The sequence below is a fragment of the Halomonas sp. LC1 genome, from assembly GCF_030247125.1.
Lineage (GTDB): Bacteria > Pseudomonadota > Gammaproteobacteria > Pseudomonadales > Halomonadaceae > Vreelandella.
This window is the reverse complement of sequence record NZ_JASSPG010000003.1, coordinates 115344-173014: the sequence shown is the minus strand read 5'-3', so window position 1 is coordinate 173014 and position 57671 is coordinate 115344. Positions and strand designations below refer to the sequence as shown.

54 protein-coding genes, 2 tRNA genes and 1 other RNA gene (2 of these 57 cut by a window edge) are annotated in these 57671 nt (G+C 57.5%); 32 read left to right on the top strand and 25 right to left on the bottom strand.

All coding sequences use genetic code 11. From position 1 onward, the window contains the following. The 7 genes from dsbD to purH all read left to right on the top strand — a co-directional run. A protein-coding gene (gene dsbD / locus QIT27_RS06500) for a protein-disulfide reductase DsbD (protein WP_285263253.1) crosses the window boundary here: on the top strand, positions 1–453 show its 3' end. 1416 nt of this gene lie to the left of the window's left edge; only the last 453 of its 1869 coding nucleotides appear in the window; its start codon lies beyond the left edge, outside the window; its stop codon occupies positions 451–453. 328 nt (positions 454–781) lie between these two features. Continuing rightward, entirely contained in the window at positions 782–1243 is a 462-nt protein-coding gene (gene accB / locus QIT27_RS06495) for an acetyl-CoA carboxylase biotin carboxyl carrier protein (protein WP_285263252.1), read from the top strand. A gap of 30 nt (positions 1244–1273) precedes the next feature. Beyond that, a complete protein-coding gene (gene accC / locus QIT27_RS06490) occupies positions 1274–2614 on the top strand; it encodes an acetyl-CoA carboxylase biotin carboxylase subunit (RefSeq protein ID WP_159342305.1) in 1341 nt (446 codons plus the stop codon). Between the two features lie 128 nt (positions 2615–2742). Further along, a complete protein-coding gene (gene prmA / locus QIT27_RS06485; RefSeq protein WP_159342306.1) occupies positions 2743–3654 on the top strand; it encodes a 50S ribosomal protein L11 methyltransferase in 912 nt (303 codons plus the stop codon). Positions 3655–3752: 98 nt separating this feature from the next. Beyond that, positions 3753–4793 carry a tRNA dihydrouridine synthase DusB gene (gene dusB / locus QIT27_RS06480; protein WP_285263251.1) on the top strand — a complete coding sequence of 347 codons (1041 nt, stop codon included), beginning with the start codon at positions 3753–3755 and terminating at the stop codon, positions 4791–4793. Further along, the gene (fis, locus tag QIT27_RS06475; protein WP_159342308.1) at positions 4790–5113 is read left to right on the top strand and encodes a DNA-binding transcriptional regulator Fis; all 324 of its coding nucleotides are present in this window, start codon (positions 4790–4792) and stop codon (positions 5111–5113) included. The genes dusB and fis overlap by 4 nt, the downstream gene beginning before the upstream one ends. 48 nt (positions 5114–5161) lie before the next feature. Beyond that, positions 5162–6742, top strand: coding sequence for a bifunctional phosphoribosylaminoimidazolecarboxamide formyltransferase/IMP cyclohydrolase (gene purH, locus QIT27_RS06470; RefSeq protein WP_285263250.1), 1581 nt, complete (start codon positions 5162–5164; stop codon positions 6740–6742). 73 nt (positions 6743–6815) lie between these two features. Here the strand turns inward: purH and QIT27_RS06465 are convergent, their stop codons facing one another. Both QIT27_RS06465 and folE read right to left on the bottom strand, forming a co-directional pair. Next, positions 6816–8276 carry an NAD-dependent succinate-semialdehyde dehydrogenase gene (locus tag QIT27_RS06465; protein WP_253016251.1) on the bottom strand — a complete coding sequence of 487 codons (1461 nt, stop codon included), beginning with the start codon at positions 8274–8276 and terminating at the stop codon, positions 6816–6818. Positions 8277–8387: 111 nt separating this feature from the next. Beyond that, complete coding sequence (gene folE, locus QIT27_RS06460) at positions 8388–8939, bottom strand: GTP cyclohydrolase I FolE (protein WP_159342311.1); 552 nt, start codon at positions 8937–8939, stop codon at positions 8388–8390. Positions 8940–9294: 355 nt separating this feature from the next. Here folE and QIT27_RS06455 point away from each other — a divergent pair, with 355 nt between their 5' ends. Next, complete coding sequence (locus QIT27_RS06455) at positions 9295–9888, top strand: hypothetical protein (RefSeq protein ID WP_159342312.1); 594 nt, start codon at positions 9295–9297, stop codon at positions 9886–9888. Between the two features lie 81 nt (positions 9889–9969). Here the strand turns inward: QIT27_RS06455 and QIT27_RS06450 are convergent, their stop codons facing one another. Together QIT27_RS06450 and QIT27_RS17060 are read right to left on the bottom strand one after the other, a co-directional pair. Beyond that, complete coding sequence (locus QIT27_RS06450) at positions 9970–10944, bottom strand: serine/threonine protein kinase (protein WP_159342313.1); 975 nt, start codon at positions 10942–10944, stop codon at positions 9970–9972. A gap of 31 nt (positions 10945–10975) precedes the next feature. Further along, positions 10976–11677: a ComF family protein gene (locus QIT27_RS17060; protein WP_502875191.1), complete on the bottom strand. Its 702-nt coding sequence runs from the start codon at positions 11675–11677 to the stop codon at positions 10976–10978. An 89-nt stretch (positions 11678–11766) separates the two neighbouring features. Here QIT27_RS17060 and QIT27_RS06435 point away from each other — a divergent pair. From QIT27_RS06435 to QIT27_RS06425, 3 genes are all read left to right on the top strand, one after another. Next, positions 11767–11851 (top strand) — tRNA-Leu (locus QIT27_RS06435). Positions 11852–12013: 162 nt separating this feature from the next. Next, positions 12014–12643 (top strand): hypothetical protein, encoded by a 630-nt coding sequence (locus QIT27_RS06430; protein ID WP_285263367.1) that lies wholly within the window; start codon positions 12014–12016, stop codon positions 12641–12643. Positions 12644–12678: 35 nt separating this feature from the next. Next, positions 12679–13671: a hypothetical protein gene (locus QIT27_RS06425; RefSeq protein WP_159342382.1), complete on the top strand. Its 993-nt coding sequence runs from the start codon at positions 12679–12681 to the stop codon at positions 13669–13671. 28 nt (positions 13672–13699) lie between these two features. On the opposite strand, the gene QIT27_RS06420 is transcribed toward QIT27_RS06425, so the two are convergent. Continuing rightward, a complete protein-coding gene (locus QIT27_RS06420) occupies positions 13700–14461 on the bottom strand; it encodes an SDR family oxidoreductase (RefSeq protein ID WP_285263249.1) in 762 nt (253 codons plus the stop codon). A gap of 192 nt (positions 14462–14653) precedes the next feature. Between QIT27_RS06420 and QIT27_RS06415 the strand changes: the two genes are divergently transcribed. The 4 genes from QIT27_RS06415 (at position 14654) to QIT27_RS06400 (ending at position 18242) form a co-directional block, all read left to right on the top strand. Further along, entirely contained in the window at positions 14654–15142 is a 489-nt protein-coding gene (locus tag QIT27_RS06415) for an FxsA family protein (protein ID WP_253016243.1), read from the top strand. Positions 15143–15369: 227 nt separating this feature from the next. Next, positions 15370–15663 (top strand): co-chaperone GroES, encoded by a 294-nt coding sequence (locus QIT27_RS06410; protein ID WP_044628009.1) that lies wholly within the window; start codon positions 15370–15372, stop codon positions 15661–15663. Positions 15664–15718: 55 nt separating this feature from the next. Continuing rightward, the gene (gene groL, locus QIT27_RS06405) at positions 15719–17362 is read left to right on the top strand and encodes a chaperonin GroEL (protein ID WP_137092879.1); all 1644 of its coding nucleotides are present in this window, start codon (positions 15719–15721) and stop codon (positions 17360–17362) included. Between the two features lie 145 nt (positions 17363–17507). Continuing rightward, positions 17508–18242 (top strand): RNA methyltransferase, encoded by a 735-nt coding sequence (locus QIT27_RS06400; protein WP_285263248.1) that lies wholly within the window; start codon positions 17508–17510, stop codon positions 18240–18242. Positions 18243–18316: 74 nt separating this feature from the next. Here the strand turns inward: QIT27_RS06400 and QIT27_RS06395 are convergent, their stop codons facing one another. Then, positions 18317–19660, bottom strand: coding sequence for a Na+/H+ antiporter family protein (locus QIT27_RS06395; RefSeq protein WP_285263247.1), 1344 nt, complete (start codon positions 19658–19660; stop codon positions 18317–18319). Positions 19661–19867: 207 nt separating this feature from the next. On the opposite strand from QIT27_RS06395, the gene QIT27_RS06390 reads away from it, so the two are divergent. From QIT27_RS06390 to QIT27_RS06370, 5 genes are all read left to right on the top strand, one after another. Then, complete coding sequence (locus tag QIT27_RS06390) at positions 19868–21262, top strand: GntP family permease (RefSeq protein WP_285263246.1); 1395 nt, start codon at positions 19868–19870, stop codon at positions 21260–21262. Between the two features lie 62 nt (positions 21263–21324). Continuing rightward, the gene (locus tag QIT27_RS06385; RefSeq protein ID WP_253016231.1) at positions 21325–22533 is read left to right on the top strand and encodes an MFS transporter; all 1209 of its coding nucleotides are present in this window, start codon (positions 21325–21327) and stop codon (positions 22531–22533) included. Beyond that, a complete protein-coding gene (locus tag QIT27_RS06380; RefSeq protein ID WP_285263245.1) occupies positions 22530–22658 on the top strand; it encodes a hypothetical protein in 129 nt (42 codons plus the stop codon). Before QIT27_RS06385 ends, QIT27_RS06380 begins: the two co-directional genes overlap by 4 nt. Before the next feature lie 38 nt (positions 22659–22696). Beyond that, complete coding sequence (locus QIT27_RS06375; protein WP_285263244.1) at positions 22697–23146, top strand: ion channel; 450 nt, start codon at positions 22697–22699, stop codon at positions 23144–23146. A 30-nt stretch (positions 23147–23176) separates the two neighbouring features. Next, complete coding sequence (locus tag QIT27_RS06370; RefSeq protein WP_285263243.1) at positions 23177–24721, top strand: cation:proton antiporter domain-containing protein; 1545 nt, start codon at positions 23177–23179, stop codon at positions 24719–24721. Positions 24722–24733: 12 nt separating this feature from the next. On the opposite strand, the gene QIT27_RS06365 is transcribed toward QIT27_RS06370, so the two are convergent. From QIT27_RS06365 to QIT27_RS06355, 3 genes are read right to left on the bottom strand one after another with little or no spacing between them, the layout of a single operon-like run. Further along, entirely contained in the window at positions 24734–25666 is a 933-nt protein-coding gene (locus QIT27_RS06365; RefSeq protein WP_159342391.1) for a metal ABC transporter permease, read from the bottom strand. A gap of 9 nt (positions 25667–25675) precedes the next feature. Then, positions 25676–26500 (bottom strand): metal ABC transporter ATP-binding protein, encoded by an 825-nt coding sequence (locus tag QIT27_RS06360; RefSeq protein ID WP_285263242.1) that lies wholly within the window; start codon positions 26498–26500, stop codon positions 25676–25678. A gap of 6 nt (positions 26501–26506) precedes the next feature. Further along, the gene (locus QIT27_RS06355; protein ID WP_285263241.1) at positions 26507–27427 is read right to left on the bottom strand and encodes a metal ABC transporter substrate-binding protein; all 921 of its coding nucleotides are present in this window, start codon (positions 27425–27427) and stop codon (positions 26507–26509) included. Between the two features lie 153 nt (positions 27428–27580). On the opposite strand from QIT27_RS06355, the gene mntR reads away from it, so the two are divergent. Beyond that, on the top strand, positions 27581–28060 hold the full coding sequence (gene mntR / locus QIT27_RS06350; RefSeq protein ID WP_159342394.1) for a manganese-binding transcriptional regulator MntR: 480 nt from the start codon (positions 27581–27583) through the stop codon (positions 28058–28060). Positions 28061–28079: 19 nt separating this feature from the next. Here the strand turns inward: mntR and QIT27_RS06345 are convergent, their stop codons facing one another. The 4 genes from QIT27_RS06345 to QIT27_RS06330 form a co-directional block, all read right to left on the bottom strand. Then, entirely contained in the window at positions 28080–28757 is a 678-nt protein-coding gene (locus tag QIT27_RS06345; RefSeq protein ID WP_285263240.1) for an RES family NAD+ phosphorylase, read from the bottom strand. 11 nt (positions 28758–28768) lie between these two features. Then, positions 28769–29167 (bottom strand): antitoxin Xre-like helix-turn-helix domain-containing protein, encoded by a 399-nt coding sequence (locus QIT27_RS06340; RefSeq protein ID WP_159342396.1) that lies wholly within the window; start codon positions 29165–29167, stop codon positions 28769–28771. Between the two features lie 92 nt (positions 29168–29259). Next, positions 29260–30042 (bottom strand): DUF3750 domain-containing protein, encoded by a 783-nt coding sequence (locus QIT27_RS06335; RefSeq protein ID WP_285263239.1) that lies wholly within the window; start codon positions 30040–30042, stop codon positions 29260–29262. A gap of 55 nt (positions 30043–30097) precedes the next feature. Beyond that, on the bottom strand, positions 30098–30991 hold the full coding sequence (locus QIT27_RS06330) for a LysR family transcriptional regulator (RefSeq protein WP_285263238.1): 894 nt from the start codon (positions 30989–30991) through the stop codon (positions 30098–30100). A 131-nt stretch (positions 30992–31122) separates the two neighbouring features. On the opposite strand from QIT27_RS06330, the gene QIT27_RS06325 reads away from it, so the two are divergent. Next, positions 31123–32304, top strand: a complete 1182-nt coding sequence (locus QIT27_RS06325; RefSeq protein ID WP_285263237.1) for an MFS transporter — start codon at positions 31123–31125, stop codon at positions 32302–32304. Positions 32305–32688: 384 nt separating this feature from the next. Here the strand turns inward: QIT27_RS06325 and QIT27_RS06320 are convergent, their stop codons facing one another. The 12 genes from QIT27_RS06320 to QIT27_RS06265 all read right to left on the bottom strand — a co-directional run bounded on the left by QIT27_RS06320 (position 32689) and on the right by QIT27_RS06265 (position 45267). After that, positions 32689–34461 (bottom strand): ABC transporter ATP-binding protein, encoded by a 1773-nt coding sequence (locus tag QIT27_RS06320; protein ID WP_285263236.1) that lies wholly within the window; start codon positions 34459–34461, stop codon positions 32689–32691. Between the two features lie 16 nt (positions 34462–34477). Continuing rightward, on the bottom strand, positions 34478–35422 hold the full coding sequence (locus QIT27_RS06315; protein WP_285263235.1) for an ABC transporter substrate-binding protein: 945 nt from the start codon (positions 35420–35422) through the stop codon (positions 34478–34480). Further along, on the bottom strand, positions 35413–36363 hold the full coding sequence (locus tag QIT27_RS06310; protein ID WP_285263234.1) for a sucrase ferredoxin: 951 nt from the start codon (positions 36361–36363) through the stop codon (positions 35413–35415). The genes QIT27_RS06315 and QIT27_RS06310 overlap by 10 nt, the downstream gene beginning before the upstream one ends. An 11-nt stretch (positions 36364–36374) precedes the next feature. Then, on the bottom strand, positions 36375–37448 hold the full coding sequence (locus QIT27_RS06305; RefSeq protein WP_285263233.1) for a FecCD family ABC transporter permease: 1074 nt from the start codon (positions 37446–37448) through the stop codon (positions 36375–36377). Continuing rightward, a complete protein-coding gene (locus tag QIT27_RS06300; protein WP_285263232.1) occupies positions 37448–38467 on the bottom strand; it encodes a FecCD family ABC transporter permease in 1020 nt (339 codons plus the stop codon). The genes QIT27_RS06305 and QIT27_RS06300 overlap by 1 nt, the downstream gene beginning before the upstream one ends. Beyond that, entirely contained in the window at positions 38464–39312 is an 849-nt protein-coding gene (locus tag QIT27_RS06295) for an ABC transporter ATP-binding protein (protein WP_285263231.1), read from the bottom strand. Before QIT27_RS06295 ends, QIT27_RS06300 begins: the two co-directional genes overlap by 4 nt. Positions 39313–39317: 5 nt before the next feature. Continuing rightward, on the bottom strand, positions 39318–41699 hold the full coding sequence (locus QIT27_RS06290) for a TonB-dependent siderophore receptor (protein WP_285263230.1): 2382 nt from the start codon (positions 41697–41699) through the stop codon (positions 39318–39320). Between the two features lie 78 nt (positions 41700–41777). Then, the gene (locus QIT27_RS06285) at positions 41778–42797 is read right to left on the bottom strand and encodes a FecR family protein (RefSeq protein WP_285263229.1); all 1020 of its coding nucleotides are present in this window, start codon (positions 42795–42797) and stop codon (positions 41778–41780) included. A gap of 10 nt (positions 42798–42807) precedes the next feature. Continuing rightward, positions 42808–43335, bottom strand: coding sequence for a sigma-70 family RNA polymerase sigma factor (locus QIT27_RS06280; protein WP_285263228.1), 528 nt, complete (start codon positions 43333–43335; stop codon positions 42808–42810). 677 nt (positions 43336–44012) lie between these two features. Continuing rightward, positions 44013–44109, bottom strand: an RNA gene (gene ffs / locus QIT27_RS06275) — signal recognition particle sRNA small type. A 45-nt stretch (positions 44110–44154) separates the two neighbouring features. Continuing rightward, positions 44155–44231: transfer RNA gene (locus QIT27_RS06270), tRNA-Met, on the bottom strand. A gap of 103 nt (positions 44232–44334) precedes the next feature. Further along, positions 44335–45267 (bottom strand): choline ABC transporter substrate-binding protein, encoded by a 933-nt coding sequence (locus QIT27_RS06265; protein ID WP_285263227.1) that lies wholly within the window; start codon positions 45265–45267, stop codon positions 44335–44337. 209 nt (positions 45268–45476) lie between these two features. Here QIT27_RS06265 and betI point away from each other — a divergent pair, with 209 nt between their 5' ends. From betI to QIT27_RS06215, 10 genes are all read left to right on the top strand, one after another. Continuing rightward, positions 45477–46085, top strand: coding sequence for a transcriptional regulator BetI (betI, locus tag QIT27_RS06260; protein ID WP_159342401.1), 609 nt, complete (start codon positions 45477–45479; stop codon positions 46083–46085). A gap of 10 nt (positions 46086–46095) precedes the next feature. Continuing rightward, the gene (gene betB / locus QIT27_RS06255; RefSeq protein ID WP_159342402.1) at positions 46096–47565 is read left to right on the top strand and encodes a betaine-aldehyde dehydrogenase; all 1470 of its coding nucleotides are present in this window, start codon (positions 46096–46098) and stop codon (positions 47563–47565) included. A gap of 56 nt (positions 47566–47621) precedes the next feature. Further along, complete coding sequence (betA, locus tag QIT27_RS06250) at positions 47622–49298, top strand: choline dehydrogenase (protein WP_159342403.1); 1677 nt, start codon at positions 47622–47624, stop codon at positions 49296–49298. Positions 49299–49506: 208 nt separating this feature from the next. Then, positions 49507–51993, top strand: coding sequence for an acyl-CoA dehydrogenase (locus tag QIT27_RS06245; RefSeq protein ID WP_285263226.1), 2487 nt, complete (start codon positions 49507–49509; stop codon positions 51991–51993). A gap of 374 nt (positions 51994–52367) precedes the next feature. Further along, on the top strand, positions 52368–53468 hold the full coding sequence (locus QIT27_RS06240) for an ABC transporter ATP-binding protein (protein WP_285263225.1): 1101 nt from the start codon (positions 52368–52370) through the stop codon (positions 53466–53468). Further along, a complete protein-coding gene (locus tag QIT27_RS06235) occupies positions 53461–54561 on the top strand; it encodes an ABC transporter ATP-binding protein (protein WP_285263224.1) in 1101 nt (366 codons plus the stop codon). The genes QIT27_RS06240 and QIT27_RS06235 overlap by 8 nt, the downstream gene beginning before the upstream one ends. After that, complete coding sequence (locus QIT27_RS06230) at positions 54554–55441, top strand: carbohydrate ABC transporter permease (RefSeq protein WP_062359363.1); 888 nt, start codon at positions 54554–54556, stop codon at positions 55439–55441. Before QIT27_RS06235 ends, QIT27_RS06230 begins: the two co-directional genes overlap by 8 nt. Before the next feature lies 1 nt (position 55442). Further along, entirely contained in the window at positions 55443–56336 is an 894-nt protein-coding gene (locus tag QIT27_RS06225) for a carbohydrate ABC transporter permease (protein ID WP_044628029.1), read from the top strand. 11 nt (positions 56337–56347) lie between these two features. Next, positions 56348–56620, top strand: coding sequence for a DUF2160 domain-containing protein (locus QIT27_RS06220; protein ID WP_083023748.1), 273 nt, complete (start codon positions 56348–56350; stop codon positions 56618–56620). Between the two features lie 82 nt (positions 56621–56702). After that, on the top strand, positions 56703–57671 hold the 5' portion of the coding sequence (locus tag QIT27_RS06215) for an ABC transporter substrate-binding protein (protein WP_285263223.1). The gene runs 771 nt beyond the window's last position; only the first 969 of its 1740 coding nucleotides appear in the window; the start codon lies at positions 56703–56705; the stop codon falls past the right edge of the window.

Sequence of the window (57671 nt, the reverse complement as noted above, 5' to 3'; positions counted from 1 at the left end):
TTGGGCGCCGCTCAAGGAAGCAGTAACCCTTTGCGACCGCTATCGGTGACCACTTCTGGTACAGGTGAAACCGCTACCACTCCGGTCTTTGAAGAAGTCGACAGTCTCAGCGCACTTCAGTCTGAGTTGGAGCAAGCCTCTCAAGCAGGGAAGCCCGTGTTTGCCCACTTTACGGCAGACTGGTGCATCTCTTGCAAACTCATGGAGAGAGACGTCTATCCAGACCCACACGTGTCAGAGGCATTGAACGATTTCCAACTCATTGCGGTCGATGTGACAAAGACCGATGCACAGAGCCGCGAGTTGCTTGAGCACTTCCAGCTCTTTGGCCCTCCCAGCCTGCTACTCTTTGACGGGGGCAATGAAGTTCGCGACGCGCGCATTCAGGGTGAGATCACCACGACAGCACTGGTCGAGCATTTAGAGGCTTTCAAGCGTTGGCAGCAGAGCTAAGTCGCCCGATTAGCCGTCGCTCACGCAGACCTAATGCTTTCGAACACTTTTTGTGACACCGTGTCGCGATCGTCGTCAAACGGTTGTTTAACTCGCAAAATTCGTACCCTCAATGGCTGCCACTGGACAGTGACTGAGTTTTTCGGCAAACTCCGCAGCCATATTTGCTAAAAAACTCATCTTTTAGCGTTGAGTTTGGGGTAACGTTCGTCATCGTGCCTCGTTCTCTCAATTTTTAAATTTGGTTTACTGCGCTTGAGAGCGCCACGTCACGCGGGCTTATTTCGCTTGCGGCGTGCTACTTTGATCAACGTTTGGGGCCCTACGAATGGATATTCGCAAAGTTAAGAAACTGATCGAGCTGCTGGAAGAGTCCAACATCAGCGAAATCGAAATTCAGGAAGGTGAAGAGTCGGTTCGTATTAGCCGTCACCCCAACGGCGGTGCTTGGCAGCCGCAGCCGATGCCACAGTACGCACAGCCGGCACCGGCAGCTCCTCAAGCGCCGGTGGTCACGGCTCCCGCCGATGCAGAACCTCAGGGCGCTAGTTATCGTGGTGAAGCGGTCAACTCTCCTATGGTAGGCACTTTCTACCGCAGTCCGGCGCCGGGTGCCAAAGCCTTCGTTGAAGTGGGCGACACCGTGAAGCAAGGCGATACCGTTTGTATCGTCGAAGCCATGAAAATGATGAACCAGATTGAAGCCGACCGCGACGGCGTGGTCGAGGCCATCCTAGTGGAAGATGGCGAGCCGGTGGAATTCGATCAGCCCATGATCGTCCTCGCTTAATCTTTCATATCAACACGGGTGGATTCTCCCATGCTGGACAAGGTACTTATCGCGAACCGCGGCGAGATTGCCCTTCGTATCTTACGCGCCTGCAAAGAGCTAGGGATCAAAACCGTAGCGGTTCACTCCAAGGCAGACCGCGAATTGATGCACGTTCGCCTTGCCGATGAAGCCGTTTGTATCGGCCCTGCCTCGTCGGCGCAGTCGTATTTGAACATTCCTGCGCTGATCAGTGCCGCAGAAGTGACGGACTCGAGCGCCATTCATCCCGGCTATGGTTTTCTCTCGGAGAACGCTAATTTCGCCGAACAGGTAGAGCGCTCAGGCTTCACCTTCATTGGCCCGCGCGCCGAGACCATTCGCCTGATGGGCGATAAAGTCAGCGCCATCGAAGCCATGAAAGTTGCTGGCGTTCCTACGGTACCTGGCTCCGACGGTCCTCTGGGCGACGATGATGCGACGAATCTGGCTACTGCACGTCGTATTGGTTACCCGGTGATCATTAAAGCGGCAGCGGGTGGCGGCGGCCGAGGTATGCGTGTCGTTCATACCGAGGGCCACTTGCTTTCTGCCATTACCGTGACGCGCACCGAAGCCCATGCGGCCTTCGGCGATGGCACCGTGTATATGGAGAAGTTCCTCGAAAAGCCGCGCCATGTCGAAGTACAGGTGCTGGCTGACGGCCAGGGCAACGCCATTCACCTTTATGACCGCGACTGTTCGTTGCAGCGCCGCCACCAGAAAGTATTGGAAGAAGCGCCCGCTCCGGGCATTGACCCCGACGCACGCGCCAAAGTGCTCGAAGCCTGCCGTCAGGCGTGTATCGAGATCAACTACCGGGGCGCGGGTACCTTCGAATTCTTGTATGAAGACGGTGAATTCTTCTTCATCGAGATGAACACTCGTGTTCAGGTCGAGCATCCGGTCACAGAGATGGTCACCGGCGTCGATATCGTCAAGGAACAGCTGCGTATTGCTTCCGGCTTACCGCTGTCGATTCGCCAGGAAGACGTGAAGCTGAATGGCCACGCGTTCGAGTGCCGTATCAATGCAGAAGATGCACGCACCTTCATGCCTTCTCCCGGTAAAGTCACGCTGTTCCATGCCCCCGGCGGCTTGGGCGTTCGTATGGACTCTCACCTGTACACCGGCTACACCGTGCCGCCGCACTACGACTCCCTGATTGGAAAGCTGATTACCTGGGGCGCCGATCGCGACATCGCTTTGACACGCATGCGCAACGCGCTGGACGAACTGCTGGTCGAAGGCATCAAGACCAATATCGACCTTCAGAAAGACTTGGTACGCGATAGCTATTTCCGCCAGGGCGGTGTCAATATTCACTACCTGGAAAAGAAGCTCAGCAGCTAACCGCTGGGTAGCCATGATGCCCGCCTTTCGGCGGGCATTTTCGTGGAATGGCCAACGCCTATCCACCGCGTTTTTCGTATAAAAGTTCGCGCTAGTTTCCTTATTCCCTACCCGCCGTGGAGACCCCCATGCCCTGGCTGCAATTAAAAGCACACGTCGCCCCTGAGCAGGCCGATCTTCTTGAAGAGCTACTTCTCGAAGAAGGCGCGACGGCCATTGGCCTGCAGGATGCCCACGACGACCCCGTCTTCGAGCCCGAGCGCGGCACCACACCGCTGTGGCAAGACACCATACTGACGGGCCTTTATGATGATCTAGACGGTATCGATGGCATGCTGAGTCGCATTGAAGCCGCTTGGTCGGAGCAAGTGCCCGGAGAGCCATGCCCTACCATCGAATACGAGCTGCTGGCGGATCGGGACTGGGAGCGGGAGTGGATGGATGACTTCACGCCACTTCGCATGGGCGAACGGCTATGGATCGTGCCGAGTTGGCATGAGCCGCCCGAGGCAGGTGCCGTCAATCTGATCCTTGATCCCGGCCTTGCTTTTGGTACCGGCACTCATCCGACTACCGCGCTGTGCCTGGAGTGGCTGGACGGATTAGCCGTGAGCAACGAGCTACAGGGCAAAGCCGTGCTGGATGTAGGCTGCGGATCTGGCATTCTCGCCATTGCTGCGCTGAAATTGGGCGCCACCCATGCCGACGGCACGGACATCGACCCTCAGGCGCTGCAAGCCAGCCGAGATAACGCCGAGCGCAATGCCATCGGTGAGGAGCAGTTCGCGCTCTACTATCCTGAGCAGTTGTCAGGCGGCCCCTACCCTATCGTCACGGCCAACATTTTGGCAGGCCCGTTAGTCGAGCTAGCGGGCATGATTGCCGGGCATGTCGCTCCCGGTGGGCGTATCGCGCTCTCCGGCATACTGGCCAACCAAGCCACGGACGTTCTGGACGCCTATGAAGCGCAAGGACTCTACATGGATGAGCCGACCCTGCGGGAGGGGTGGGTACGCTTGACAGGTCGACGCCCCGCATAAAATCGGAATTGGCCTTCAATCCCTCGTCGAGTAGGCGTATCATACGCCCCCTTGAAACGTCCTACTCGCCGCTTTCATGCCTACCAAAGTGCACCGCAATGACTCTGATGACTACGTCGCCACCTGCGATTGGGCCCTACCAACTGCCTAACCCGGTCATGCTGGCCCCGATGGCGGGTATCACCGACCGCCCATTTCGCCAGCTTTGCCGCCGCTTGGGCGCTGGCTGGGTCGTGGGCGAAATGGTCACGTCGGACCCTTCACTTTGGCACACACGCAAATCGCAGCTACGCATGGACCATCAGGGCGAACCCGGCCCACGTGTCGTGCAGATCGCCGGGGGCGATGCCGAGATGCTGGCCCAAGCCGCGAAACTCAATGCCGAGTTAGGTGCCCAGATCATCGACATCAATATGGGGTGTCCCGCTAAAAAGGTCTGCAATAAGGCCGCAGGGTCTGCTCTAATGCGCGATGAGGCTCTCGTTGCTGACATTTTGGATGCCGTGGTACGTGCCGTCGACATTCCCGTCACGCTCAAGATACGCACTGGCTGGTGTGGCGCGTCCAACAATGCGCTGCACATTGCCAAACTGGCGGAGTCCGCAGGCATTCAAGCGCTGGCCGTTCATGGCCGTCATCGTGAACAGCGCTATACTGGTGAAGCCGAGTACGACACGATTGCCGACATCAAATCGCAGCTCACGATCCCTGTCATCGCCAACGGCGACATCACCTCTCCTGAAAAAGCCGCCTACGTACTGCGCTACACCGGCGCTGATGCGGTGATGGTGGGCCGTGGGGCGCAAGGGAATCCGTGGATTTTTCAGCAAATCACGCATTACTTGACGCATGGTGAACGGCTCCCGGCACCCAGTTTGGCAGAGCGCTGCCGTGTACTGCTAGAGCACCTGCAGGCACTGCATGACTTCTATGGCGATACCATGGGGGTGCGCATCGCGCGTAAGCACGTCGGCTGGTATCTCAATGACGATCCGCGTTTTAGTGACACCGAACAGCGCACGCTCAAGCAGCAGTTCAACGCCCTGTCCTCACCCGACGCGCAGTTTGACTGGATTCATAACGCCATGACCCACGACGCCGCTCAGCGTCTGTTAGCCAAAGGAAGCCATGCAGCATGACTGAACGCGACCTGCTCTCCAGCGAACGCTCCTCACGACTCTCTGGCACGCTAGCAGACCCTTCCGCCAGCGCGCAGCCCCAACCCCTGCGTGAAGCCGTCGAGACCGCCATGCGTCGTTACTTCGAGCATCTCGATGGCAGCCAAACCTCCGACCTTTACGCGATGGTAATGGCCGAGGTAGAAGCGCCTCTGCTGGCCTGCGTAATGGAGCACACGGACGGCAATCAAACGCGCGCCGCCGACGTGCTCGGACTGAACCGTGGCACGCTGCGCAAAAAGTTGAAGCAGTATGGATTGATTGAAAGTGACGCCCCTTGATGGGGCGTTGCTGTTTTAACCTTAGACCCGCACACGACGAGCACCCTTATGGCCGATAGTACCGCTACCCCCATCCGCCGCGCCCTTCTGAGCGTATCCGATAAAACAGGCATCGTAGAGTTTGCCCAAGGCCTCGCCGCACACGGCGTCGAGCTGCTCTCTACTGGTGGCACCTTCCGCTTGCTGCAAGAGCATGGCATTGCGGTGAAAGAAGTGTCCGAGCACACTGGCTTTCCGGAAATCATGGACGGTCGTGTTAAAACGCTGCATCCCAAGATTCACGGCGGCATTCTCGCCCGCCGTGGTCAGGATGATGCCGTCATGGCGGAGAATGACATCACTCCGATCGACATGGTGGTGGTCAATCTTTATCCGTTTGCTGAGACGGTCGCCAAGCCAGGCTGCACGCTCGAAGATGCCATCGAAAATATCGACATCGGTGGCCCGACCATGGTGCGGGCTTGCGCTAAAAACCACGCCTATACCACCATCGTGGTCAATGCGAGCGACTATGGCCGCGTACTCGATGAACTTAAGGAGCACGCGGGCCAAGTGAGCGCCGCGACCCGCTTTGATCTCGCCGTCAAGGCGTTCGAGCACACCGCTGGCTATGATGGCGCCATCGCTGACTACCTCGGCCGTCAGGTTGCCAGCGAAGACGCCACGTTCGCTCGCACCTTCAATCTGCAGCTGCACAAAAAGCAGGACATGCGCTACGGCGAGAACCCGCACCAGAAAGCAGCGTTCTATGTCGACCCCACCGCCAGCGAACCCAGCGTTGCCACGGCCAAAACGCTGCAAGGCAAACCGCTCTCCTTCAATAACGTGGCGGATACCGACGCAGCGTTTGAATGCGTCAAAGCCTTTGATGATACCGCTTGCGTCATCGTCAAACACGCGAACCCCTGCGGCGTGGCCATGGGTGCAACGGCGCTGGAAGCCTATGAAAAAGCTTTCGCTACCGATCCGACCAGCGCTTTTGGTGGCATCATCGCCTTCAATGTACCGCTGGATGCCGACACTGCACGCGCCATCATTGACCGCCAGTTCGTCGAAGTCATCATCGCGCCAGGGGTCAGCGAGGACGCAGCCGCCATTGTGGCCGAAAAGCAAAACGTGCGACTGCTCGACGTGAGCGCGCATTGGCCTGGTTCGGCGCAGCCAGCGTTGGATTTCAAACGTGTCAACGGCGGCCTGCTGGTACAGGATCGCGACCAAGGCATGGTCACTCAAGACGCCTTGACCGTCGTCAGCGAGCGTGCGCCTTCGCAAGAGGAGCTGCGCGACCTGGCCTTTGCATGGCGTGTGGCCAAATTCGTTAAGTCCAATGCCATCGTCTATGCCAAAGCGGGCCAAACCATTGGCGTCGGTGCAGGCCAGATGAGCCGCGTGTACTCTGCGAAAATCGCTGGCATCAAAGCCGCCGATGAAGGTCTCTCCGTGCCGGGCTCCGTGATGGCCTCCGATGCCTTCTTCCCCTTCCGTGACGGCATCGATGCCGCTGCGGCGGCAGGCATTACTGCCGTCATCCAGCCCGGCGGCTCCATGCGCGACCAGGAAGTGATCGATGCCGCTAACGAAGCAGGCATTGCCATGGTATTTACCGGCATGCGCCACTTCCGCCACTAAACAGCGCATCACTCTCCGGCATAAAAAAAGCCCTCACTTGAAACAAGTGGGGGCTTTTTCGGTCTAGGGCGTGTTACTTGCCAAGATCAATACACAGGTATTTCGTTTCCAGGTACTCCTCCAAGCCTTGATGCCCCCCTTCACGGCCCAGTCCTGACGCTTTTACCCCGCCAAAGGGTGCCGCGGCATTGGAGATGAGCCCGGTGTTGATGCCGACCATACCGTACTCCAGCGCCTCTGCGACACGCCATACACGAGCCAAATCACGAGAGTAGAAATAAGACGCCAACCCATACTGGGTGTCGTTGGCCATCTCGATGGCGGTCTCTTCGTCATCAAAGGGGAACACGGCGGCCAGCGGGCCAAACGTCTCTTCATGGGCCACTTTCATGGAGTCAGTGGCAAAGCTGATCAGCGTGGGCGTAAAGTAGTTGCCCCCCAGAGGATGCGGATGACCGCCCAGCAGCAGTTCGGCACCGTGGTCAACGGCATCTTGGACGTGTTCGCTCACCTTCTTCACCGCGTCCTCATCGATCAAAGGCCCGATGTTCACGCCTGGCTTGGTGCCATCCCCTACTTTAAGCTCGCTATTCATAGCGACCGCCAGCTTTTCGCAAAACGCATTGATGACGCTGGATTGGACCAAAAAGCGATTGGTGCACACGCAGGTTTGCCCGGCATTGCGGAATTTAGCCGCCATCGCACCTTCTACGGCGGCGTCCAAATCGGCGTCTTCAAAGACGATGAATGGTGCGTTGCCGCCCAGCTCCAGTGAAATCTTCTGGATATGTTCTGCGGCTTGGGCCATCAGCGTACGCCCTACCTCCGTCGAGCCCGTAAACGTGATTTTACGAACCTTAGGGGACTCGGTCAGCGCTTTGGCGATGTCGGACGCACTACCCGGCACTACATTGAAGACGCCCCGGGGTATGCCAGCACGTTCGGCCAGCAGTGCTAGTGCCGTCGCCGAAAATGGCGTTTGGCTTGCAGGCTTCACTACGATAGTGCAACCAGCCGCCAAAGCCGCGCCCGCCTTACGAGTGATCATCGCCGCTGGGAAATTCCAAGGAGTGATGGCCCCCACGACCCCTACGGGCTGCTTGGTGACGACTATGCGCTGGTTGGCATTGGCCGCGGGGATGGTTTCGCCGTAAACGCGGCGGGCCTCTTCGGCAAACCAGCGTAAAAAGCTGGCGGCATAGACGATCTCACCTTCAGCTTCTTTGACCGGCTTGCCCTGCTCATGCGTCATAAGCAATGCAAGGTCTTGCTTATGCTCGAGCATCAAGTCATGCCATTTGAGCAGTAAGTCCGCACGTTCTTGCGCGGTGAGTGCCCGCCAGGCAGGAAGTGCTGCGTCCGCCGCATCAATGGCGCGTTCGGTTTCCGCTCGTCCCAAGCGTGGGATATCGCCGACGGGCTCACCGGTAGCGGGGTTCGTGACGTTGATTTGCTCACCGCTGTCAGCGGCCACCCAGCTGCCATCGATATAGGCAAACGGGCAATATAGCTGTGTTTCTCTCAGCGCTTCCATGACAGACTCCTGACCAAATGACGGCCTGATAGGCTCATTGACTCGTTCATGCTAAGACGAAACGATCTATTTCACCAAACCTTTGGCCCAAAACGACGGAGCCATCCTTGCTTAGCTAATCAACGTTAAGAACTCTTGGCGGGTGGCTTGGTTGCTGCGGAAGCCTCCTAACATGACAGAAGACGTCATGCTCGAATTCTGCTTCTCGACCCCACGCATCATCATGCAAAGATGGCGGGCTTCAATGACAACCGCCACTCCCCTCGCCTGAGTAACCTGTTGCACAGCTTCCGCAATTTCGCGGGTCAGGTTCTCTTGGATCTGCATGCGGCGCGCGTACATATCGACGATGCGGGCAAACTTGGAAAGTCCCAGTACCTTGCCGCTAGGCAAATAGGCAATATGGCACTTGCCGATGAATGGGAGAAGGTGGTGCTCGCACATCGAGTAAAGCTCGATATCTTTCACCAGGACCATTTCATCGGTCTGTGACTCGAACACGGCACCGTTGACGATCTCTTCGAGCGACTGTTGATAACCGGCATTCAAGAATTGCATGGCTTTCGCAGCACGCTTTGGCGTGTCTCTTAGCCCTTCGCGATCGGGGTTTTCACCCAGCGCGGTAATAATCTGACGGTAGTGTTGGGCGATATCGTCGGTCATGGTAGGCCTCATCAAAACTGTGCTTATTCGCTATCACTTAATCGCCTTGCAGCAATGTTAACGCGCCAGCGAGCTTCCATTATCGGCAAGCTACTTCTAGCTTGCGGTGTCATCCGTTTAGCTGCCTTACCCTACGAGTGCTAGCTGAACGCCTATCTTGGACAAACCATCCTGTACAAAAAATATACCTTAAATAATTTATGTACAACAAGAACGGTACATTAATCTATTTTAACGCACCTAAGCAGGCTGTGGCAGAGTGACACGCACCCCCCTTCGGCACTATAGGAGCTGTGCTATGCTATGGGCACTATTTTCCTGCTGACATTGCAGGGGCCACTGTTGAGAGTACGCTATGTCTTTTAAATCATCGCCCTTTTGGCTAACTGCCCTGCTGGGTACGCTATTTGTATCACCTTTGCATGCAGAGGAGTCGACGCTGGATCTGCCTAGCGGCGCAAAGGTGGGCGTTGAAGTGGTCGAGGCGCTGACATTCAATAGCAGCCAATCACGTTATACCGACCTTCTGTTGCATCCCAAGCAGGCCAGTGGCACGACGCACTCGCTACCCGAATACTGCTTACTGGTGGCGAACGCCCAGCTCAACGGTGATCGTATTCGCATTACGACCCAAGACGCCACCTGCATTGAAACGCATGATGCAGAGAGCGCCATTTACTCCGGCGAATTCTCTGCCAGCGCCTACGCAGAAGATGGTCAATATGGTTTGGCGTGCAACAACGGCGACTGCACCCTCGCGCCGGGGCAGTCTTTTGTCCTCACCCTCGACGAAAGCATCCATATTGCGGCGCAAGACAATCCGTCTGCCGAGATCAACGCAACCCGACGCCAGGCCAACGGCGACGGCGTGGCGAACCCCATCCCCGGTGAGCGTCCAGACCCTGATCAAAGCGTCGAAAACCCCGCCCCCACGGAACAACCCGAGTAAACGTCCATCGCGTCGTATAACGGCCTTTCGCGCGTCATCATGAAAGGCCGTGTTGGGTTACCCCCAGCCATCGCTAGCCTGCTACGCCAGCCATAGCGGTGATTCCAAGTGAAGTAGCTGCTGTTCGAGCTGACGAATGTGCTGATCCCAGTATCCCGCTTCGGCCAGCCATGGAAACGCTCTGGGGAAAGCCGGGTCTTCCCATCTGTCGACCAGCCAAGCCGCATGACGTATCAGACGATACGCTCTCAACGGCTCGATGAGGGACATTTGCTGGTGCGGAAATGGCCGGGTTTCTTCGTACCCCTCTACCATTTCACTGAGCTGCGCTCGCCACTGCTGCGGCTGTTCCACAGGAAGCAGCATCCATACGTCCTGAATGGCAGGGGCCGTCAAACAGTCGTCGAAGTCGACCAGCTTAAAAGCGCCCTCGCGGCCAAGCACGTTCCCCAAGTGGCAGTCGCCATGAGTGCGAATCATACTGTCAGCGTCCACCGCTACGTCGTCCAGGCGTTCACGTATCTTCCCTACCACACGTTGGTAGGCGCGTACTTGGTGATCATTGAGCCAAGGGCTCGCCACCACGCGCCGTTCGGCATCGCTCACGTCTGGTCCAAGCCGCAGCGTTTCGCGATGATGAAATGGCCTTCGCGCCGCCACTTCGTGAAGCTGCCCCAGCACCTCGCCTAGTGCAAATAGCTGCGCCGGGTCATCCAGTTCTGGCGCTTGGCCAGAACATTGCGGAAACAGCGTAAAGCGAAACGTTTCGAAGGTGTGCAAGGAGGCGTGCTGGTCATCTCGCCACGGAGCCACGACGGGCACGCCGGCCTGCGCCACTTCGGTCAAAAAGTCATGCTCTTCCTGAATCGCCTCGTTTGACCAGCGTTCTGGTCGATAAAACTTCACCACCCAACGACCGCCATCTTCATCTCGAAACATCAGCACACGATTTTCATAGCTATTTAGTGCAAAGGGCTCACCCACCGGCCAAATGCCCACCGACTCGATGGCCGACATAACGACATCAGGTGACAGCGTACTAAACGGATGCGACATAGATGACTCCTTGAATGAGCGGCCTAGTTTATCAACTCTTCTGAAGCGGTGTGCGGGCAGCTGCCCACACATCGACACGTTTGGCACCCTGCGCCAGCACCTCGGCAGCGAGCGCATGCCCAGTAGCGCCGGTCGTCACCACATCATCAATAATCGTCACGTGCTCCGGCATGTCGCCTGCCACGACAAAAGCTCCGTTTAAATTTTGCTGCCGCTCTTTGCGGTTCAACGAGCGCTGAGAGGGCAAATGCTTGATACAACGGGCGTGAATCAGAGGCATCCCCACGCCTTCACCAAGCCGTTCAGCTAGCCACTGCGCTTGATTGAACCCGCGCTCTCGAGCGCGACCTGGATACATGGGGACAGGCAGCAACGCACAGCCCAACGCATGTGGTCGCCTTGACAGCATTAAATTCACAAGCAGTCTGCCCGCCCGGGGCGATGCATGAAATTTAAAATCATGCACTAGCTGTGTAATAGCCTCTTGGTAGCAAAGCGGCGCTGTGGTGGCCGTAAAGTTGGGCGGTTCGGCCAAACAGTGGCCACAGTATGTTTGATGCGCGGCTGTCAGCGGCTCGGCACACCGCTTACAGCTCATTCGATTCCAAGGCAGCATGGAATAACACTCCGAACACCACCCCTCTTCACCGGCTTGCGAGTAGAAACAAAACGCGCAGTAACCCGGCAATCCTCGCCTAAACCACTGATTCGCCAATGAGGTCCATCTCAGCATGATATGTCCACCTTACTTGCCAATGCTAAAAATAACGCTGCATAAGATTGACATTAACGCACAAGTTGATAATATACGCCTCGTCTTCTGCGGATGTGGTGGAATTGGTAGACACGCTAGATTTAGGTTCTAGTGCCGTAAGGTGTGGGAGTTCGAGTCTCCCCATCCGCACCAATTTATTTAAAGCGTAACACCTCAATCAATTCGGCAGCTTTTAGCTGACCGAATTTTTTTGTTTTTAACTTCCCCATTTTGATCTAACTAGCTGACTCGGCCCTCTTTTTACGCTACGTTATCGATCTTTATACGCCGCTTAATTTGAGAAGGATCTCAATGATGGAATGGCTGAACGACAACGCTCAGGCAATCTCTGCAGTGACAAGCATCTGCACGCTGTTGGTGTGGGTATTTTACGCGCAGCTGCTTTATAACGGTTACGTTCGTCAGCGTCGACCTCGTATTATCGTCAACCGAGGTAAAGGCGTGGGCACTAACGCGCTGTGCTTGATTAGTAACATGAGCAGCGAGGCCATCTATATTCAGCATTTGGTTGCCGTACTGCATACTCATGAAGGGGTGTACGAGCTGGACGTCGTCGAGTACCAGCAGCAAAGTGGCGACGACGATGAGGCATGCTACCGCACTCACCAAGGCCCTTTGGCATCGGGCGACTATTTGCACATTCAATCCTTCGGTTCGATCGTCGATCAGATCGCTCAGCATTGGCAGCTTGATCAAGACGCACTGCATCGCCACACGCCCGAGCTTGAGATACGAGTGATCGCCATTTATGGCTCGGAGGATATGCCCGTAGGCGCCTCGCGGCGTTTTGCCTTGGACTTGAACGCCAGCCCGCTCCATCAGCTCACTCCGTTAAAAGTCGATACCGAACGCATGAACAGCCGAAAGGACCGCAAGCGAGTGCTGAAGTGGGCAAAAGCCATCGAAATGCATAAAGCACAATAATGCGTGTACATAATTAAAACGTTGGGGACGACCTTATGAAACCAGTCATTGCGTTTATCTGCCTTGGCGCACTTGCCTCCCTGTCGCTTGATATCTATGCCGCCGAGGAAGATAGCGATTTACCGGACTGGGCCGAAGAGCGGGTAGAACCTTTCCGCACCCGCGTTGGCAACTGGGTCGACAACACCTCTCGCAATATTGATGCTTTTTTTGGCGGCGACCAGTCGGCCACGGTCGAAAATAAATCCTACCTTCGATTAGGCCAGGAAATCGATTGGATGGAGGGCGACGGGACCAGCGGTGACATCAGCGTTCGCTATCGAATCGACCTCCCCACTACCGAAGAGCGCCTTAGGCTTGTGGTAGAGAGCGATCCAGAAGAGTCACAGGGCACACTAGCGGAGCAAGGCTCTGGGCGACTCTACAACGATCAACAAGACCGCAGCACTTCGACGTTTGGTCTGGATTGGCTTGAAAGCCGGGACAAACGAGAAAACTGGAGCAACCGGATAGGCGCGGGAATTCGTCTGCGCATGCCGCTCGACCCCTATGTGCGCTTTACCAGTGAACGGTTATGGGACCTTGGCGACGGGCCCTGGCAACTCGAATCGTTCAACCGCGTTTCCTGGTTCAACAATGAGGGCTACTCTGCGCGCACGACCTGGGATGTCGGTCGGCCGCTGTCCGCCAACCGACACCTGCGCTTCATCACCACCGTGCAATGGCGAGAGGAAGAAGACAAGCTGGAGTATAGCGAAGTCGCTCAGCTCAACCAGCGCCTCAACGACCGCAGCGCGCTGCGCTACTCGGCCATCGCCATTGGCGAAAGTGCTTCTAATCCCCGCATGACCAACTACTACTTACAAACTCGCTATCGCCGGGATATCCATAAAGGCATTCTCTTTGGCGATGTGATTCCAGAGCTGCATTTTCAACGCGAGGATAGCTACGATCCTCGCTGGGCAATGACACTGCGTTTGGAAATGTACTTCCAGCGTGACATCCAACGTGACTACTTCCACTTCTAAGCGCCATCATCAGCGATGATAAGCAGCTCTATAGCCGCAACCCCCCGTCACACTCGATGATGCGCGCAGTGAAATAGTCGTTCTCGAAAATGAAACCGACGCTTTGCGCAATGTGGTCCGGCTCGCCCAACTGTTGCAACGGGACGCTCGACGCGATTTTTTCCAACATGTCGGGCCGCATAGAAGCGGTCATATCGGTGTCGATAAAGCCCGGTGCCACCGTGCCAGTACGAATCCCGTAGCGTGCCAACTCTTTGCCCCACGTTACGGTCAGAGCGTGCACTCCGGCCTTTGCTGCGGCGTAGTTGCTTTGCCCCATATTGCCCGCGCGGGAAATGCTGGAAATATTGACGATAACGCCCTCATGCCCCGCCTCGATCATCTGCGTGGCCGCCTCACGGCCGCATAAGAATACGCCCGTTAAGTTGACGTCTAGCACTCTTTGCCACGAGGAGAGCGTCATGCGCTTCTCCACGCGCCCCTCTTTGGCTTTGATCAGTAGGCCATCATCGGTAATACCAGCATTGTTCACGCAGCCGCTAATGGGACCCATGCGCTCGGCGATATCCGCAAACCCACGCTCGACAGAGGCCTCATCGGCCACGTTGACCACGAACGCCTGAGCCGTCACGCCCTCGGCGCCCAAGGCGGACACCGCATCATCCAGAGCCTCAGCACTCCTATCCAGTAACGCCACGTGGGCACCCTGCCTGCCCAGTCGTTGCGCGATGGCAAATCCTAGCCCTCGTGCTCCACCCGTAATGGCAATGACTCTGTTATCCACTCGCATCTTTCTCTCCTTATGCAGGTTTATCCGCAACATTGCCGTCCACCAGCTCGCCCAAAACGCTTTTTGCATTGCAGCATAGAAGAGCCCGCTATCAATATCGAGCGTTTAAGGCCGGCAGTGACCTCTCAGAACGGCTTGTTTTTTATATTTCTGTCACCATATTGAGCAATTACGCCTGTTTTGGAGTTGGCTATGCCCATTCTTCTCTTTATATCGCTCTTTACGCTACTGGACTTTGTGCTGCTTTTCTCAATCGGCAGCCAGATAGGCTTATTGAGCACCCTGATCTTGGTGTTAGGCACCGGTTTCATTGGCCTTCATCTGATTCGAAAAGAAGGTGTTTCCACCTTTGCCCGCGCCCGACAGCGGATGCAAATGGGCGAAATACCCTCTCAGGAGCTACTGACTGGCGCTGCCCTCATCTTTGGTGGCGCCCTTTTGCTTGCCCCAGGGTTTCTGTCCGATGCGCTGGGTATCGCATGCTTGATTCCCAATGCTCGACAACTGCTCATGAAAGCGCTCACTTGGGTGGGGTTAAAAGGCGCTGCTACCAAGCAGCACACCTATCAACGTGGCGCCTCGGGCTGGGACGCATCCGGTGAGAAGCCTTCGTCAAACGGCCAAGAGGGCCCTATCGAGGGCGAGTTTATTAGTGGTGATGACGATCCGCGCCGCCGCTAGACCCTCCCTTTCATCTCTAGGGTGGCTGGTAATTTTTTTCTTACCCACCCCTTGAAAGGTGTTGGCTAGCCCCCACTTTTGAGTCAGCACACAGGTTCGGCGAAAGCTTCGCTTTCGCCATTGACATGAAGGCATGATGCCTTCGCTTTCCGAGGGCTTGGCCCGCGGAAATCACTTTAAGCTAACTGCCCTTTTAGGGCTTTGACGATACTCAGGAGAACGTGAGCATGAATATCCGTCCTTTGCACGATCGCGTCGTGATCCGTCGCGTGGAAGAAGAGCAGAAAACCGCTGGCGGCATCGTGCTACCGGGTAATGCACAGGAAAAACCCACGCGTGGCGAAATCCTGGCCGTTGGTAATGGCCGCATTCTCGATAACGGCGACGTACGCCCGCTGGACGTGAAAGTTGGCGATACGGTGATTTTCAAAGACGGCTACGGCGTTGAGAAGCAAAAAATCAACGGCGAAGAAGTTCTGATCATGAGCGAAGCCGATATCCTGGCCGTCGTTGAAGGCTAATCCGCCTCGGCTAATTACTTTCCCATTTTATTTCAATTGTTAGGAAGTAACGAACATGGCAGCTAAGCAAGTTAAGTTCTCTGATGACGCTCGCAAACGCATGGCGCGTGGCGTCGATATCCTGGCCAACGCCGTTAAAGTCACGCTGGGCCCGAAAGGCCGCAACGTGGTATTGGACAAATCCTTCGGCGCGCCGACCGTGACTAAAGACGGTGTCTCGGTTGCGAAAGAGATCGAACTGAAAGACAAGTTCGAGAACATGGGCGCCCAGATGGTCAAAGAAGTGGCGTCTAAAACGTCTGACGCCGCAGGTGACGGTACCACCACGGCGACCGTTCTGGCTCAAGCGATTGTCGCGGAAGGCCTGAAAGGCGTTACAGCCGGTATGAACCCGATGGATCTGAAACGCGGTATCGACCAGGCGGTCGCCGCGGCGGTAAAAGAGATCCAGGCGATGTCCGTACCCTGCACCGACACCAAATCCATTGCCCAGGTAGGTACTATCTCTGCCAACGGAGACAAGCGCATTGGCGAAATCATCGCCGAAGCGATGGAAAAAGTCGGTAAAGAAGGCGTCATCACCGTCGATGAAGGTCGCGGCTTTGAAGACGAGCTCGAGGTGGTTGAAGGCATGCAGTTCGACCGCGGCTACCTCTCGCCCTACTTCGTCACCAACCAAGACACCATGACCGTCGAGTTGGAAGATCCGTACATCCTGCTCGTCGACAAGAAGATCTCCAACATCCGCGAACTGCTGCCGGTGCTGGAAGCCGTTGCCAAGCAAGGCAAGCCGCTAGCCATCATCGCTGAAGATATCGAAGGCGAAGCGCTGGCGACGCTGGTCGTGAACAACATGCGCGGTATCGTGAAAGTTGCGGCTGCCAAAGCACCTGGCTTCGGCGACCGTCGCAAAGCGATGCTGCAGGATATCGCTATCCTAACCAACGGCACCGTGATCTCCGAAGAAGTAGGTCTGACCCTTGAGCAGGCAAACCTGGATCACCTGGGTACTGCCAAGCGCATGACCATGTCTAAAGAGAACACCACCATCATCGATGGCGCAGGTGCTGAAGACGACATCGAAGCGCGCGTTAATCAAATCCGCGCGCAAATCGAAGAAACCTCTTCTGACTACGACAAAGAGAAGCTGCAAGAGCGCGTTGCCAAGTTGGCAGGCGGCGTTGCCGTCATTCGCGTCGGTGCAGCAACAGAAGTTGAAATGAAAGAGAAGAAAGCCCGTGTTGAAGATGCTCTGCACTCAACTCGCGCTGCCGTAGAAGAAGGCGTCGTACCTGGTGGCGGTACTGCCCTGGTACGCGTGATGGCCAAAGTACAAGGCCTGACCGGTGACAACGAAGACCAGAACCACGGTATCAACATGGCGCTTCGTGCCATGCAGGCACCGCTGCGTCAGATCGTCACCAACGCTGGTGAAGAAGCTGCTGTGGTCATCAACCGCGTGAAAGATGGCGAAGGTAACTTCGGCTACAACGCACAAACCAGCGAATACGGCGACCTGTTCGAAATGGGCGTTCTGGACCCGGCGAAAGTGACCCGCACTGCACTGCAGTCTGCTGGTTCCGTCGCTGGTCTGATGATCACCACCGAGTGCATGATCGCCGACGACCCGGAAGAGAAAGAAGCTGCCCCGGATATGGGTGGCATGGGCGGAATGGGTGGCATGGGCGGCATGATGTAATGCACCCATGAGCCTAACGCTCTGACGTTTAACGTCATTAAGAACCCCGCTTCGGCGGGGTTCTTTCGTTGCTGCCGCCTTCATGGCGTCATAAAGCGTGCTACCATCACCGACTTTATTTGGCAGCTTTTAGGTTCGACTTCCCGTGCTTTCCAATATTCGTATCGTGCTGGTGCAAACATTCCACCCGGGCAACATTGGCGCTACAGCCCGCGCCATGAAAACCATGGGACTGACGGAGCTTGTGCTGGTCAATCCCCGTACATTTCCCGATGAAGAAGCCACTCGCCTAGCCGCCGGTGCCACGGACGTACTGGAGAATGCTCTCTGTGTGAGCACGCTAGAAGAAGCCGTACGCGACTGCGTGCAGGTAATCGGCGCCAGCGCTCGGCTACGCAGCATGCCGCTGCCCCATTTCGACGAGCCTGACGAGATGGCCCAGCAAGTCATCGACAACGCCCACCAAGCACCGGTTGCCCTGGTGTTTGGCCGCGAACGCTCGGGGCTGACCAACGATGAGATTCGTTGCTGCAGCCACCAAGTCAGCATTCCCGCCAACCCCGAGTATGGCATTCTCAATTTATCGCAAGCGGTTCAGATTCTTGCCTACGAAGTGCATCGCGCCTGGCGCAAGCGCGACGTCAGCGGCTTTGCGTATCAGCGCCCGCTGGAAGCCACGCCGCCTAGCCGCGAACAGTTTGGTTACTTCCAGGAGCATCTTGGCCGCTTGATGCAGCAAAGCGGCTTTTTAACCCAGCCTCACGCCCGTACCGAAGAGCAGCTTCAAGCGCTGTTTGCCCGTGCACAGCCGAGTCGCAAAGAGCTGTCCCTACTCCGCGGTCTACTAAGCGCCTTTGAAGCGCACTTGCCCAAGCAGTAATTCCTTACCCGCTCAACGCATTTCCATTAAAAAGGGCAGCTTAGCGCTGCCCTTTTGGTAAATATTGCGTGTGCTCAAAGCGACATGGCCGCCAGCCAGCCAAATGCAATCAACGGAAGGTTATAGTGTAGGAACGTGGGCACCACGCTATCCCACATATGGTCGTGCTGACCGTCTACGTTCAAACCTGACGTTGGCCCCAAGGTGGAATCCGACGCCGGCGAGCCTGCATCCCCCAATGCGGCAGCGGTGCCCACCAGTACCACGGTCGCCATGGGAGAGAACCCAAACTGCACGGCCAGCGGTACGAAAATCGCCGCAATAATGGGAATGGTAGAGAACGAAGAGCCAATGCCCAGGGTAATGAACAGGCCAACCAACAGCATCACCAAAGCGGCCAAGCCACGATTATCGCCAAACAGATCGAAAGCACCTGCGACCAGCGATTCGATATCACCGGTGGCTTTCATGACTTCCGCAAAGCCTGCCGCCGAAATCATGATAAAGCCAATCAAGGCCATCATACGCATGCCGCTGGTGAACAAATCATCGGCCTCGCGCCATTTGAAAATGCCACCCAGCGACAGCAAGCCGATACCCACCAAACCGCTAACGATCATCGAGCCGGTGTAGAGTTGAAGGCCCAGCGCGGCCACGATCGCCACGCCTGACATGACCAACCCTAAGAGGTGCGGTTCGACAGGTGTGTGCGCCTGGCCATTGGGCGCGGCCACGTCCTTAGTTGCGTAGCTGCGCTGGCCGCGGTAGCTAAACAGCAGGGCGACCAAAAGGCCAATGGCCATGCCGCCCACCGGAATGGCCATGGCCAGGGGCACCATGCCACGAGAGATCTCCAGTCCTAGCGGCTCTCCGGCACTGTTGAGATTGGCTAACAGAATATCGTTCAAGAAGATCGCCCCGAATCCTACCGGCAGCAGCATATAGGGCGCAGTAAGACCAAAGGTCAAAGCGCAGGCCACGGCGCGGCGGTCGAGTTGCAGACGATTCATCACCGCCAGCAGCGGTGGAATCAGCACGGGAATGAACGCGATATGGACCGGAATGGCATTTTGTGAGGAGATCGCGACCAGCAGTACGGCCACCAGCAGCAGCATCTTCACCCGTGCTTGGTGGGCGGCGGTCGCTTCTTTACCCAACAGAGTGATCAATCGGTTCGCCAGCATGTCCGGCAACCCAGAACGAGAGATGGCCACGGCAAAAGCGCCTAACGTTGCGTACGCCAGCGCCACCTGCGCGCCCCCACCGACGCCCTCGTTGAACGCGCTGAGCGTATCGTCTAGGGAAAGGCCTCCGACCAGACCCCCTACCAACGCACCAACCACCAGTGCGAAAACGACGGACACGCGAAGAAGTGACAGTGCCACCATGACGAGCACTGCAAGAATTACTGCATTCATGGAAATACCCAGGGTTATTGGAAGGTCATCAACGCCAAAGGTGGCGGATTTTAACAGATGGGGCGCGCTTAATCAGGCGAAAGTGACGCTCTCTTTTGGTTACGACTTTAGTCACAACGCTATTGCTGCTATGCAACATTATGCCTAGTATCCCGGCCTTTGTTTAAACGCACCGCTTACTAAATTAACAAATGCTTAGGAGCCTGTATGGGCATGCTCGCCATTATTATTTCGTTGTCGCTATTGATGCTGCTTGCCTATCGCGGCATTTCGGTCCTCCTCCTTGCGCCGTTGATGGCCGCGTTAGCGGTTTTACTATCAGGCGACGGTGCTTTTTTACTGCCCATTTACACCGATACCTTCATGGGCGCCCTGGGCAACTATGTCATGCAGTTCTTCCCTCTCTTCTTGCTGGGCGCGCTCTTCGGCCAGTTGATGGCAGACTCAGGCGCCGCCCAGTCGATCTCCAATGGCATCGTAAAGCGGTTGGGTACCCATCACGTGGTACTGACGGTGGTCATGGCCTGCGCGGTACTGACTTACGGCGGTGTCTCGCTGTTCGTCGTGGCCTTTGCCATTTACCCGATCAGCCGTGAACTGTTCCGCCAGGCCAATGTGCCCAAGCGCCTTATCCCCGCCTCCATCGCTCTAGGCTCCTTCACCTTTACCATGACGGCGCTCCCCGGCACGCCGGCCATCCAAAACGCCATTCCCATTCCTTACTTTGGTACCAACAGCTTCGCGGCACCCGGGCTTGGCATCGTCGCTGGGTTGATCATGCTGGGGTTGGGCACCCTGTATCTGCAGTCGCGGGTCAATAAAGCGGCGCTTCACGGCGAAGGCTATGGCACGCATACCGAGCGGGAAACAGACGTCCAGAGTGACACCGGCACCACGCCCAGCATGCCACTGGCAGTCGCGCTGGTTCCGCTGGTCATGGTGATTGGCCTCAACGCTCTCTTCACCTACGGGATATTCCCGGCCATGGACCTGAGCTTCATCAGCGATGCATTCGACAACGTCACGCCCAGCCGCCAAACAGGGCTTTGGGCCATTCTGATTGCCCTGCTCAGCGCCTCGGCTTGGCTCATCATCACGCGCTGGCGTCACTGGCAAGACTTGAAAACCACCATCAATCAAGGCTGCTTTGGTTCGCTGCTACCGATTTTCAACACGGCCTCGGAAGTAGGTTACGGCGCGGTCATCGCCAGCTTGGCAGGCTTTGCCATCATTCGTGATGCCGTGCTCAATGTGTCTCCGAGCAACCCGCTCATCTCCGAAGCCATGGCAATGAGCGTGCTGGCTGGCATCACCGGCTCCTCCTCAGGCGGCCTCTCCATTGCGCTCCAAACGTTGGGCAGTGAATATTTGGCCATGGCACAGCAAGCAGGCATCGATCCTGAGCTCATGCACCGCGTGGCTACGTTGGCCGCGGGCGGCATGGACACGCTTCCCCACTCGGGTGCCGTGATCACGCTACTGGCTATTTGCGGGCTGACCCACCGCCAGTCGTATGGCAATGTGGCCATGGTCACCATCGTGCTGCCCATCGCCGCGCTGATCAGTGTGATTACGCTCGGCACGCTGTTTGGAAGCTTCTAAAGTCGCCAATGCCATGCGATAGTTGATTAACTCGTTAACCAATCCACCATAAGAGACGTGCCATGGCCCTCCAGAAACACCACACGCTGCTGTTGATCGTGCTCGCCAGCTTGGTTATTTCCACGGCCATGGGACTACGTCATGGGTTCGGGCTGTTTCTCGAACCCATGAGCAGCGATTTCGGCTGGGGACGCGGCGTCTTTGCGTTTGCACTGGCCGTCCAAAACCTCATTTGGGGGCTGTCTCAACCGTTTACCGGGGCGCTGGCAGATCGGTTTGGCGCGGCTAAAATCATCGTGGTGGGTGGCATCCTCTATGTCCTGGGGCTTTGCTTCATGAGCCTCTCGACCAGCGCGCTCGGCATGACCGTCAGCGCTGGCCTGCTGATTGGCTTCGGCCTATCGGGAACGACGTTCTCGGTGATTCTCGGCGCCGTGGGCCGGGCCGTCCCCCCTGAGAAGCGCAGTATGGCCATGGGGATCGTCAGTGCGGCGGGGTCGTTTGGTCAATTTGCCATGCTGCCCGGCACGCTGGGGTTGATCGAGTGGCTAGGCTGGTCCTCTGCGCTGTTGGCCATGGGAGCCATCGCAGCGCTCATGATACCGCTGGGCGCCATGGTCAAAGACCGGCCAAGCCCCAAGGCGCTGGGCGATCTGAGCCTCCGCGATGCGCTTAACGAAGCGGCGGGGCAAAAAGGGTTTTGGCTACTTTGCCTGGGCTTTTTCGTGTGCGGCTTCCAAGTGGTGTTCATTGCGGTCCACTTGCCAGGCTACCTGTTCGATAACGGCTTAGCCGTCCAAGTCGGCACTACGGTGCTCGCTCTGGTTGGCCTGTTCAACATCGTAGGCACCTACACTGCTGGCTGGATGGGGGGTATCTGGTCGAAACCGCGTCTATTGAGCTGGCTTTACCTCATCCGGGGCGTGATCATCACGGCCTTTATCGTCCTTCCCCTGACGACGACCAGCGCTTATCTCTTCGGGATTGCCATGGGGCTGTTATGGCTCTCCACCGTTCCGCTCACGAACGGTATCGTCGCATCGGTGTTTGGCGTTCGCCATCTCTCCATGCTGGGCGGCATCGTGTTTCTCTTTCATCAGCTAGGCTCGTTCATGGGCGTGTGGCTGGGTGGTTTTTTGTACGACCTCACCGGCCACTACAATACGGTGTGGCAGATTGCCATCGTACTGTCCGTGGTCGCCGCCGCGCTCCACTGGTTCATCAGCGAGAAGCCGCTGCCACGCCCCTCTGCGCCACAGGTGACACCATGACAGTGTCAGCAGCAGGCTGGGCCGTGATCGGCCTACTGGCGTTGGGTGGCTTGGCACTGTTGGCTTGGTGGGGGTGGCATACGCTCGACCCCGCCCTTTTGCTGCTGGGGAGCCGACTGTGCTAAATCACGTGTCACCTCAACGCGCCGGCAATTGATAGCCCATGGCGATTCCCTATCCAGGCCATATAGCCGTCGTCTTGACGACCTTCATTGCCGTCGTACTTGCCGTGTTACTGCATTACGAGGCGCTGTGGCTCATCTCTCGCCAAATCGAACGCTCCCACCGCCCTCATCGCCAGCGTATTTTGATCATGGCATTCGGCGTGCTTACCACCCATATCGCCGAAATTTGGCTCTTTGGGATAACGGGCTGGTGGCTGTCAGCCATCCATGGTATCGGCGCGTTGAAAGGGTACGGGAGTTTTCAGCTATTGGATTACATTTTCTTTTCCGCCGTGACGTACACTACCGTCGGCTACGGCGATATCTATGCCGTCGGCCCGGTGCGTTTTCTCTACGGCACGCTGGCGCTGACCGGTTTCGTGCTGATCACCTGGTCGGCGTCCTTTACGTTTATCGAAATGCAAAAACATTGGCGTATACATAAGTAGCTCACTCCCTTCGCTGGTTAAGGACACCGCATGTTCGAAGTGCTGATTTTGTCGTTTGCGTTCGTATTCGGCATTGCCGCCCGTCATCTCAATCTTCCTCCGCTCGTGGGTTTTCTAGCCGCTGGCTTTGCCTTGAACGCCTTTGGCCCTAGCGTTGGTTTACCCGATGAGGCCGGCCCGCTGCTCGAGCACCTCGCTCATTTGGGTGTCTTACTACTGCTCTTCACGATTGGCTTGAAGCTGAATATCAGGAGCCTAGCCGAACCCGTGGTATTGGGTAGCGCCCTGCTGCATCTCGCCTTGACCGCGCTGATTTTCACCGTAGGCTTCTTGGTTCTGCTATCGCTACCGCTGGAGACTGCGTTACTGCTCGCCATCGCGCTATCGTTTTCGAGCACGGTATTGGCCGCTAAAGTCCTGGAGAGCAAACGTGAGCTGCGGGCGCTACACGGCCGCATTGCGATTGGCATTTTGATCATTCAGGACTTGGCCGCCCTGGCGGTGTTGAGCATCTACAGCGGTCAGTCGCCTAGTCCCTGGGCCTTGCTGGTGTTTCTCCTTCCACTGCTGCGGCCCGTGCTGTACTGGCTGATGAGCGTTGCACAACACGATGAAATGCTGGTACTGACCGGCGCCGTGCTGGCCATTGCCGTGGGGGGAATGGGCTTTGAAATGGTAGGGCTGAGTTCGGAGGTAGGGGCTTTGGTGATGGGGCTGCTGCTTGCTCACCACCCTCGGGCCCAAGAGCTCTCGAAAGCGCTGTGGGGGCTCAAGGAAGTGCTGTTGATCAGTTTCTTTCTACAAATTGGGATGGCTGGCCTCCCCGACACCCAAGCACTCCTTTTTGCGATCGCCCTGGCCGTGGCGCTGCCACTGAAGGGGCTACTCTTTTTTGCCCTGTTGATTGCCTTTCGGTTGCGTGCGAGAAATGCGTTCCTGGGCAGCCTTAGCCTGACCGCTTACAGTGAGTTTGGCCTGATCGTCGCGTCGAGCATCCTTGAGGCGTGGTTGGTACCACTGGCCATTGCCGTCGCGCTTTCTTTCGTGATGGCCGCGCCGCTCAACCGTTTGGCACACAGCCTGTTCGATCGCTGGGAGCGACATCTGACGCGCTTCGAGCGCGGCTCGAGACACCCGGACGAACAGCCCGTCAATTTAGGCGCGGCCACCGTTCTCGTGCTGGGGATGGGACGCACGGGCAGCGCTGCCTACGACTTCTTTCACGATAAGGGTTTGGAGGTCGCCGGTATCGATTCCGACCCCAATAAAACCGACAGCCAACGCCGCGTGTTTTATGGTGATATCGAGGATGTCGGTTTTTGGCACCATCTCGATCTTGATGGCCTGACTGCAGTGACGCTAGCCACCCCAGAAATGGAAAGCAAGCTGATTGCCAGCCGAGAACTGCGCAAGGCTGGTTTTACCGGCCAACTGATTGCGGGCATTCACTATCAAGATGAAGCCGAGCCGCTTCGCGATGCCGGCGTCGATCAAACCTACTTATTAATGACCGGCGCGGGTATTGGTATTGCTGAAAAAACCTGGGAGAAGCTTCACGGCGATGCAAGCCGATAACGCCAGCGGGGGCTAAGAAGCCCCCACATGGCGATGCCGCCATAGGCGCATCAGCACACCGTGCTTCGGTGAAAACAGCAGCGCCAGGAAGAAACACCCCGTCGCCACCAGGACGATGGTGCCGCCAGAAGCCACGTCAAACGCAAACGACAGCCATAACCCCAATACCGCAGACCCTACCCCGACCCCGATGGAGATAAACAGCATCGTTTTGAAGCGGTCGGTCAGCAAGTGGGCCGTGGCGCCCGGCGTAATCAGCATGGCCACGACCAGGATGATACCGACGGTTTCCAGACTAGCGACAATGGTGAGCGTGAGCAGCAGAATCAAGCCGTAATGAATCACGCCGGTATTGAAGCCGAGTGCCTGTGCCTGAGTCGGATCGAAGGCATAGAGCATGAGCGGGCGATAAGCCAGCCATACCACCAGCAATGCGATCACGCTGGCAGCGAGCGTCAGCATCAGTGCAGACTGCTGAACCCCCAAGACGTTACCGAATAGAATATGCATCAAGTGGGTGCTGGAAGCGATTTTACTGATCAGCACGACGCCCAGCGCAAACGCCCCGGTAAACATGATGCCCATGGCGGCATCGGACTTGATCCGCGTGTGCCGCTCGATCGCCCCAATGCCAAGCGACGTCAGCGCCCCCGTGACGAAGGCCCCGATAAAAAAAGGCAGGCCCAGCAGGTAGGCGATTGCTACGCCAGGCAACACGGCGTGCGAGATCGCATCCCCCAGTAGCGACCAGCGCTTGAGGACGACATAACAAGACAGCATGCCGCAGATGGCCCCCACCATCATCGACGTGAGCAGCGCGCGCTGCATGAACGCGTACTGAAACGCCTCTGAAACGCTATCGGGCATCAGATTCACGGGCACCATCACCGCCGAGATGAGCCCAGCCACCAGGGCACTACTCAAAGAGTCCAACGTTTGTAACATGCAAATTGCCTATTCTTTGCCAGCGAACGCAGGCACGCTGGCACGCCCAACACCCTGAGCAGATGGCTCGATGGCACTCACGGCGAGTTCGGCCAGCTTGCTATCGCTCAGCATCTCGTCGGGCGCACCTTCACCACGAATGAATCGATTGATCAGCACCACGTGGTCCACGTAGCGACGCGCGCCCGGCATATCGTGCGTCACCATCACGATGGTTCGTCCAGCTTCGCGCTCGCGTTTGAGCACGTCGAGAATGAGCTGTTCGCTGGGTGGGTCGACCCCCGCGAGCGGCTCATCAAGCAGCAGGATACTCGCCTCTTGCGCCAACGCACGCGCCAGCAGCACACGCTTTTTTTGACCGCCCGAGAGGGCGCCGATGGGCCGGTCGGCAAACGCCAGCATGTTGACGTCATATAACGCTTTTTCCACCGCAACACGGTGACGTGGCGCATGCCAGCGCGCAGGAAGCAGTCTCCGCCACCACGCGTCTTGGCGCATGTGGCCATAGCGGGCGCTCATCACGGTTTCCCATACCGAAATAGGGAAATCCCATTCGATGGCCTCTCGCTGGGCCATGTAAGCAATGCGCCCAGCTTTTCGATGGTGCTCGATGGCTTGACCAAATGCCGTCACGCGGCCGCGCAGAGGCTTCATGCTGCCGGTCAACACGTGAAACAGCGTCGATTTTCCTGCGCCGTTCGGCCCCACGATGGCCGTCCAACGCCCGCGAGGCAACGAGAGGTGAATGTCCTCTAACACGGGCTGACGCTGGTAAGCCGCATAAACACCGCTCACTTCGATGGCGCTGGCTGGTTGAGACGGTAATGAGCACATCGTGATTTACTCGGTAGCCAAGTAGCGACGCAGCAACGCAACGTTATGACGCTGCATGGCAAAGTAATCGGCAGCCTCCCCGTCAGGCTCACTCAAAGAGTCGACATACAGCGGTCCGGCAACGGGCAGTCCGGTGTCACGTGCGATACTGGTCACATGGCGGTCAGAAATCGTACTTTCCCAGAAGAGGGCCGCCGGTTGGCGTTCGTTGATTCGGTCGATGACCCGCATCAACTGCCGTGGGGAGCCCTCTGTTTCGGCATTGGTACCCCAAATACCATCGTGCTCGAACTGATACGCATCGGCAAAATAGAGAAAGGCCGCTTCACTGGAAAGCAGTACGCGGCGCTCTTCGGGAATGGCTTCGAGCGTTTCTTGAAGTTCGACATGCAGATCGTGCAGTTGTGCTTCCAGTGCCGATGCACGCTGCTGAATCGCATCGGCTTGATGGGGCAAGCGATCCTCCAACGTGTTGGCGATGGCTTGCACGTAGCCACTGGCAGCCCGAGGATCCATCCACATGTGCGGGTCCACGTCGCCTTCCATCTCACCGGTGACGATCGTTTGCGTCGGGTAACCCGACGCCTCTGCCACAGCGATCATGGGTACGTCGTCATTGACCGTCGCCGATACTTGGCGCATCCACTGCTCTAGCTGATAGCCGTTATAAAAAACCACATCGGCATCTTCGAGCGCAGCAAAATTATCAGGGGTGAGTTCCCACTCGTGCACTTCGGCGTTAACCGGTGTCAGTACCGTGACGTTCGCATCATCACCGGCCACTTTCTTAACCAAGTCGCCAAGAACCGAAAACGTCACGGCAATCTCGATGGGCGGGTTTTGCAACTCATCGGCCTGAGCACTGGTCACAACGCCACACCAAGCGAACGACACGCCCAAGGCTGCTAGCAAGTATGGTTTAGCCACTGGATCTCTCCTCTGTGCTAGGCTCGCGTTACTGATAACTTTAGCTCAACAAAAAAGCATTGTGCAAACAGTTTAGCCTTGGCTAACAATTATCGTGAAAAATGCGCTACCATCGCCAATTAACGTTTCCACTAACTTTGATAACCTTTGCCAATGAGTGATCACCAACAGCGGCGCACCCCACCTCCCTCCGGACACAGCGGTGATGCGCTGCCGCCAGTGGAACAGCACGCCCAGCAGTACGAGGCCGTGCGCAACGCCCACGAAACGGAGCTAATCGAAGATTACGTCGAATTGATTGGCGACCTGATTCGTCATCGCGGCGAGGCCCGCGCGGCCGATATTGCTAACCGAATGGCCGTCAGCCAAGCGACGGTGTCGAAAATGATTCGTCGCTTGAACGAGTTAGGTTTGGTGACCAGCAAGCCGTATCGCTCGCTGTTTTTGACCGATGAGGGTCAAAAAATGGCGGAGACGTCCCGTGCGCGTCACGATATCGTGCTGCATTTTTTGCGAGCGCTGGGGGTGGACGACAGCACTGCCCGCATCGATGCAGAAGGGATGGAACACCATGTTAGCGATGAGACGCTCACGATCATGCAGCGCTATACCGACCAGCAGCAAAATAACTGAGCCTCTTTTCCGCACGCCTCTATGGCTGGGTGACACGTAGATGATTCACCTGGGTGATGGTGCCGTTCCAGATCATCTCTAGGTGAGTGGTCTGGATGATGTCCGTCACATGGCGCGGCGTCATGAGCGCCCAGCAGTGCGCCCCGGGTCGGCGCACCGAATGGTAACGAAGGCCGTTCAACGTACGCCGAACGTCTGCACCGAACGGCTGCGATGCCGTATAGTGATCGGGTGCGTAGACGAGATGATCGCTGGGCAGCGTCAGCGCATCGCCTATTGACACCTCCCTGAAGGTGCCTCTCAACCCTCGAAAAACGAACCGCTCATAGCGCAGCTCGGGCACACGCTGCCAGTACGCTTGCTGATGGTGCTTGACTTCCGTAATCGCGGTTTCCAACGTATCGGCAAGGTACAGCACGCCAAAACTGCCGTCGCTAAAACGTGATCCTTCTGGATTGATATGCGTAAAGGGGGCCACGGCATACGAACAGCCACGAATACCGAAAGGAATCTGCTCGAGCGGCAGCAGCGCCAGGTCACCTACCTCATTCTGCAAACGCGGATTGGTGAGTGATTGAAGTGCATGGAGAGCGGCGAACTCGTCGGGGTCAGCTACATCATCGAACAGATCGATCGGCGGAAACTTACTGTTGACCAATCGATAGCCGATCACATCACGGGCTGGCAGTACGGGCAAATCAGCCGCCTTTACCACTGACCACCCCGCAGGCTATCGATGCGCTTATACGTTTCGTAAAGCGCGGCAAAATCTCCAGTCCCCATGATGGCCATGGGCGTGCGACCATTGAAATAGGGGTTGTGATTGACCATGTTCACAAACCCGTACAGGTTGTCGGGGTTATCGAATACCACACGCAGCGCCGCATGGATGTTCAGCACGTAGCTGATGCGCGCTAGCTGGTCACTATCCAGCTTGATCGCTGCCAGATCGCCGCGCCGAGCTCGAGCGTAGGTACTGTGAGAGACGCGCAGAATCGCTTCCCCCTGCTCTCCCGAGGCTCGCCACTTCTCTAGAATGCGTACCGCTGCTTTGAGGCCCACCGCGGCGGCTGCCTTATTCTGGGCAAACTCTTGCGCTGTTTGCATTGCACTTCCTAGCCTAGTGTCTACAAATACTATTGTAGGATAAAAGTGTCTGAGAATACATTTCCACACGCAATGGGGCTTGCATGGCTAGATCACAGTGCCACCGAGGATGTGTGACCGCCACCCGCCACCTTGGCAGGCATACCCAACCGGCCGATGCCAGGTAATTTGAGGGCGGGGCGCAGGATATCGATGCCGACACTCATACCCAGCAGGTTGAACTCAATGCCCTCCTCCAGCGCCAGCATGATCCCCACCACACCTCCCAGCGACAGTTGGTATCCAGTTCCGCTGGGGGTGGGAGCAACGACACCATTGAAGAGGTAGTCTTTACCCACCGCCGTGGTCGGCAGCGCAACCTCAAAGCCCTCGACTTCACGTATCACCCAGGCAATAAAGCTGTTGCTATTGGGGCCGGGCCAAACTCGGTACAAATCCGCTTGCGGATAGCGCGCCACGGCGTCTTGGATACGGGGTATTAATTCAGCGGCTTCGGCACCTCGATAATCGGCGAGAAGCTCAGGCGGATGCCCAAACCAAGCGCGATCAGGCGTGTCGATGGAAGAAACCACCGTGGGGCGGCGCCAGCTCAACACCTGATGCAGCTGATACTCTCGCGCCCCCTCTGCTTTTGTCGCAATCCAGATATGCACACCAAAGGCTCCGCGCCAGCTATAGGCACGTGCCGCGTATACCTGTACGACGGCGTCTTGGACGCGATCAGGATGGGGCGCCAATCCCGCAGACGAACGGTCGAGATTCGACCAGTGGCCATCGGTAATGACCTGGTTACTGGCCAATATCCACACCGGCCCAGCCAGCAATAAGACCAATAACGCCATTACGGCAGCCAGCCAACGCAATACGGTTTTCATCGGGGTATCCACATCAAGAGCATACGAGGAACGACGCGCATTAAAGGATTCATCATCAAAGCCTTAGCCGAGGTGCCACGAAATCTAGAAACGCACCAATTCTGCCCGAAAGCGCCGTATTACGATAATAGACCGCTTGAACCATTTCACGTGGGTTCGGGCTGATCATACGATCCATCATCAACCCCACCAGCGCGCCTTTCTCCAAGTCGTTACGAATCATAAACCGAGACATACAAGCGATACCCTCGCCTGCCAAGCACAGCTGCCGCATGACCTCGCCGCTCGAGGTTCGCAGGTGCGCTTGAATATTGGGGCCTTCCTGCGTTAACCCTTCGACCGGCCAGCGATCCAGACTGTCTGCGTTCAGAAACCCAAGTAACTGATGATCTCGCAATGCTGCCGGGCTAACCGGCACACCGTGACGTTCCAAGTAATGTGGGCTTGCCACTAGGTGCAGCGGCGAGCGCCCCAATAGGCGGGCGTGAAGCGTGGAGTCCTCTAGCCCACCAATGCGGATCGCGACATCCGTACGCTGCTCCAACAGATTGATGATGCTATCAGAGGCGGACAGCTCGAGCTCGATACCCGGATAATGATCACGAAATGCGCCAATCAAAGGCACCAGTTGATGCAGTACGAAAGGCGTCGCCGCATCGACACGCAGCCGCCCACTCGGGCGCACCTGGCTCAACCGCATCGCCTCTTCGGCTTCTTCAAGCGCGCTCAAACCCACCCTGACCCGCTCGATAAAGGCGCGCCCTTCACTGGTGAGGGTCACACTGCGGGTCGTACGGTTCAGTAATGGGATACCCAGCCGCTGCTCCAAACGCTGCACGGCACGGGAGACCTTGGCGACGGGCACATCCATCTGCCGGGCCGCTGCGCTGAAACCACCGCTATCCACGACGGCAACCAGGAGCTGCAGATCTTCGGTGCGGCTCAACATGATGAACTCCTAGCGCACACATTATTGTCGATAACGTAAAAGTGTTTCTATTTTAGTACTGTTTATCGCACAAGGCATCCGGCGCAAACTCCGCAGCGTTACGTCGTTCCTCTCTTTTCAGGAGATTTGCCATGCCTATTGCACTGTTCGCACTGACCCTTAGTGCCTTTGCTATTGGTACCACCGAATTTGTGATTGTCGGATTGGTGCCCACCATCGCCCAAGACTTGGGCGTTTCGCTGCCTTCGGCAGGACTGTTAGTAAGCCTCTACGCCGCTGGTGTTGCCGTTGGCGCACCGGTGCTGACCGCCCTCACTGGTCGTATGAATCGCAAGCTGGTGCTGCTCGGCCTGATGGCGCTGTTCATCGTCGGTAACTTGCTGGCCTGGCAAGCGCCGGGCTACGGCTCGTTGATTACCGCACGTATTTTGACGGGGCTTGCCCACGGCGTCTTTTTCTCTATCGGCTCGACCATTGCCACCAGCTTGGTCAGCAAAGATAAAGAAGCGAGCGCGATTGCCATCATGTTCACAGGTCTTACCGTGGCGCTCGTGACCGGCGTACCGCTAGGCACGTGGATTGGACAAAACTTCGGTTGGCGCGCCACCTTCTTGGTGGTGTCGTCTCTAGGCCTAATCGCCTTGATCGGCAGCGCCCTCCTCGTCCCCAACAACTTGAAAAAGTCCGCGCCAGCGACCCTCGGCCAACAGCTCAAGGTGCTTACGCATCCTCGCCTACTGCTCGTGTACCTGATCACTATTCTGGGCTATGGCGGCACGTTCACGGCGTTCACGTACTTGGCACCCATCCTGCAAGAGGTGAGCGGCTTTGGAAATAATGCCGTGAGCTTGATCATGCTGGTCTATGGCGTATCCGTCGCCTTCGGCAACATCTACGGCGGTAAAATGGCGGACCGCATGGGGCCCATACGTGCGCTGACAGTAATCTTTTCGGGCCTCATCGCCATTTTACTGATGCTGACTCTATCAGCGGCCCATCCCATCGCCGCCGTGCTGACGGTGCTGATCTGGGGAGCCTTTGCGTTTGGTAACGTACCGGGGCTGCAAGTGTATGTGGTACAGCAAGCCGAGCGCTTCGTCCCTGAAGCTGTCGATATCGCGTCAGGGTTGAACATCGCCGCGTTCAACATTGGGATTGCGCTGGGCTCTGTCATCGGTGGCTACGTCGTCGATGGAATGCAGCTCACCGACACGGCCTGGATGGGGGCTGGTATCGTAGTGCTTGCGTTGGTGCTCACGCGGATTTCTGGCCACTTGGATCGCCAAAGGGAAAGCGCTGTTGCTGCACGCTGATGCTCATTGAATATGCCATGAGCCTCCCGCACGATTGACCTCACACGCCCCCGTAGCACTACGCCACTGTCCGGCCGATCTCTTCTCAGCCATCTGCAAGAAGAGGCAGCGCCCGGCAGTGGTTTTTTCGTGCGCGCAAGACGAAGAAACACGCGCCCTGCCAAGCTGGCTAGCAGAACCAAAAGGAGCTTTAGCGACAAAAAATAGTGTGGATAGCGACCAATAACGCCGACGCAAAGCGAAGAAGTCGATAACTGGAAAGAAAAGAATAGGAAAGACACTATCGAAATTATCTTTTCTACTTAAATTCGGCTTAAGTAAAACGATCGTCCGCTTATGTAGTAAATCTGCACAATTCAAAAGCACTAAAAAATGCAAACTTGTTTAATTGGTTACCGCCTGGCGGTGCCACAACGCAGCGTAACCACCATTAAGGTTCAGTAGCTCAGTGTGACTGCCAGTCTCCACAATACGCCCGGCCTCCATGTATAAGATTCGATCCATTTGTGTCACGGTGGAAAGGCGATGGGCGATAGCAATCACCGTGCGGCCTTCCATCAGCCGCCACAGCGCTGCCTGGATCGCCGCTTCGCTCTCGCTGTCGAGCGATGCCGTCGCCTCGTCAAGTAGCAGTATGGGGGCATCCTTGAGCAGCGCCCGGGCGATGGTGATGCGCTGGCGCTCGCCACCGGAGAGCTTCACGCCACGCTCGCCCACGACGGCATCATAGCCGCCTGGCCGGGAAATGATGAAATCATGACAGTGAGCGGCGCGGGCTGCGGCCTCCACGTCGGCATCAGACGCCTCGGGACGGGCGTAGCGTATGTTGTCGCGAATGCTGCGGTGGAAGAGTTCGTTACTCTGGGAAACCTTAGCGATCTCGCGGTGTAGACTCTCCCACTCGACGGCGGAGATATCCTGGCCATCGATGCGAATGATGCCCTCTTCCAGGGCGTAATGACGGGCCAGCAGCTTAAGCAGCGTACTCTTGCCAGCACCCGAAGTGCCAACCAGCCCGACCCTTTCTCCTGCCCCGATTGCAAGGTTCAGACCGTTGAATACGCGCGTTCCATCGGCGTAGCCATAGCCCACACCATCCAGCTCGATGGCGCCATCCGTCACCTCAAGCGACCGTGCCTCTGGGGCATCAACGATTGCATGAGGGGTAGCGAGTGAGTCGAGACTCTCGCGCAGTACGCCGACAAACTCGAAACACTCCAAAACATCGTCGCCCAGCTCGGTGATCACCATGGCGAGGTTCACACCGATAGTCAACAGCATGGCAATATCGCCGGCGCTGAGCGCGCCTTCACTGGCGTGGCCTAATGCTAGCCAGGTGAGCCCGGTCATGAATCCTACGGTGATGAGCAGAAGCACCACACGCATGGCAGTGAAGTAAAGCCGAGCATCGCGTGTCCTGCGGTACTCTTCGTCGACGACGTCTCCGAGCACCTTCTGCTCGTACCGCGCACCAGAGAAGTCACGCATGATTTCCGCATTCCCAAAGCTGTCCGCCAAACACCCGCTGACGTGGGAGCGCGCCTCGGCCATGCGCTGGGAGAACACTACCCCGAAACGCGCCATGATAACGGCCACGGCAACGAAGACCCCGGAAAAAATGACATAGGCGACCACGAATTGAGGCAGCGTCGTGGCGATCAACCCACCGGAGACCAGCAGCGTGATGAAGGTGCGAGGTCCGGCTGCGGCTACTTCGTTCAGCAGCCAACCTGCGCCGTCGGCCGCCTGACGCACGCGCTGGCTGAGCGCGCCAGCAAAACGATCGTGGAAAAACTGCGGAGCGTGGCCAGTGGTCCAGGCAAACAGGCGGTTAGTCACATCGGCCCGCAGGCGCGGTACCGTAAAGGCGTTGACTAGTACGTAGAGGCGCTGTAAAAGCGGACCGAGCAGCCAGCACGCCACCAGTGCTGTAAACAGCCAAAGGATCTCTTCTGGCCCTTTGGTCCCGTCGGCGACGGCCGCCACGGCATCGACAAGGCGCCCGACAACGAAAGGGATGAATGCCTGCAGACCAGCCGCGAGCACGGCCGTAAGTATCATGAGGCAGGCGCGGCGGGGGATAAAACGCTGTACCGCCCAGAAAGCAAAGGCGATAGGACTGCTTGGGAACGGCGGCTGACCGAAAGTTGGCGGCATGGGGGCTTTCCATAAGTTAGTCCAGCAACACGTAGTCGCGACCGGCGATGTGGGTGGTGAGTTGGTCAAGCACGTAATGATAGGCGTCGAAACTCTCACCCATGACCTTACTGCGCTCAAGCCGCACGTACTGCCGGTTGCGGCAGGCAAAGAGCCGATCGCACCAGCCCGGCAGGGCCTGCTCGAAGCGCTTTCCTGGATCCTGTGGCCTACCACCGAAGTTCGGCTCGAAGGTATCGAAAATGAAATCCGCCTCAAGCTCGGGCAGCTTTTCGGGGCTCAGGCTAATTGACTGGCCATCGAAATCTGGCAAACCCGGTGGCTCCCCAAAGCCGATGTCCTGGATCACCTGGCTAAGTGCACCGTACTCACGATAAACGCTGATCTGGCCTTCCCATGACTGAAGAAGGGCAAGGTGAATTTCGCCGGGTTCTCCAAGCCAGTCGCGCAGCTCCTCGACACGCGCTTGATAACTCGCCAGCATGTGTTCGTACTGCTCCAGACGCCCTGCGGCGTCAGCAATCAATCGATACGCCTCCAGACTGCCCTCTTCTGACCAGGGAACCGTCACCACCGGCGCGATGCGCTCAAGGCCGGGTAATACCTCCTGCTGCCAGGGCGGAGCGATGATCAGATCAGGTGCCAAGGCGGCAATGTGTTCGACGTCGAGCTGGTTGAAGACACCGAGAAAAGCGATGTCGTGATCCTCGAAACCCTCGCCGCGAAAATCACGAACGCCGCGCAGGTAAGGCGTTCCGTCAAATTCGAGCCGCCCGTGACTTGCCACCACCGGCGCCCCCAGTTCGATCAGCGGATGAGTGATTGAGGCGTCGTTCAAGGACACGATACGCTTGGGTTCAAGCGGTATCTCGACCATGCCATTGGCATCCTCTAAGGTACGCGTCTGTGCCGCGGCGGAGAGAGCAAATACCCAACCGACCAGTAGCAAGGCTAGTCGCACGGCAACATCTCCTTTGCAGTCGGCGCCGTGACTGACTCAACCCACCAGACCAGTTGGGAGTGGGTTTCACCGCTCGCCATCGCGCCGCAGTTGCCGTACCCGGTTAACACTCGCGAGCGGCAGCGAATATTCAAAGTGTTGACGTGTCGATCAGTCTCACATTGCACAGGCACTACCACCTCACAAGGTGTCTGCGGCTCTTCCACGGCAGTCACCTTTACCTCGGCCTGAACTCCCTGCTCAGATAGCCAACGACGCGCGGCAAGATCGGCGCACTGCTCCAGAGGATTGAGACCAGCACGTCCGCGAAAGCACGGCAGGTAGGGCTTCCCCTGCGCCTCGGTTGCGAGGAGCTCTGGCACCAGCTCTGGGGTGACCCGGCCATAGCGATGGAGCGCTGGTAGAGACACAACGTTGGCAGCCAGACGGCAACCGCCGACGTGAGAACTCTCCCAGATGTCGAAATCGAAGCCTCGTGCTTTGTTCTCGCGGCAGAGCGCTTGGTAAGCAGCGTTGCCGAACTTGGCGCAACAGCGGTCGACCTTGCCGTGAGTGCAGCAGAGCAGCAACCGTTGCGTAGTGCTGCCACAATGCCAAGTATCAGCAGCCGCCAAGCCGTCGTGCAAGGCGTCCAGCAGGTTAGTCAGATCTGCGTCTGAGGCGGCGTATTCGTGCCCGGACATGGGAGCGAGCAGCCGACGTAGAGTGTGGTTATGGCCGCGCCGATCGATCAGCTGGACCCGCCAACCCTGTTTGCGCAGAGCTTCCAGACGCACGGCTACCGCGTCGGGCATGTCTTTGGCGGCAAATACGTGATCGTCCCATTTGCGGCGCGGCCAGGCTAAGAGCAGGTGGGGCTGGAACAGCCCCCCCTTGCCCACCAGCGGCTCGCCGCCTTGTTGGTTTTCCACCGAGCAAAAACGGTGCTTGTAAGAGGACATTAAGCCTCCGGTCAAAGTGAGTGGCGACGCTGCCACAGCAGCGCGATGAAATACGGCACACCAATCAGAGCAGTCACGATACCGGCAGGGAGCTGCACCGGAGCAAAGGCAAGCCGTCCGATCATATCCGCTGCCGCCACCAGCACTGCCCCAACGAGCGCACTGGCAACGAGCAACATCCCCTGGCGCTCGCCCACCAGCAGCCGGGCGACATGTGGTGCCACCAGACCCACAAACCCTAGGGTACCGACGGCGGAGACTGCCCCCGCCGCTGCGGCCACCGCAGCGACCACGGTGATCACCAGCACCCGACGCACCGGCAGCCCCAGGCCGACGGCCGTGGCCTCCCCCAGCAGCATGGCGTTGAGCCCGCGGCTGGCCGAGAGCATCACAGGCAGCACCAGGGCGACCCAGGTCGCGAGCAGCGCAACATCGCCCCAGCCAGCGGCGTGCACGCTGCCGGCCAGCCACACCATGGCCGTCATTACCCGTTCGAGCTCCCCGTAGGTGATTAGCAGACTGCTAACTGCGCCCAGAAAGGCACCCACGCCGATGCCGGTGAGGATGAAGCGAACGGTATTGCCGCCGTCACGTCCGGCCAGGGCGTACATGAGTCCGACCACTACAAAAGCGCCCAGCATCGCGGCCAGTGGCACCGCACTCACCGGTATCACCGGCAAGGCCACCAGCACGATCAGCACTGCTACCCCAGCCCCCTGAGAGACACCGACCAGCGAGGGGTCAGCCAGGGGGTTGCGCGTTATCGCCTGCAGGCAGGCCCCCGAGACTGCGAAAAGCACGCCGGCCAGGGCCGCCGCGAGCGAACGCGGCAGGCGAAACTCGCGCACGATCAGCGCCATCTGGGGGTCCACCGCATCACTACCGGTCAACGCGGCGAACACCTCGGCAAGAGGCACCGGATAGCTACCGTTGGCCACACTGATGCCGATCACGGCTAGAAGTGCGACAGCAAGGCCAAGGAGCACAATCAGCGAGCGCAGCGGCAGCAGCAGCGCGATACGCTGTCCGCGGCTGCGCAGGCGCAGCTGTCGTGGGCCGTGGAAGGCGGTTCGGAACGTGGTCATCAGCGCACCTGCCATCGCACGAGGGCAACGAAGATCGGCGCCCCCACCAGCGCGGTGACGATACCGGTGGCGAGCTCCTGCGGCGCCAGCAGAACGCGTGCAACGATATCAGCCGCCGTGAGCACCGCCGCGCCGACTAGCGCCGAAAGAGGCACGACCCAGCGGTAGTCAAGCCCGACGAAGGTGCGCACCATGTGAGGCACCACCAGGCCAATAAAGCCGATAGGGCCGGTGACCGTGACTGCGGCGCCACACAGCAGCACCACGCAGCCAAGCGCCAGGACTCGCAGCCGCGCCGTGTGAATGCCAAGACCGCGGGCAACATCCGCACCCAGGGCCAGGGCCGTGACCTGACGCGCCAGCAGTAGCGCCAGGACGAACCCCACGACAAGGTAGGGCAACGCCGCCGCAAAGACATCCAAGTCGCGCCCAGCAAGAGTGCCGGCGAGCCACACGCGCAGGCGTTCGAAGCCCGCTTCATGCAGCAGGTGACCGGCGCTCATCATCGCGCCGAGAAACGCCGAGACCGCCACTCCAGCCAGGGTGAGCTTGAGCGGGGTAGCACCACTTCGGCCCAGCGAGCCGATCAGGTAGACCAAAAGGCTAGTAAAGAGCGCACCGGAGAAGGCAAACCACGGCAGCGTCTCCAGGCTGCCGAGACCGAAGGCGGTAGCCAGCACCACCGCCAGGGAGGCGCCCAGGTTCACCCCGAGGATGTCCGGCGCGGCGAGCGGATTGAGGGTGACTCCTTGCATCAGGGCTCCGGCCACTGCCAGCGCCGCCCCGACCACCAGCGCGATCAGCAGGCGCGGCAGGCGCATCTCGCGGATGATGAAGTGCTCAAACTGCTCGGGGTTATAGGCCATCAGCGCCTCGACCAAGGTGGCAAGCGGCACGTCGCGAGCGCCGAGTTCCAAATGGGCGAAAGCGAGCAGAAGTAGCACGACGAGCGCCAGCGCACCGGCACCAAGCCGCCCTACCCGCCCGGCTGCCGGACGCTTTGCGACCAGCGACGTCATGGCCCAATCGCCTGATGTTGCGCGACAGGCACAGCCCCACCCCTTGCCGGCGCGCAGAGCAGATGTCCGCTCGCTGGGTCGCGCAGGATGCTACAGGCCACGCCGAACACTGCCTCGATGTTTTTCGCCGTAAACACCGCCTCGGGCGGCCCCTCGGCATACACCTTTCCCTCACGCAGCAGCACCAGATTGTCGGCATGGGCCGCCGCATGGTTCAAATCGTGCAGCACCGCCACCACGGTGCGGCCGTGGCGGTGGGTAAGCTGCACCATCAGCTCGAGGATTTCCAGCTGGTAGCGCAGGTCGAGAAAGGTGGTGGGTTCGTCGAGCAGGATCAGCGGCGTTTCCTGAGCCAGCGTCATTGCGATCCAGCAGCGCTGGCGCTGCCCGCCGGATAACGTGCCCAGCGGTCGTTCGGCCAGTGCCTCGACGCCGGTGATGGCGAGCGCCCGGGCAACGGCCGCCTCATCCTGCGTGGTCCACTGGCGCAACAGGCTCTGGTGCGGAAAGCGCCCCTGAGCGACCAGTTCACGCACGCGCAGTCCTTCCGGCGCCATCGGCGACTGGGGCAGCAGGCCCAGCCGCTTGGCCACCTCGCGGGTGGGTAGACGATGGATGTCGCTGCCATCAAGCAGTACCGAGCCGCTCATGGGTGCGACCAGACGCGCCATGGTACGTAGCAGCGTCGACTTGCCGCAGCCATTGGGCCCGAGCAGCACGGTGAGCTGACCATCCGGCACGTCCAGTTCGAGGTCATCGAGGATGGGCGTGGCGCCATAGCCCGCGGCAAGAGCGCGGGCCTGGAGTGGCGACTTTTTGCGGAAGCTGTGACCGGTCAAAATCATCGTTTTCAGAAGGCGTAACTTGCCGAGAGCGTGACTTTCAGTTGATCACCCGGATAGACGCGGCCAGGGTAGTAACCGCCAGTCCAGTGCTCCTCATCCGTCAAGTTCTTGCCCATCAAAGAAACATTCAAACCACCAGTCTCATAGAAGAGTCCGGCGTTGTAGAGCGTGTAGTCAGGCAGAGTGAAGCCCTCCTCAAACGTCTCTCGTTCGCCGACATATTCGGCGCCAGCACCCACTGCGAATCCGTTACCCAGGTCGTACTTTCCCCAAAGCGTGGCCATATGGTGGGGAGCCCCTTCCTTTGTCTTGCCCACGTTCTCTGTAACCTCGTCTTCGGTCACCTCCGCATTGTTGTAGGCGTAGTTCGCGATCACCGACAGGCGATCGGTAATATTGCCGATCGCTTCCAGCTCCAGACCGGTAGACTGCTCCTGGCCACGCTGACGGTAGAGATCGGAACCGCTACCCGCGTCTACCCATGTCACAATGTCATCGTTGATGATGTGATAGAGCGCCGCGGTGAAGAGCAGGTCGCCGCCGAAGGCGAGATGCTTGGCGCCGACCTCGAACAAGCGGCTAGTGGTCGGATCGAAAGGGCCACCTTGTGCCGACGTGTAGCCGAAATTGGGCTCGAATCCCTCAGCGTAGGTGCCGTAAAAGCTAAGGTCATCGGTGTAGCGATAAACGGTTCCTAGACGAGGCGCCAGATCATTGTCCGAGTTCTCTTCCCCACCCATTGGCTGGGTGCTGAAATTGGAGTAGCGCAGACCTGCGAGAAAGTCCCAATCACCCAAGGTGACTCGATCCTGAATGAACAGACCTGTACGCGTATTGTCTTCCCCCCAGGGACTCCATGAGGGAGTAGTCAGCGAGTAGGAGTCCACTGGTCGGCGAACATTCTCAGGGTTGAGCACGTCGAAGACGAAGACGTTGTCCACCTGCTGTTCTTGTGATTCGGTCTCCTGGCTCAGCGCATCGAGGCCGACAACAAGCTCGTGAGCTAAATTACCAGTATCGAACCGGCCCGTAGCATAGAGGGTGCCGCTGAGTGTCTCGGCTTCAGACTGACGCTCGCCATATCTGACGTTGTACTCGCTGCCTGAGGGAAGGCTACCAGCGACGCGGTGCTCCCCCAGTTCCTCGTCATAGCTGTGATACTGAATAGTACCTGCCAAGCGCCACTGATCCGACAGAGCCTGATCCAAGGAAAGTGAGGCCGTGAAGTCCTGAGTTTCGAAACCATCGCCAGGCTGAGTGACCGAAACATTAGTGGGCACTGCGCCGAGGTCACTGGCGTCGGCGAGGTTGGGCTGGCCCCGGTCCAGCACGGTTTCTCGGCTCGTGTAATTCAGCTCCAAGTTGAGTCGAGTGTCCTCGCTGGGTACCCAAGACAGCGATGGCGAGAGACTGTAGCCCTCGTCGAAGATTTCTGTCCTGAACGAGTCGTGGTCCCACTGTGACGCATTGAAGCGATACAAAAGAGTACCACTATCGTTTATCGGCCCGGTGGTATCGACAGCGAGCAGACCCTGATTGTCTCCGCCGCCGAAGGTGCCCAGGTCGCCGCGCACTTCATGCCGGCTCTCTGCCAAGGGCTTCTTGGTGACGATATTGACTACCCCACCGGGGCTAGCCTGGCCGTAGAGCACCGCGGATGGCCCCTTTATCACCTCAACACGCTCGACGTTGGCGATATAGGGCTGCGTCCAGAAATTGTTGTAGACCCGCAGGCCGTTGACACGCCGGTCGTCCGAGTTCCGAAAGCCACGAATGGTAATGTCGTCATAGACCGAGAATTCGTTCATCCCAGCCACAAAGGGAGTGATGTCGTTAAGCGCAAGAAGGTTCTGCTCCTCAATGACCTCCTTAGTGACGGCATTGACCGTCTGGGGCACATCGAGAATGTGCGTTTCGGTCTTGGTCGCGGCGAAGGTCGAGTCGGCGAAGTCCGAAGTAATGTTGCGACCCAGCACTTCGATGGTCTGCAGCGAGGTCTCCCCACCATTCGCCTGAGAGGTTTCGCGCGCCAGTGTCACCCTGTCGGCCCCGGTAAAACGGGCATCCAGCCCGGTATCTGCCAGCACCTCGTCTAGGGCTTCGGCGGTCGAATACTGACCGTCCAGACCTTCGCTGGCCATACCCTGGGTTAAACCGGGATCAAAAGAGAGGCTAAGACCCGCTTGCTGGGCCAGCGTATTGAGCACCATGGTAAGAGAGCCCGCAGGCACATAATAGGTCTGGCGAAGCGGTGTTTCCGCTTCAGCGCCCTCTTGTTGCGCAAAAACGCTGGTGGGGAGCAGTGGCCCACCGGTCGCCGTCGCGATTGCGATGGCCAGGGCAATAGGCCGGAGCGTAAATGGGTTGGAATACTTGGAAAAAGACATCGTTGGTCCCTTGTATTTTGGTGTTCTGCCTATCAAGACGAACCCAAAAGCGAAAGGGACAGCAAATGCGAAAAATTTTTATTCTTTTTTGCGTTTGATGCTGATCAACCAAGGGGTAAAGCGCTGCGCCCTAATAGGCAGGGCGCGTGCGAGGACGTCCAGTGCTTTATCCATATCGCCCAGAGGCAGCACGCCCGAAACCCTCAACTCTGCGAGTTCGGCCGCATCGTAGCGCAGTGCACCGTGATGGTAGCGTGCCAGCTCATCGAGCACTTCAACCAGGGGACGGTCATCCAGCGTCAGGGTGCCAGCCGTCCAAGCAGGCTTCTCCGCTGTTGAGTTGAGCGCTTGCGGTAAAAAGGTGTCATGCACTACCTCTCCCCCATGGCCGCTACCCACTTCTTGGCAGGCGGTATCACGTGGGCAGACATCGACACGCGACTCATACACAGCTACCCGCAACGACGGCATATCAGCCTGGAACCGACGCTCGACGCTGAACGCAGTTCCTAGCGCGCGAACACTTCCTTCGTTCGTTACGACCTCCAGTGGTCGTGAGTTATCAGGCGCCACCTCGACAAAGACACGCCCTTTCAAGAGCTCAATACTTCGCAGATTCTGGTTGAAAGCTATATTAACGGCGGAGGTCGCATCAAGCGTCAACTGACTGCCATCATCCAATACTACCGTCTTTCGCTCGCCCACAGCGGTATGATGATCTGCCATCAGATATTGTGGCGCCGGTATTCCGCTCGCCCACCATCCTGCAGTAAACAAGGAAAACAACAACACTGCAAAACCACCACTTTTACCTAAAAGGCTACGCCGTTCCGCGCGCTCCTGCTCAAACGTGTGCACTAGGGTTGTGCTGAGCCCTGGCTGTTCGGCACTGGAAAATGAATTCCATGTATCGCGCATGGATTCCCATGCACACACGTTTTCTTCGCTGCGTTGTAGCCAGGCATCGAAATCTCGACGCTGATCCTGGGAAATATCCTCATCTGCGAGTACCACACACCATTCAGCTGCTTCCCGAAGCGCCTTTTCAGAAAGAGGTTGCGAAGAATACGCCTGGTTAATGGAGTGAAGTGGACTCACGCGCTAGAACTCACATTGGATTTTCTTGAAGTGCAAGATGACAGTGCAACAGACCTTGTGCAACGTACTTTTTTACCATGCTTACACTCACTCCTAGCTCTTCAGCGATTTCAGCTTGTGATGCACCATCAAGGCGGAAGCGCAAAAAGGCCCGACGCGGCTTTTCACCCAGCCCCTCCAGGAGCGAGGCTACGCGCTCCAAAATATCCAGCACCTCATTAACCTCTTCCGCTGAGGGGGCAAACGAATGCTCGGCTTCCATTTCTGCATAGGCCTCTCGCCATGCCTGCTCAAGGCGAAACCGGCGAGCACTATCAATCAATAAACGGGTAGCAATTTTCGCTAAAAAAGCCTTTGGTTGCTTTACTTCACCGCTATCAGGGCGACTGAGTACCCGATAGAACGCATCGTGAGCGCAATCTGACGCTTTTTCGGCACAGCCAATCTTTTGTTGCAACCAGTTTTTCAACCACTGGTGATGCGACCGGTAGAGAGACTCCGCCTGCGCATGGTGATGTGCATTAGGTAAGGATGCCATGGTTGACCCGACTAAGCCGCAAATGATAAAGATTTTAATTTACATAAAGGAACACCTCTTATCAAGCATCGTCATGCATTAAAACACTATCTAAATTAGTGATTTATGGTATATAGGCTTAGCAACTTTGTACGTCGCTAATCAGCTCCCAACATAAAAGTCATAATGTAAGCAGAATAGTTGCCGACCGAGTCGCTAAGACAAATGGAGGCCACGCACAACGTAATGGACGAGGCGGTGATGGCCCTCTGAACACTGGAACTGTTGCATTAAGGATATGTCGTGGACTGAGTTGCTCGACGAGCACTGCATGCTATACCCATGAGAGGCAAAACAAATGCGACTAGCCGAATCTAACCCAATCAATCATAGCTAAGGCGCATTTTCTGCTTCGCAAATAATCACAATATTCAAAGCCTCGTACCTGCAAGACTTATTTTTTAAAGAAATAATAAAATTCACTGGCTAAGCGGGGAAGGGCTTTGACTTATTGTTACGTACGAAATCAAGGCGCTCGTACAGCAAAAGGTAAGGCTCAACCATTAGGAGATTGCAATCCTTTTGATTGGCAAACTTTCAAGTCTGATTGATAGGGGCAAGCTGCAAAGTGCGAGTATAAATGGCAGCATCCGCAATGAATCGTGTCATTTTGGAAAGAAGGAGATATATGGAGGCGGCCCCAAAAGCCACATCCCGGCACACGCAGCCACCACTACCGTTGCTCCCTTCCGGGCCTGGCGGGGTTCGCAGTTTAGCGTTGCGGGAGGACCTAAGGGGCCACCATAATCGTATGCTTTTGAGCCGCATACTGGCGCTGATTGGTGGCTACGCCCTGATTTGAACAGGGGACCCCATCATTATGAGTGATGTGCTCTAACCAGCTGAGCTACGTAGCCTTTTCGACATCAGCGGGTGCAGAGTATGCCTATATTAGCGTCAAAAGGCAAGCCGAAACGGCCTGCCTTTTTTCATCGTGCGATTCACTAAGCGCAAACGGGCTTACAGCGCCGCTTTGACAACAGGCAGTGCCTCTTCACCTTCACGCGTGGTCACGCCTTCTAACCAAGCCTCGAGTACTTCCGGGTGATCATTGAGATACGTACGCGCCGCTTCGCGAGGTTCGACACCCTCGTCCATGATGGCGCTCATCAGCTGGTTTTCCATCTCTAGCGTGAACGTCATGTTGCTCAGCAATTCACCGACGTTCGGGCAGGACTCGACGAAACCAGCACGAGTATTGGTGTAGACCGTCGCACCTCCGAGATTCGGGCCAAAGTAGTCGTCTGCATCAGACAGGTACGCCATCTCGAAATTGGTGTTCATGGGGTGCGGCTCCCAACCCAAAAAAACCATCCACTTTTCATTGGGAACCCGTGCGCTCAACTCGGCCAGCATGCCTGCCTCGCTGGAGTCGATCACCTGCCAATCGCCTAGCCCGTATGCATCATCGTCGATCATTTGCTGAATGAGTTCGTTGCCATCATTGCCCGCTTCGATGCCATGAATGCGCTGCTCGAACCGATCGGCATGTTCGGCCAAATCGTTCACCGAGGTCACCCCAGAGTCGTACACGTATTGCGGCACTGCCAGCGTGTACTTGGCACCTTGGAGGTTGGCCGTTAAGCGTTCGACGTCGCCACGCTCGATGTAGGGATCGCTAATGGACGCCATGGAGGGCATCCAGTTACCCAAGAAGACATCGAAATCGTCATTGCGCATGCCCGCGTAGGCAATGGGGACCGAGACCGTATCGACACGGGGCTCGTAGCCTAGCGCCTCCAATACTTCGCTGGCCAAGGCGGTCGTAGCCGTGATATCGGTCCAGCCCACCTCGGCGAAACGCACGCTACTACACTCATCAGCAGCAGCCGTCATCGGCAGACAAGCGGTCACGAACAGAGCACTCATATGACGTTGGGTTAGCTGTTTCATTCGTCGTCTTTCCTCGTTATCTGTTTTATTGAAACGCGCTCTACGGCGAGCAATGCAGAGGCGAGAAACTGCTCGACACACTTTTATTGATTGAACGTTCAATAAAAAAATGCCATCATATTCAGGTAACCATGCCTACTCCTGCTTTTCAAGGCGAGGAGCCAATGGGCATTCAACGTCATTAGGAGATAGCTGTGCCTAAGGTGGGAATGGAACCAATACGCCGCCAACAGTTGATCAAGGCTACGATGGCGGCCATTGACGAAGTGGGACTGGCCGAGGCAACGGTCATGCGCATCGCCCGCCATGCGGGTGTCTCTGCCGGCATCATTAGCCACTATTTTGGCGGCAAGGATGGCCTGCTCGAAGCCACCATGCGTCAAATATTGACGGATCTAAGCGATGCCGTCGCGGCACGACGCCATGCGTTGGAAGACGACTCTCCCCGTGCCCATATCGGTGCGATTATTGAGGGCAACTTCGACCGCACCCAGGTGACCGGGCCCGCCGCGAAGACCTGGCTTGCCTTCTGGGCCAGCAGCATGCACAAGCCGGTGTTGCAACGTCTTCAATACGTTAACGATCGCCGCTTGTACGCCAATCTCTGCCACCAGTTCCATCGGGTCATGCCACGCGCCGACGCTCGCAACGCGGCCCGTGGTTTGGCTGCCATGATCGATGGCCTGTGGCTTCGCGGCGCGCTGGCCCCGGAAGGCCTAGATGCCGCAGAAGCGCGCCATCTTGCGCACACCTATCTCGACCAGTTACTGACACATTACGGATGCTTTCAAGATGCATCCACTGCCGAACTTTATTAAGGAGATCAGCATGGCCGCTCAAGACGTACAGCCCCTCTACATCGATGGTCGCCCGGTTGATGCCACCTCCGGCGAAACGTTTACCGTCACCAACCCTTATGATGGCAGCCTGCTGGCCACAATTGGCCAAGCGAGCCAAGCCGATGTCGACAGCGCCGTTCAGGCCGCACAGCGTGGCCAGCGTGAGTGGGCCGCGATGACTGGCATGGAGCGCTCGCGCATCCTGCTACGCGCCGTGGCGCTTCTTCGTGAACGCAACGACGAGCTTGCCGAGCTGGAAACCCGCAATACTGGCAAGCCCATCAGCGAAACCGCCAGCGTCGATATCGTGACCGGTGCCGATGCACTGGAGTACTACGCAGGTCTCGCCCCCGCCATCGAGGGCCACCAAATTCCCTTGCGTGACAGCTCGTTCGTTTATACCCGCCGCGAACCGCTGGGCGTGATTGGCGCCATTGGCGCCTGGAACTACCCGATTCAAATCGCCTGCTGGAAAGCGGCTCCGGCGCTGGCAGCGGGGAACGCTATCGTGTTCAAGCCCAGCGAAGTGACGCCGCTGACGGCGATGAAGCTTGCCGAAATTTTCACCGAAGCAGGCCTACCGAACGGCGTGTTCAACGTGGTGCAGGGCGATGGCCGCGTCGGTGCCATGCTGACCGAGCACGAAGGGATTGCCAAAGTCTCGTTCACCGGTGAAGTGGGCACTGGCAAAAAGGTCATGGCCGCTGCCGGTGGTTCCACGCTGAAAGACGTGACGATGGAACTCGGCGGTAAATCTCCGCTGATCGTGTTTGCAGACGCGGACCTTGACCGCGCGGCCGATGCCGCCATGATGGCGAACTTCTACTCCAGCGGCCAAATCTGCACCAATGGCACCCGCGTGTTCGTCGAGCGCAGCGTCAAAGACGCGTTCGAAGCCAAGTTGGTAGAGCGTGTAGCGCGTATCAAAGCGGGCGACCCGATGGACCCAAGCGTCAATTTCGGTCCGCTCGTCAGCTTCGAGCATCAGGAAAAAGTGCTCTCCTACATCGCGCTCGGAAAAGAGCAAGGCGCACGCGTGCTGGCCGGCGGCGACGCGTGGAACAGCGGCGAATGGGCCAAAGGCGCCTGGGCAGCCCCCACCGTATTCACCGACTGCACTGATGAGATGCGCGTTGTCAAAGAAGAGATCTTTGGCCCGGTGATGTCAGTACTCGCCTTTGATGACGAAGACGAAGTGATCCGCCGCGCCAACGACACCAAGTACGGCCTGGCTGCTGGCGTCTTCAGCGAAAGCCTGAACCGCGCGCACCGCGTCATTCATCAGTTGGAAGCCGGTATTTGCTGGGTCAACACCTGGGGCGAATCCCCGTCTGAAATGCCGGTCGGTGGCTATAAAGAGTCCGGTATTGGCCGTGAAAACGGCGTGGAAACGCTGAATCACTACACCCAGACCAAGTCAGTGCAGATCGAGATGGGGCCGTTCGAGTCCGTGTTTTAAAGGCGGAGCACAGCTTTTCGAACACGCCACTCCCCTTTCTTGATGAGAGAACCCCTATGTCTCAAGCAACCGAGTTTGATTACATCGTCATTGGTGCTGGTTCAGCAGGTAACGTGCTGGCCACGCGCCTGACCGAAGATAGCGATGTCAGCGTGCTGCTGTTGGAAGCCGGTGGACCTGACTACCGTTTCGATTTTCGTACCCAAATGCCCGCAGCCCTGGCCTACCCGCTGCAGGGCAAGCGTTATAACTGGGCGTTCGAAACCGATCCCGAACCGCACATGGACAACCGCCGCATGGAGTGTGGCCGAGGCAAGGGCCTCGGCGGCTCCTCGCTGATCAACGGCATGTGTTACATCCGTGGCAACGCGTTGGATTATGACAACTGGGCCAAACAGCCCGGCTTGGCGGAGTGGGACTACTTGAGCTGCCTGCCCTACTTCAAAAAGTGCGAAACCCGCGATATTGGCCCGAACGACTACCACGGTGGTGATGGCCCCGTTAGCGTGACCACGCCCAAAGCGGGCAACAACCCGCTTTATCGCACCTTTATTGAGGCGGGCAAGCAAGCGGGCTATCCGGAAACCGACGACGTCAACGGTTACCAGCAAGAGGGCTTCGGCCCGATGGACCGCTTCGTGACGCCGAAAGGCCGCCGTGCCTCGACTGCTCGCGGCTACCTGGACACGGCCAAACAGCGCAGCAACCTGACCATCGAAACCCACGCCGTCACCGACGTGATCGAATTCGATGGTAAGCGCGCCGTCGGCGTGCGCTACGAGCAAAAAGGCCAGCCCAAACAGGCTCGCGCACGCCGTGAAGTGCTGCTGTGCGGTGGCGCGATTGCCTCTCCACAAATTCTCCAGCGCTCCGGCGTGGGTAACCCAGAGTGGCTGAAAGAGCTAGGCATTCCCGTAGTGCATGAGCTGCCGGGCGTCGGCGAAAACCTGCAAGACCACCTGGAAATGTACATTCAGTACGAGTGCAAGGAGCCGATTTCGCTCTACCCGGCGCTGAAATGGTACAACCAGCCGAAGATTGGGGCCGAGTGGCTGTTTAACGGCACGGGCGTGGGCGCGAGCAATCAGTTCGAATCCTGTGGCTTTATTCGCAGCCGCGATGACGAGGAGTGGCCGAACCTGCAGTACCACTTCCTACCTATCGCCATTAGCTACAACGGCAAGAGTGCCGTTCAAGCGCATGGCTTCCAGGCCCACGTAGGTTCCATGCGTTCAGAAAGCCGCGGCCGTATTCGTCTCACGTCCAAAGACCCCCACGCGGCACCGAGCATTCTGTTCAACTACATGGCCAAAGAGAAAGATTGGGAAGAGTTCCGCGATGCGATTCGCTTGACTCGCGAGATCATCGCTCAACCCGCGTTTGATCAATACCGAGGCCGGGAAATCGCCCCTGGCCCAGACGTGCAAAGCGACGAAGAGCTCGATAACTTCGTCAAACAGCACGCCGAAACCGCCTACCACCCCTGCGGCAGCTGCCGCATGGGCGAAGGCGAGATGGCCGTCACCGATGCTCAAGGCCGGGTACACGGGCTTGAAGGGCTGCGCGTGGTGGATGCCTCGCTGTTCCCGGTCATTCCTACCGGCAACCTGAACGCGCCCACCATCATGTTGGCGGAGAAAATTGCCGACCGCATTCGAGGTCGCGAGCCCCTGCCGCGTGCCAACGTCGACTACTACGTCGCCAACGGCGCGCCTGCCAAGCAGGTATCGTAAGCCGATATCGACACGGGTACGCCAACCCGCTGCGTCAAAACGCCATGGTGCCTCACCATGGCGTTTTTTTATGCCCTAACTGCGCTACATTGAAGATATAAAGCGAACGTATAACGGTGAAATGCTTGCACAAGACGCAATGACTCTGCGAATATTCAAACATACGTTTAAATACGTTCTTTGATAACCACCCACGGAGATTCCCCCCATGCTCACCTTACTCCTCATCGTGCTCGCCGTTGCCGGCTTGCTCGTGGTGATGCGTCGCGAGGCAGGTGCCAAACCCGCCCTGGCCCTACTAGGCGTATTGGGCTTAGTCGGCCTAGTGCTAGGTGCCCCAGTCATCGGCACGCTGTTGTTGATCGGTGCAGTTGCAGTGGCCGTCGCAGGTCTGCCTGCACTGCGCCGTAAATGGCTCACTCCGCGCATCTTTGCCATCTTCAAAAAAGTGGCCCCCAAAGTATCGGCGACCGAACGCACCGCGCTGGAAGCCGGCAGCGTGTCTTGGGACGGCGAACTCTTTTCAGGCAAGCCCCAATGGCAATCGCTGCTCGACTTTAAAGATGACGGTTTGAGTGACGAAGAGCAGGCGTTTTTAGACAATCAGTGCGCCAAAGCCGCTGGCATGTGCAACGCTTGGGATATCGCCCGTGAACGCGCCGACCTGCCCCAGGAGCTGTGGGATTACCTGAAAAAAGAGGGCTTCTTCGGGATGATCATTCCGAAGGAGTACGGCGGCTTGGGCTTCTCGGCCAAGGCGCAATCCATGGTGCTGCAGAAGCTCTCCGCCAACGAGACGCTGATGGTCACCGTGGGCGTACCCAACTCCCTCGGCCCGGGCGAACTGCTGCTGAAGTACGGCACCCAAGCCCAGAAAGATCACTACCTGCCGCGCCTGGCCGATGGCCGCGAGATTCCCTGCTTTGGCCTCACCGGCCCCCGTGCAGGCTCCGATGCGACCTCGCTACCGGATACCGGTGTGGTGTGTAAGCAGGTCATTAATGGCGAAGAAGTCGTGGGCGTGCGCCTGAACTTCGAGAAGCGCTGGATCACCCTGGCGCCCATTGCCACCGTGGTTGGCCTAGCATTCCGTCTCTTCGACCCGGAAAACCTGCTGGGCGAAGAAGAAGATCGTGGCATTACCCTGGCGCTGATTCCTCGCGATACCCAAGGCATGGAGATTGGCCGTCGTCACCACCCAATTGGCAGCCCGTTCATGAACGGCCCAATCAAAGGTAAAGACGTGTTCGTACCGCTGGACACCATTATCGGTGGCCCGGACATGATCGGCCAAGGCTGGCGCATGCTGGTCGAGTGTCTCTCCATTGGCCGCTGCATTACGCTGCCCTCTGGTGCCACCGGCACCGCGCGCTACGCGCTGGGCTGGAGCGGCGGCTTCACCCGCGTGCGTCGTCAGTTCAACGTACCGGTGGCCGAGATGGAAGGCGTGCAAGAGCCTTTGGCACGTATGGCATCGCTGGCCTACATTTCGGCGGCCACGGTGTACCAAACCGCTAACTTGATCGACCATGGCGAAAAGCCAGCGGTCCCCTCTGCCATCCTGAAAAGCCAGCTGACCGAGTTCCAGCGCGTGCTGCTGAGCGATGCGATGGACGTTCACGGCGGTAAAGCAGTGACGCTTGGCCCGCGCAACTACCTGGGCATTGGCTATAGTGCCAACCCGGTAGCCATCACCGTGGAAGGCGCGAACATCATGACCCGCAACCTGATGATCTTTGGTCAGGGCGCAATTCGCTGCCACCCTTATGTGCTGGAAGAGCTAGCCGCCAAAGACGCCAACGATGTAAACGCCTTCGATAAAGCCTTCTTCGGCCATGCGGGCTTGATCTTCGGCAACGCGGCGCGCGCCTTCACCCTGGGGCTTGGCCTTGGCAAGCCGAGCGTCCCGTTCAGCGGCCCCGCCGCTGGCTACGCCCAGGATATCGCGCGCCTTTCGGCGGGGTTCGGCCTGTGTGCGGATGCCGCCATGGCCAGCCTAGGCTCTACACTGAAAAAACGCGAAATGCTCTCGGCGCGCCTAGGCGACGTACTCTCTAATCTCTACCTCGCCTCCATGGTGCTCAAGCAGTGGCATAACGGCAATAAAGTAGAAGGCGAAGAGGCGCTGCTTCATTACAGCCTGCAGTTCCTCCTTCATCGCGCGGAGCAAGCGTTCGTCGAGATCTTCGATAACTTGCCCAACCGTGCGCTGGGTAACGTATTGAAAGTCGTCGTCATGCCCACGGGTCGCCGCTGGCGCAAGCCGCAGGACGACTTGGCCCGTGATATTGCCCAGCGGGTATCCACTCATAGCGCGCTGCGTAGCAAGCTGCTTTCGAACACCTGGGACAAAGATGACGGCGCGGTGAGCAACCCGCTAGCACGCTACAACGCGTTGCTCGGTGATTACGACCGCGCTGAGAACATCTACCGTACGGTGAACAAAGCCTATGCCAAAGGTGAACTACCGCAAACGGCTCTCCACCCTGAAGCACGGGTAGAAGCAGCGCTTGAAAAAGGCTTGATCAATGACGACGAGGCCGCCTTCATGCGCACCTTTGAAGCCGAAGTACTGGAGATGCTGACCGTCGATGACTTCGCTTACGATGCCTTTGCCAATGATAAGTCGACGCTGATCGACCACAACGCCGCACCGGCCAAGGCCTCTTCGCCAACGGAAACCATCGTCAAGTAGCCTTCTTCCGCCATCTCCCAACCTACCGGCCCTTTCTGGGCCGGTTTTTTTTGCCCTCTTGCCATGTTCTAAAACGAAGCAAACGAACATGCGCACCACCCAGAGCCGATCATGGCGCACCACACCGTTTTGCCAGCCGTTTGAAAAATCGCTTTTTTGCGCTTTTCTACGCCTAAAAGCGAATACAAACGGCCATCAAAAGCGTTGCAAGTTCGCAAATGATCAACTAGCCTTTCGTTAATGAAAATATCGCACGGGTTGGTTGCCACACAATAAACGCCCAATAAGTACGGCCAGCCACCCTCCCTCGCGATCAGCGCACTACGCATTTATCGATACCACCTATCAATAACAACGACGCTAGCGAGATCGGCATGTCCTTACATTTGCAAAATATCGACCACGTCGTCGGGGGTCAGTCCCATATCAGTGGGGTGGATCTCGAACTGGAACCCGGTTCCTTTAACGTATTGCTGGGACGAACCTTAGCGGGCAAAACCACGCTCATGCGTCTAATGGCAGGCTTGGAGCAACCCACCCGCGGGCGCATTTTCATGGATGGCAAAGACGTCACCGGCGTATCGGTGCGTAAACGCAACGTGTCGATGGTGTACCAGCAGTTCATCAACTACCCCAGCCTGACGGTGCGCGACAACATTGCTTCGCCGCTGAAGCTGGCCAAAACGCCGCAGCAGGAAATCGATCGCCGCGTGGGCAGTATTGCCGAAATGCTGCATATCGAACATCTCCTCGACCGCTACCCCCAAGAGCTCTCCGGCGGGCAACAGCAGCGTACCGCTATGGGCCGGGCGCTGGTCAAAGATGCCGACCTGATTCTGTTCGACGAGCCGCTGGTGAACCTGGATTATAAACTGCGCGAAGAGCTGCGTGACGAGCTGCGCGAACTCTTCAAAGCGCGCAACTGTATTGCCGTTTACGCCACTACAGAGCCCAACGAAGCGCTGGCATTAGGCGGCAATACGGCGGTACTGCATGAAGGCAAGCTACTGCAGTACGGCCCCACCGAACAGGTATATCGCGAACCCAACGGCCGTCACAGCGCCGAGATGTTCTCCGAACCGCCGATCAACATCGTGCCCGGCAAGCTGACCGCGACGGACATCACCTTTGACCAGTCTCTGCACTTTCCTTGCGATCCTGGCCTCCAGCAGCTTGCCCCAGGCGATTACGACTTCGGCGTGCGCGCCTCGCACATTACCCTCAAACCGCAGTCTGCCGATGATGTAGAGCTGCCGGTTCTGGTCGACGTTGCGGAAATCAGCGGTTCGGAAACGTTTTTGCACGTGCGCCATGAACGATTCCCGCTGGTGCTGCACTTGGCAGGCATTCACGAGTTCCACGTGAACGATGCGATTAACGTCTATTTCCCGTCGCATCAACTGTACGCCTTCGATAAACAGGGCAGCACCGTGCACATCCCCTCCTCTACTCAAGGGAGCGTTGCTCATGGCTGAGATTACTTTAAAAGGCTTGGCGCACAGCTATAGCAAAAGCCCTAGCAGCCATAGCGACTACGCGATTCGCCAGATGGATCACGTGTGGCACCAGGGCGGTGCTTATGCACTGCTGGGCCCGTCGGGCTGCGGTAAATCAACCCTGCTAAACATTATTTCTGGCCTGCTGGAACCCTCCGAAGGTGACGTACTGTTCGATGGTCACCGTGTGAACGAGCTGCCGCCGGAGGAGCGCAACATCGCCCAGGTGTTCCAGTTCCCGGTGATCTACGACACCATGACGGTGTACGACAACCTGGCTTTCCCGCTGCGTAATATGAATACGCCCGAGTACAAGGTCGACCCTAAAGTTCGGGAAATTGCCGATATCCTCGACCTCACGCCGCTCCTCTCCCGGAAAGCCAAAAACCTCACCGCCGATGAGAAGCAGAAAGTCTCTATGGGCCGCGGGCTAGTGCGTGACGACGTCTCTGCCATCCTATTTGACGAACCCCTCACGGTGATCGACCCGCAACTCAAGTGGAAGCTGCGCCGTAAGCTCAAAGAGATCCATGAGCGCTTCAATATCACCATGATCTACGTTACCCACGACCAGCTCGAAGCCTCTACCTTCGCTGACAAAATTGCGGTTATGTATGACGGTCAGGTGGTGCAGTTCGGAACGCCAAGGGAGCTTTTTGAAAAACCGGCGCATACCTTCGTGGGTTACTTTATTGGCAGCCCGGGCATGAACTTTATGAGCGTGTCTCACCAAGCGGGCAAAGTGATGTTTGGCGAGCTGCCGCTACCGGTGAATGAGGCCGTTAGCCGCAGCGTGGCCGCCGCAGGCTCCAGCAATATCAAGCTTGGCATTCGTCCGGAGTTCATTACGGTCAGCAACTCGCCAGAGCCAAACAGCGTACCGATTGAAGTGGTCAATCTGCAGGACTTAGGCACCTACTCGCTGTTGAGCTTTACGCTTAACGACCAGCTATTTAAGGCGCGCCTGCCTGAGGGTCACGCACTGATAGGTGACGCTGCCCATGCAGTGTTTTCCGATCAGCACATCGCGCTCTACGTCGATGAATACCTAGTGGAGATCGGCCATGAATAATAAAGTACTCAATAACCGCGCATGGCTGCTGGTACTTCCCATGCTGGTACTGGTGGCTTTTTCGGCCATCATCCCCTTGATGACCGTGGTCAACTACTCGGTTCAGGACGTGCTGGGCCCTAATGCTCGCTTCTTCACCGGCACCGAGTGGTTCCACAGCATTCTGAACGACTCTGCGCTGCGCGACGCGTTCGTGCGCCAGATTCTGTTTTCCCTGACCATTCTCGCCATCCAAGTGCCTTTAGGCATCGGCATTGCGCTGATTATGCCTAAACGCGGCTGGCAGGCCTCAGCTGTCTTGATCTTGATTACCCTGCCGCTGCTCATTCCATGGAACGTGGTGGGCAGTATTTGGCAAATCTTCACCCGTGGCGATATCGGCCTCATGGGCTACGGTCTGCGGGAGCTAGGGATCAACTACAACATTACCCGTAATTCGGGCGATGCCTGGGCAACCATTATCTTGATGGACGTTTGGCACTGGACGCCGCTGGTGGCCATGCTGTGCTACAGCGGCCTGCGTTCTATCCCCGAAGCGTACTACCAAGCAGCGCGTATCGACCGTGCCTCTAAGTGGGCGATCTTCCGCTACATCCAACTGCCCAAACTCACCAACGTACTGGTTATTGCGGTGCTGCTGCGCTTTATGCACTCGTTCATGATTTACGCCGAGCCCTTTGTACTGACCGGCGGCGGCCCGGGTAGCTCCACCACCTTCCTGAGCCAGTCACTCGCGACTATGGCGATCGGCCAGCAGGATCTGGGGCCCTCTGCCGCGTTCTCGATCATCTACTTCCTGGTTATTTTGCTCGTGAGCTGGGTGTTCTACACCACCATCATGCACATGCAAAAAGATAAGAACCCGCACGGGGGAGCATGATATGTACCGCTTAGATAACGCCCAGCAGGGCGAGAAGTACAACACCATATTTAGCAGAACCACCCCGGCACAGCGGCGTAAACGCAATGCGCGCAGCCGCTTTCGCTCGCGGTTTCTGCTGGGGCTGTACCTGTTCCTGATGATCCTGCCAATTTATTGGTTGATTAATATGTCGCTGCAGACCAACAGCGAGATTCTGGGTTCCATGACGCTATGGCCCAAAAACCTGACGTTTGATAACTACATCGGCATTTTCACTAACTCCAGCTGGTACATGGGCTATGTGAACTCAATGCTGTATGTGGCGCTCAACATGCTGATCACGATTTGCGTGGCACTGCCTGCCGCCTATGCGTTCAGCCGCTACCGCTTTATTGGCGATAAGCACCTGTTCTTCTGGCTGCTAACCAACCTGATGGCACCGCCTGCGGTGTTTCTGCTGCCCTACTTCCAGCTCTACTACTCAGTGGGCCTTTTTGATACCCACATTGCCGTGGCCCTGGCCCACTGCCTGTTTAATATTCCGCTGGCCATCTGGATTTTGGAAGGCTTCATGAGCAGCGTGCCAAAGGAGATTGATGAGACAGCGTATATCGACGGCTACAGCTTTCCGCGCTTCTTCATCAAGATTTTCATTCCCATGATCCGCTCCGGTATCGGCGTCACGCTGTTCTTCCTGTTTATGTTCTCGTGGGTAGAGCTGCTGTTGGCACGCACGCTGACCGCCACCGACGCTCAACCGATCGGCATGATCATGACGCGGACCTCCACCGCATCGGGCATTGACTGGGGCACGCTTGCCGCCGCTGGTGTACTCACCATCGTGCCAGGCATTTTGGTGGTCTACTTCGTTCGTAACCATATCGCCAAGGGCTTCGCCCTGGGCCGCACCTAAGGAGCACCGCCATGACGTGGATGGTATGGACTACCCCGACTGCCATTTTCTTTTCATCCATTGCAGCGATGCTAGCAGGGATGACGCTGTGGGAAATTCTCTCGCCCACCATCGAACGTAAAGGCTTTTTACCGATTAGCACTACTCGTGGCGACCGGCTGTTTATCGGCCTGCTTTCCGCCGCGTTTATTCATCTGGGTGTTATTGGCTTCACTACGCTATCCATCTGGATAGCACTGGCACTATCAGCAGTATGGCTGCTGGTGTTGATGCGCTGGGGCTAGGCCAACGGCACGCTCAGCGGATGTACGGCGGTATCAAGGACGCTCACGTTATCAAGGAAGAGCACAACAAAACGAGGTCAACATGCGTAATAACAAGTTCAAACTCACTACCCTCGCCGCTAGCCTAATGCTCGCCTCGGGGAGCCTAATGGCAGACGACCACGACGCACGGGCAATTGCAGAGCGTTTGGTGGACGAGCATTTCCAGGACTCGACGCTCAGCCGTGAAGAGCAGATCGAAGAGCTACTGTGGTTCGCCAAGGCTGCCGAACCCTTCCGCGGTATGGATATACAGACCGTGGCCGAGGGCTTGACCACCCACGTGTACGAAAGCGAAGTGCTCGCGCCCGCGTTTAGCGAGCTGACCGGCATCAACCTGACTCATAACATCATTGGCGAAGGTGACGTGGTCGACACCATGCAGAACCAGATGCAGTCGGGCAACAGCATCTACGACGGTTTTGTAAACGACACCGACTCCATCGGCACCCATATTCGCTACGGCACCACCATCAACCTCAGCCAAGCGATGGAAAACGAGTGGGCGGACTACACCCTGCCCACGCTGGATCTGGACGACTTCATCGGCCTGCAGTATGGCACCGGCCCGGATGGCAGCCTTTACCAGCTACCCACCCAGCAATTCGCCAACCTCTACTGGTTCCGTTATGACTGGTTCCAGCGTGAAGACCTACAAGCCCAGTTCCGTGACATCTACGGCTACGACCTAGGCGTGCCCACCAACTGGACTGCCTATGAAGATATCGCTGAGTTCTTTACCGAGCATGTCGGTGAAATCGACGGTACCAAGGTATACGGGCACATGGACTATGGCCGTCGCGACCCGTCGCTGGGCTGGCGCTTCCATGACTCCTGGCTCTCCATGGCAGGTATGGGCAGCCCCGGCGTACCGTCCGGTAACCCGGTGGATGACTGGGGTATTCGTGTCAACGAAGAGAGCCAGCCGGTCGGCGCAAGCGTAAGTCGCGGGGGCGCCACCAACTCCCCCGCCTCGGTGTTTGCGATGCAGAAAGCCGTGGATTGGCTGCGT

Coding starts and splice junctions, on each gene's coding strand:
- accB (WP_285263252.1), top strand. CDS start 782: ATGGATATTCGCAAAGTTAAGAAACTGATCGAGCTGCTGGAAGAGTCC.
- accC (WP_159342305.1), top strand. CDS start 1,274: ATGCTGGACAAGGTACTTATCGCGAACCGCGGCGAGATTGCCCTTCGT.
- prmA (WP_159342306.1), top strand. CDS start 2,743: ATGCCCTGGCTGCAATTAAAAGCACACGTCGCCCCTGAGCAGGCCGAT.
- dusB (WP_285263251.1), top strand. CDS start 3,753: ATGACTCTGATGACTACGTCGCCACCTGCGATTGGGCCCTACCAACTG.
- fis (WP_159342308.1), top strand. CDS start 4,790: ATGACTGAACGCGACCTGCTCTCCAGCGAACGCTCCTCACGACTCTCT.
- purH (WP_285263250.1), top strand. CDS start 5,162: ATGGCCGATAGTACCGCTACCCCCATCCGCCGCGCCCTTCTGAGCGTA.
- QIT27_RS06465 (WP_253016251.1), bottom strand. CDS start 8,276: ATGGAAGCGCTGAGAGAAACACAGCTATATTGCCCGTTTGCCTATATC.
- folE (WP_159342311.1), bottom strand. CDS start 8,939: ATGACCGACGATATCGCCCAACACTACCGTCAGATTATTACCGCGCTG.
- QIT27_RS06455 (WP_159342312.1), top strand. CDS start 9,295: ATGTCTTTTAAATCATCGCCCTTTTGGCTAACTGCCCTGCTGGGTACG.
- QIT27_RS06450 (WP_159342313.1), bottom strand. CDS start 10,944: ATGTCGCATCCGTTTAGTACGCTGTCACCTGATGTCGTTATGTCGGCC.
- QIT27_RS17060 (WP_502875191.1), bottom strand. CDS start 11,677: ATGCTGAGATGGACCTCATTGGCGAATCAGTGGTTTAGGCGAGGATTG.
- QIT27_RS06430 (WP_285263367.1), top strand. CDS start 12,014: ATGGAATGGCTGAACGACAACGCTCAGGCAATCTCTGCAGTGACAAGC.
- QIT27_RS06425 (WP_159342382.1), top strand. CDS start 12,679: ATGAAACCAGTCATTGCGTTTATCTGCCTTGGCGCACTTGCCTCCCTG.
- QIT27_RS06420 (WP_285263249.1), bottom strand. CDS start 14,461: ATGCGAGTGGATAACAGAGTCATTGCCATTACGGGTGGAGCACGAGGG.
- QIT27_RS06415 (WP_253016243.1), top strand. CDS start 14,654: ATGCCCATTCTTCTCTTTATATCGCTCTTTACGCTACTGGACTTTGTG.
- QIT27_RS06410 (WP_044628009.1), top strand. CDS start 15,370: ATGAATATCCGTCCTTTGCACGATCGCGTCGTGATCCGTCGCGTGGAA.
- groL (WP_137092879.1), top strand. CDS start 15,719: ATGGCAGCTAAGCAAGTTAAGTTCTCTGATGACGCTCGCAAACGCATG.
- QIT27_RS06395 (WP_285263247.1), bottom strand. CDS start 19,660: ATGAATGCAGTAATTCTTGCAGTGCTCGTCATGGTGGCACTGTCACTT.
- QIT27_RS06390 (WP_285263246.1), top strand. CDS start 19,868: ATGGGCATGCTCGCCATTATTATTTCGTTGTCGCTATTGATGCTGCTT.
- QIT27_RS06385 (WP_253016231.1), top strand. CDS start 21,325: ATGGCCCTCCAGAAACACCACACGCTGCTGTTGATCGTGCTCGCCAGC.
- QIT27_RS06380 (WP_285263245.1), top strand. CDS start 22,530: ATGACAGTGTCAGCAGCAGGCTGGGCCGTGATCGGCCTACTGGCGTTG.
- QIT27_RS06375 (WP_285263244.1), top strand. CDS start 22,697: ATGGCGATTCCCTATCCAGGCCATATAGCCGTCGTCTTGACGACCTTC.
- QIT27_RS06370 (WP_285263243.1), top strand. CDS start 23,177: ATGTTCGAAGTGCTGATTTTGTCGTTTGCGTTCGTATTCGGCATTGCC.
- QIT27_RS06365 (WP_159342391.1), bottom strand. CDS start 25,666: ATGTTACAAACGTTGGACTCTTTGAGTAGTGCCCTGGTGGCTGGGCTC.
- QIT27_RS06360 (WP_285263242.1), bottom strand. CDS start 26,500: ATGTGCTCATTACCGTCTCAACCAGCCAGCGCCATCGAAGTGAGCGGT.
- mntR (WP_159342394.1), top strand. CDS start 27,581: ATGAGTGATCACCAACAGCGGCGCACCCCACCTCCCTCCGGACACAGC.
- QIT27_RS06340 (WP_159342396.1), bottom strand. CDS start 29,167: ATGCAAACAGCGCAAGAGTTTGCCCAGAATAAGGCAGCCGCCGCGGTG.
- QIT27_RS06335 (WP_285263239.1), bottom strand. CDS start 30,042: ATGAAAACCGTATTGCGTTGGCTGGCTGCCGTAATGGCGTTATTGGTC.
- QIT27_RS06330 (WP_285263238.1), bottom strand. CDS start 30,991: ATGTTGAGCCGCACCGAAGATCTGCAGCTCCTGGTTGCCGTCGTGGAT.
- QIT27_RS06325 (WP_285263237.1), top strand. CDS start 31,123: ATGCCTATTGCACTGTTCGCACTGACCCTTAGTGCCTTTGCTATTGGT.
- QIT27_RS06320 (WP_285263236.1), bottom strand. CDS start 34,461: ATGCCGCCAACTTTCGGTCAGCCGCCGTTCCCAAGCAGTCCTATCGCC.
- QIT27_RS06310 (WP_285263234.1), bottom strand. CDS start 36,363: ATGTCCTCTTACAAGCACCGTTTTTGCTCGGTGGAAAACCAACAAGGC.
- QIT27_RS06305 (WP_285263233.1), bottom strand. CDS start 37,448: ATGACCACGTTCCGAACCGCCTTCCACGGCCCACGACAGCTGCGCCTG.
- QIT27_RS06300 (WP_285263232.1), bottom strand. CDS start 38,467: ATGACGTCGCTGGTCGCAAAGCGTCCGGCAGCCGGGCGGGTAGGGCGG.
- QIT27_RS06295 (WP_285263231.1), bottom strand. CDS start 39,312: ATGATTTTGACCGGTCACAGCTTCCGCAAAAAGTCGCCACTCCAGGCC.
- QIT27_RS06290 (WP_285263230.1), bottom strand. CDS start 41,699: ATGTCTTTTTCCAAGTATTCCAACCCATTTACGCTCCGGCCTATTGCC.
- QIT27_RS06280 (WP_285263228.1), bottom strand. CDS start 43,335: ATGGCATCCTTACCTAATGCACATCACCATGCGCAGGCGGAGTCTCTC.
- QIT27_RS06265 (WP_285263227.1), bottom strand. CDS start 45,267: ATGAAACAGCTAACCCAACGTCATATGAGTGCTCTGTTCGTGACCGCT.
- betI (WP_159342401.1), top strand. CDS start 45,477: ATGGAACCAATACGCCGCCAACAGTTGATCAAGGCTACGATGGCGGCC.
- betB (WP_159342402.1), top strand. CDS start 46,096: ATGGCCGCTCAAGACGTACAGCCCCTCTACATCGATGGTCGCCCGGTT.
- betA (WP_159342403.1), top strand. CDS start 47,622: ATGTCTCAAGCAACCGAGTTTGATTACATCGTCATTGGTGCTGGTTCA.
- QIT27_RS06245 (WP_285263226.1), top strand. CDS start 49,507: ATGCTCACCTTACTCCTCATCGTGCTCGCCGTTGCCGGCTTGCTCGTG.
- QIT27_RS06240 (WP_285263225.1), top strand. CDS start 52,368: ATGTCCTTACATTTGCAAAATATCGACCACGTCGTCGGGGGTCAGTCC.
- QIT27_RS06235 (WP_285263224.1), top strand. CDS start 53,461: ATGGCTGAGATTACTTTAAAAGGCTTGGCGCACAGCTATAGCAAAAGC.
- QIT27_RS06230 (WP_062359363.1), top strand. CDS start 54,554: ATGAATAATAAAGTACTCAATAACCGCGCATGGCTGCTGGTACTTCCC.
- QIT27_RS06225 (WP_044628029.1), top strand. CDS start 55,443: ATGTACCGCTTAGATAACGCCCAGCAGGGCGAGAAGTACAACACCATA.
- QIT27_RS06220 (WP_083023748.1), top strand. CDS start 56,348: ATGACGTGGATGGTATGGACTACCCCGACTGCCATTTTCTTTTCATCC.